52 protein-coding genes (2 of these 52 running past the window's edge) are annotated in these 57,671 nt (G+C 65.1%); 21 read left to right on the top strand and 31 right to left on the bottom strand.

The window, feature by feature from the left end; genetic code table 11:
• Positions 1-188 carry the final stretch of a MinD/ParA family ATP-binding protein gene (locus PUN51_RS02675; protein WP_374114910.1) on the top strand. The gene continues 1,078 nt to the left of window position 1, outside the view, so 188 of the gene's 1,266 nt are visible here — the last part of the coding sequence; its start codon lies off the left edge, out of view; the stop codon is at positions 186-188.
• A gap of 52 nt (positions 189-240) precedes the next feature.
• Here the strand turns inward: PUN51_RS02675 and PUN51_RS02670 are convergent, their stop codons facing one another.
• Positions 241-2,064, bottom strand: coding sequence for a right-handed parallel beta-helix repeat-containing protein (locus tag PUN51_RS02670; protein WP_275179797.1), 1,824 nt, complete (start codon positions 2,062-2,064; stop codon positions 241-243).
• Between the two features lie 112 nt (positions 2,065-2,176).
• The gene (locus tag PUN51_RS02665; RefSeq protein ID WP_275179796.1) at positions 2,177-3,256 is read right to left on the bottom strand and encodes a polysaccharide pyruvyl transferase family protein; all 1,080 of its coding nucleotides are present in this window, start codon (positions 3,254-3,256) and stop codon (positions 2,177-2,179) included.
• Between the two features lie 1,064 nt (positions 3,257-4,320).
• On the opposite strand from PUN51_RS02665, the gene PUN51_RS02660 reads away from it, so the two are divergent.
• Together PUN51_RS02660 and PUN51_RS02655 are read left to right on the top strand one after the other, a co-directional pair.
• Complete coding sequence (locus PUN51_RS02660) at positions 4,321-6,489, top strand: acyltransferase family protein (protein ID WP_275179795.1); 2,169 nt, start codon at positions 4,321-4,323, stop codon at positions 6,487-6,489.
• A gap of 364 nt (positions 6,490-6,853) precedes the next feature.
• On the top strand, positions 6,854-7,063 hold the full coding sequence (locus PUN51_RS02655) for a hypothetical protein (RefSeq protein WP_275179794.1): 210 nt from the start codon (positions 6,854-6,856) through the stop codon (positions 7,061-7,063).
• A 315-nt stretch (positions 7,064-7,378) separates the two neighbouring features.
• Here the strand turns inward: PUN51_RS02655 and PUN51_RS02650 are convergent, their stop codons facing one another.
• Complete coding sequence (locus tag PUN51_RS02650; protein ID WP_275179792.1) at positions 7,379-8,119, bottom strand: hypothetical protein; 741 nt, start codon at positions 8,117-8,119, stop codon at positions 7,379-7,381.
• A gap of 157 nt (positions 8,120-8,276) precedes the next feature.
• On the opposite strand from PUN51_RS02650, the gene PUN51_RS02645 reads away from it, so the two are divergent.
• The 3 genes from PUN51_RS02645 to PUN51_RS02635 all read left to right on the top strand — a co-directional run bounded on the left by PUN51_RS02645 (position 8,277) and on the right by PUN51_RS02635 (position 11,295).
• Complete coding sequence (locus tag PUN51_RS02645) at positions 8,277-8,627, top strand: hypothetical protein (RefSeq protein WP_275179790.1); 351 nt, start codon at positions 8,277-8,279, stop codon at positions 8,625-8,627.
• 381 nt (positions 8,628-9,008) lie between these two features.
• Positions 9,009-10,409 carry a glutamate decarboxylase gene (locus tag PUN51_RS02640; RefSeq protein WP_275179788.1) on the top strand — a complete coding sequence of 467 codons (1,401 nt, stop codon included), beginning with the start codon at positions 9,009-9,011 and terminating at the stop codon, positions 10,407-10,409.
• Between the two features lie 16 nt (positions 10,410-10,425).
• Positions 10,426-11,295 (top strand): class II glutamine amidotransferase, encoded by an 870-nt coding sequence (locus tag PUN51_RS02635; protein ID WP_275179787.1) that lies wholly within the window; start codon positions 10,426-10,428, stop codon positions 11,293-11,295.
• A gap of 19 nt (positions 11,296-11,314) precedes the next feature.
• Here PUN51_RS02635 and PUN51_RS02630 read toward each other — a convergent pair whose 3' ends face one another.
• Entirely contained in the window at positions 11,315-12,379 is a 1,065-nt protein-coding gene (locus tag PUN51_RS02630; protein WP_275179786.1) for a sodium:calcium antiporter, read from the bottom strand.
• Between the two features lie 183 nt (positions 12,380-12,562).
• On the opposite strand from PUN51_RS02630, the gene PUN51_RS02625 reads away from it, so the two are divergent.
• Complete coding sequence (locus tag PUN51_RS02625; protein ID WP_275179785.1) at positions 12,563-13,075, top strand: hemerythrin domain-containing protein; 513 nt, start codon at positions 12,563-12,565, stop codon at positions 13,073-13,075.
• A 14-nt stretch (positions 13,076-13,089) separates the two neighbouring features.
• On the opposite strand, the gene PUN51_RS02620 is transcribed toward PUN51_RS02625, so the two are convergent.
• The 6 genes from PUN51_RS02620 to PUN51_RS02595 form a co-directional block, all read right to left on the bottom strand.
• Positions 13,090-14,004, bottom strand: coding sequence for a DMT family transporter (locus PUN51_RS02620; protein WP_275179784.1), 915 nt, complete (start codon positions 14,002-14,004; stop codon positions 13,090-13,092).
• A 41-nt stretch (positions 14,005-14,045) separates the two neighbouring features.
• The gene (locus PUN51_RS02615) at positions 14,046-14,813 is read right to left on the bottom strand and encodes a VOC family protein (protein ID WP_275179782.1); all 768 of its coding nucleotides are present in this window, start codon (positions 14,811-14,813) and stop codon (positions 14,046-14,048) included.
• Between the two features lie 124 nt (positions 14,814-14,937).
• Entirely contained in the window at positions 14,938-15,501 is a 564-nt protein-coding gene (locus PUN51_RS02610; protein WP_275179781.1) for a copper resistance CopC family protein, read from the bottom strand.
• A gap of 13 nt (positions 15,502-15,514) precedes the next feature.
• A complete protein-coding gene (locus PUN51_RS02605) occupies positions 15,515-16,249 on the bottom strand; it encodes a YcnI family copper-binding membrane protein (RefSeq protein WP_275179779.1) in 735 nt (244 codons plus the stop codon).
• 127 nt (positions 16,250-16,376) lie between these two features.
• Positions 16,377-16,967, bottom strand: coding sequence for a hypothetical protein (locus tag PUN51_RS02600; protein ID WP_275179778.1), 591 nt, complete (start codon positions 16,965-16,967; stop codon positions 16,377-16,379).
• Between the two features lie 174 nt (positions 16,968-17,141).
• On the bottom strand, positions 17,142-17,348 hold the full coding sequence (locus PUN51_RS02595; protein WP_159631017.1) for a hypothetical protein: 207 nt from the start codon (positions 17,346-17,348) through the stop codon (positions 17,142-17,144).
• A gap of 604 nt (positions 17,349-17,952) precedes the next feature.
• Between PUN51_RS02595 and PUN51_RS02590 the strand changes: the two genes are divergently transcribed.
• The 7 genes from PUN51_RS02590 to PUN51_RS02560 all read left to right on the top strand — a co-directional run bounded on the left by PUN51_RS02590 (position 17,953) and on the right by PUN51_RS02560 (position 24,395).
• Positions 17,953-18,756, top strand: coding sequence for a response regulator transcription factor (locus tag PUN51_RS02590; RefSeq protein ID WP_275179777.1), 804 nt, complete (start codon positions 17,953-17,955; stop codon positions 18,754-18,756).
• Positions 18,757-19,002: 246 nt separating this feature from the next.
• On the top strand, positions 19,003-19,908 hold the full coding sequence (locus tag PUN51_RS02585; protein WP_275179775.1) for a response regulator: 906 nt from the start codon (positions 19,003-19,005) through the stop codon (positions 19,906-19,908).
• 74 nt (positions 19,909-19,982) lie between these two features.
• Complete coding sequence (locus tag PUN51_RS02580; RefSeq protein WP_275179774.1) at positions 19,983-20,879, top strand: diacylglycerol/lipid kinase family protein; 897 nt, start codon at positions 19,983-19,985, stop codon at positions 20,877-20,879.
• Positions 20,880-21,299: 420 nt separating this feature from the next.
• Positions 21,300-21,740, top strand: a complete 441-nt coding sequence (locus PUN51_RS02575; protein WP_236560731.1) for a hypothetical protein — start codon at positions 21,300-21,302, stop codon at positions 21,738-21,740.
• 96 nt (positions 21,741-21,836) lie between these two features.
• Positions 21,837-22,103 carry a hypothetical protein gene (locus PUN51_RS02570; protein ID WP_275179773.1) on the top strand — a complete coding sequence of 89 codons (267 nt, stop codon included), beginning with the start codon at positions 21,837-21,839 and terminating at the stop codon, positions 22,101-22,103.
• Between the two features lie 105 nt (positions 22,104-22,208).
• A complete protein-coding gene (locus tag PUN51_RS02565) occupies positions 22,209-22,700 on the top strand; it encodes a hypothetical protein (protein ID WP_159631023.1) in 492 nt (163 codons plus the stop codon).
• Positions 22,701-22,913: 213 nt separating this feature from the next.
• The gene (locus tag PUN51_RS02560; RefSeq protein ID WP_275179771.1) at positions 22,914-24,395 is read left to right on the top strand and encodes a DUF4832 domain-containing protein; all 1,482 of its coding nucleotides are present in this window, start codon (positions 22,914-22,916) and stop codon (positions 24,393-24,395) included.
• Positions 24,396-24,429: 34 nt separating this feature from the next.
• Here the strand turns inward: PUN51_RS02560 and galE are convergent, their stop codons facing one another.
• From galE to PUN51_RS02515, 9 genes are all read right to left on the bottom strand, one after another.
• A complete protein-coding gene (galE, locus tag PUN51_RS02555) occupies positions 24,430-25,458 on the bottom strand; it encodes a UDP-glucose 4-epimerase GalE (RefSeq protein WP_275179970.1) in 1,029 nt (342 codons plus the stop codon).
• Entirely contained in the window at positions 25,454-26,536 is a 1,083-nt protein-coding gene (locus tag PUN51_RS02550) for a putative glycoside hydrolase (protein WP_275179769.1), read from the bottom strand. The genes galE and PUN51_RS02550 overlap by 5 nt, the downstream gene beginning before the upstream one ends.
• Positions 26,533-28,275: a GT4 family glycosyltransferase PelF gene (gene pelF, locus PUN51_RS02545; protein WP_275179768.1), complete on the bottom strand. Its 1,743-nt coding sequence runs from the start codon at positions 28,273-28,275 to the stop codon at positions 26,533-26,535. Before pelF ends, PUN51_RS02550 begins: the two co-directional genes overlap by 4 nt.
• Positions 28,276-28,352: 77 nt before the next feature.
• Positions 28,353-29,813 carry a hypothetical protein gene (locus PUN51_RS02540; RefSeq protein ID WP_275179767.1) on the bottom strand — a complete coding sequence of 487 codons (1,461 nt, stop codon included), beginning with the start codon at positions 29,811-29,813 and terminating at the stop codon, positions 28,353-28,355.
• A gap of 1,530 nt (positions 29,814-31,343) precedes the next feature.
• A complete protein-coding gene (locus PUN51_RS02535) occupies positions 31,344-33,464 on the bottom strand; it encodes a beta strand repeat-containing protein (protein ID WP_275179766.1) in 2,121 nt (706 codons plus the stop codon).
• Positions 33,461-33,952, bottom strand: a complete 492-nt coding sequence (locus PUN51_RS02530) for a hypothetical protein (protein WP_275179765.1) — start codon at positions 33,950-33,952, stop codon at positions 33,461-33,463. The genes PUN51_RS02535 and PUN51_RS02530 overlap by 4 nt, the downstream gene beginning before the upstream one ends.
• 1 nt (position 33,953) lies before the next feature.
• Positions 33,954-35,090, bottom strand: a complete 1,137-nt coding sequence (locus tag PUN51_RS02525; protein ID WP_275179764.1) for a COG1470 family protein — start codon at positions 35,088-35,090, stop codon at positions 33,954-33,956.
• 76 nt (positions 35,091-35,166) lie between these two features.
• Complete coding sequence (locus PUN51_RS02520; protein ID WP_224026811.1) at positions 35,167-35,619, bottom strand: hypothetical protein; 453 nt, start codon at positions 35,617-35,619, stop codon at positions 35,167-35,169.
• A 369-nt stretch (positions 35,620-35,988) separates the two neighbouring features.
• The gene (locus PUN51_RS02515; protein WP_275179969.1) at positions 35,989-36,450 is read right to left on the bottom strand and encodes an Lrp/AsnC family transcriptional regulator; all 462 of its coding nucleotides are present in this window, start codon (positions 36,448-36,450) and stop codon (positions 35,989-35,991) included.
• Between the two features lie 160 nt (positions 36,451-36,610).
• On the opposite strand from PUN51_RS02515, the gene pdhA reads away from it, so the two are divergent.
• The 3 genes from pdhA to PUN51_RS02500 are packed head-to-tail and all read left to right on the top strand — an operon-like array spanning position 36,611 to position 40,475.
• Positions 36,611-37,837 carry a pyruvate dehydrogenase (acetyl-transferring) E1 component subunit alpha gene (pdhA, locus tag PUN51_RS02510; protein WP_275179763.1) on the top strand — a complete coding sequence of 409 codons (1,227 nt, stop codon included), beginning with the start codon at positions 36,611-36,613 and terminating at the stop codon, positions 37,835-37,837.
• A complete protein-coding gene (locus tag PUN51_RS02505) occupies positions 37,834-38,946 on the top strand; it encodes an alpha-ketoacid dehydrogenase subunit beta (RefSeq protein WP_275179761.1) in 1,113 nt (370 codons plus the stop codon). Before pdhA ends, PUN51_RS02505 begins: the two co-directional genes overlap by 4 nt.
• Before the next feature lie 2 nt (positions 38,947-38,948).
• Positions 38,949-40,475 (top strand): dihydrolipoamide acetyltransferase family protein, encoded by a 1,527-nt coding sequence (locus PUN51_RS02500; protein ID WP_275179760.1) that lies wholly within the window; start codon positions 38,949-38,951, stop codon positions 40,473-40,475.
• 77 nt (positions 40,476-40,552) lie between these two features.
• Here the strand turns inward: PUN51_RS02500 and PUN51_RS02495 are convergent, their stop codons facing one another.
• On the bottom strand, positions 40,553-40,843 hold the full coding sequence (locus PUN51_RS02495; protein WP_275179759.1) for a hypothetical protein: 291 nt from the start codon (positions 40,841-40,843) through the stop codon (positions 40,553-40,555).
• A gap of 197 nt (positions 40,844-41,040) precedes the next feature.
• Here PUN51_RS02495 and PUN51_RS02490 point away from each other — a divergent pair, with 197 nt between their 5' ends.
• On the top strand, positions 41,041-41,979 hold the full coding sequence (locus PUN51_RS02490; protein WP_275179757.1) for a lipid kinase: 939 nt from the start codon (positions 41,041-41,043) through the stop codon (positions 41,977-41,979).
• A gap of 18 nt (positions 41,980-41,997) precedes the next feature.
• Here PUN51_RS02490 and PUN51_RS02485 read toward each other — a convergent pair whose 3' ends face one another.
• From PUN51_RS02485 to PUN51_RS02455, 7 genes are all read right to left on the bottom strand, one after another.
• Positions 41,998-43,080 (bottom strand): DUF1648 domain-containing protein, encoded by a 1,083-nt coding sequence (locus PUN51_RS02485; RefSeq protein WP_275179756.1) that lies wholly within the window; start codon positions 43,078-43,080, stop codon positions 41,998-42,000.
• Complete coding sequence (locus PUN51_RS02480) at positions 43,077-43,469, bottom strand: GntR family transcriptional regulator (RefSeq protein WP_224026805.1); 393 nt, start codon at positions 43,467-43,469, stop codon at positions 43,077-43,079. Before PUN51_RS02480 ends, PUN51_RS02485 begins: the two co-directional genes overlap by 4 nt.
• Positions 43,470-43,771: 302 nt before the next feature.
• Positions 43,772-45,331, bottom strand: a complete 1,560-nt coding sequence (locus tag PUN51_RS02475; protein WP_275179755.1) for an ArnT family glycosyltransferase — start codon at positions 45,329-45,331, stop codon at positions 43,772-43,774.
• Positions 45,328-46,974, bottom strand: coding sequence for a glycosyltransferase family 2 protein (locus PUN51_RS02470; protein ID WP_275179754.1), 1,647 nt, complete (start codon positions 46,972-46,974; stop codon positions 45,328-45,330). Before PUN51_RS02470 ends, PUN51_RS02475 begins: the two co-directional genes overlap by 4 nt.
• A gap of 222 nt (positions 46,975-47,196) precedes the next feature.
• Positions 47,197-48,474 carry an RNA polymerase sigma factor gene (locus PUN51_RS02465; RefSeq protein WP_275179753.1) on the bottom strand — a complete coding sequence of 426 codons (1,278 nt, stop codon included), beginning with the start codon at positions 48,472-48,474 and terminating at the stop codon, positions 47,197-47,199.
• On the bottom strand, positions 48,450-48,785 hold the full coding sequence (locus tag PUN51_RS02460) for a YciI family protein (protein ID WP_159631069.1): 336 nt from the start codon (positions 48,783-48,785) through the stop codon (positions 48,450-48,452). The genes PUN51_RS02465 and PUN51_RS02460 overlap by 25 nt, the downstream gene beginning before the upstream one ends.
• A gap of 143 nt (positions 48,786-48,928) precedes the next feature.
• Positions 48,929-49,477: a hypothetical protein gene (locus PUN51_RS02455; protein ID WP_275179751.1), complete on the bottom strand. Its 549-nt coding sequence runs from the start codon at positions 49,475-49,477 to the stop codon at positions 48,929-48,931.
• A gap of 155 nt (positions 49,478-49,632) precedes the next feature.
• Between PUN51_RS02455 and PUN51_RS02450 the strand changes: the two genes are divergently transcribed.
• Positions 49,633-51,084, top strand: coding sequence for an FAD-dependent monooxygenase (locus PUN51_RS02450; protein ID WP_275179750.1), 1,452 nt, complete (start codon positions 49,633-49,635; stop codon positions 51,082-51,084).
• 327 nt (positions 51,085-51,411) lie between these two features.
• Here PUN51_RS02450 and PUN51_RS02445 read toward each other — a convergent pair whose 3' ends face one another.
• The gene (locus PUN51_RS02445; protein ID WP_275179748.1) at positions 51,412-52,149 is read right to left on the bottom strand and encodes a GAF and ANTAR domain-containing protein; all 738 of its coding nucleotides are present in this window, start codon (positions 52,147-52,149) and stop codon (positions 51,412-51,414) included.
• Between the two features lie 143 nt (positions 52,150-52,292).
• Here PUN51_RS02445 and PUN51_RS02440 point away from each other — a divergent pair, with 143 nt between their 5' ends.
• Positions 52,293-53,471 carry an acyltransferase family protein gene (locus PUN51_RS02440; protein WP_275179746.1) on the top strand — a complete coding sequence of 393 codons (1,179 nt, stop codon included), beginning with the start codon at positions 52,293-52,295 and terminating at the stop codon, positions 53,469-53,471.
• On the opposite strand, the gene PUN51_RS02435 is transcribed toward PUN51_RS02440, so the two are convergent.
• The 3 genes from PUN51_RS02435 to PUN51_RS02425 are packed head-to-tail and all read right to left on the bottom strand — an operon-like array spanning position 53,468 to position 56,172.
• A complete protein-coding gene (locus PUN51_RS02435) occupies positions 53,468-54,250 on the bottom strand; it encodes a cation diffusion facilitator family transporter (protein ID WP_275179745.1) in 783 nt (260 codons plus the stop codon). The genes PUN51_RS02440 and PUN51_RS02435 overlap by 4 nt on opposite strands.
• Positions 54,247-54,573 (bottom strand): ArsR/SmtB family transcription factor, encoded by a 327-nt coding sequence (locus PUN51_RS02430; RefSeq protein ID WP_275179743.1) that lies wholly within the window; start codon positions 54,571-54,573, stop codon positions 54,247-54,249. The genes PUN51_RS02435 and PUN51_RS02430 overlap by 4 nt, the downstream gene beginning before the upstream one ends.
• Positions 54,574-54,633: 60 nt before the next feature.
• Complete coding sequence (locus tag PUN51_RS02425; RefSeq protein ID WP_224026797.1) at positions 54,634-56,172, bottom strand: LCP family protein; 1,539 nt, start codon at positions 56,170-56,172, stop codon at positions 54,634-54,636.
• A gap of 202 nt (positions 56,173-56,374) precedes the next feature.
• Here PUN51_RS02425 and ftsW point away from each other — a divergent pair, with 202 nt between their 5' ends.
• A protein-coding gene (gene ftsW, locus PUN51_RS02420; RefSeq protein WP_224026796.1) for a putative lipid II flippase FtsW crosses the window boundary here: on the top strand, positions 56,375-57,671 show its 5' portion. Its footprint extends 29 nt past the window's final position; 1,297 of the gene's 1,326 nt are visible here — the first part of the coding sequence; the start codon lies at positions 56,375-56,377; the stop codon falls past the right edge of the window.

Here is a 57,671-nt window from a genome sequence, read left to right as displayed (position 1 = left end):
AGGTCTCCTCACGCGTTGACAAGGACGCGATTGAAGAACACCTGTCCGGCATCTGCCGCGAACTGATCGCGGTGCCGCACGATCGTGGTGTTGCCGACGGTGACTTGGTGACTCTGGATGTGCTGAGGCCCGAAACGAGGCGGGCTTATAAGGAGATCGCCGCAGCGATCGTGGACGGGTACCGGTAGTTCCACCCCTAGGCTCGAAAGTTGCGACTCTTGCGGGCGTCTTGACAGCCATTTAGATGATGCGGCGCTTAATGACAGGGTTTGCGCCGTACGTGACTTTCATGACATCGCCGGGTTCCAGGTGGACTTGTCCCGCGCCAGTCAGCCAGGTTTGGCCGTTTATCGAAACGTTGCTTACGGCGCCTCCGAGGATGCTGATCTCCTCAGGGCGAGGACCTGCGATGTAGGTCTGGGGGCTGGTCGTGACGATAATTCCGTCGACGGCGGCGGCAGCGTAGCCGGGGTTGTCCCGAACTACAGTTTTCCCCGCTAGGGCCCCGGAAAACACGAGATTTCCGTCTCTATTAGCGACTCCCACGTTGCCGCTGATTACAGTGTCGGTAACCGTCTGTCCGACAGTAAATTCCAAGGTGTTAGTTTGGGTCTTAGTGGTGGCGGCGTCATCCCAACCAATGTTGTCCCGTACCTCGCCGCGCACAATGTTGGTTAGCAGCATGGCGCCCGGGCTTCCGCCTGCTTTGCCATTAGACCGGAAGCGGTTGCGGCTGATGACTGGATCAATCAGTGAAGCCCCGGCAACATGGAGGCCCATGGCGCTGTTCTCAAAGACGTCGTTGTCTGTGACGACGAGGTTGGGAAGGTCGTTATTGAGGCTGCCCTTTATGCCAATGTTATTCTTCGCGATGCGGGCCCCTCGGATGCGGTAACGGCCATGGAAGGGGACAGCGCCGTTCCACTCGGACGTTGCAAAGTCGATGTTGACGCCGAACCTCCCATTTCCGGTCGCGTCCAGATCCATGAGATCTGATCCCAAACCGCGTGCCGAGCCGTTCGATGTGGACAGATTTATGCCATCCCGAACGTTCTCATTGTAAGAGCCGCCAATCACTTTCATGTTTTGCACGCCCTGATCACCCAGGCCATAAAGGTTGCCAGTCGACACACACCCGATGACCTCTACATATTTAGCGTAATAGGGCACAAATGATTGTTTTTCAACGAAGATGCCGTTGCGTTTGTTGTTCCTGGTGATGCAGTTAGTGATGAGGTAGGTTTCGTTTTCCCACGCTCCGGTACCGATGCCGATACCGGAAGATCCTGGGGAGTCGACAGTCTGAGTCCGGCCGCAGCGTTCCACGATGACGCGATCGAAAACGGCCTCGAGCATAAAGTCGCAGCCAAGCCCGGTTGAGGCGGTGTCGTAGATGTGGAGATTGCGGAATACTGGGCGCTTCAGGTAGGTCATGAAAATCGCCTTGCCTGTCGGCCCCGGCATGCGAGAACCGTCAACGCTGAAGTCCGCGAATAGACAATCGGTTATGGGGTTGTCTACCGATCCACCCCATTGAATTGCTGTTCCGCCGGTGGGAATCAGTTTTGACGCTGGCCGGCTGGAGCCGACGAGGGACAGCCCCGATTTCCAGTTAATGCAAGTGCTGAGGACAGAATCACCTTTCCAAGTGAGGACCACGTCTTTTCCGTTAACGGCGTCACGAATGGCATTCCAAGCCCCTGCGTCGTCACTCACCCCGTCGGCTTTGATGTTGGCGATAGTGTTGTCATTGGCTGATACATACTGCCGGCCGACTCTTATTCGCTCAGCGATTGGCGCTGAGAGATCTGGCAGCTGGGTCGTTAGAAGCTTGGCGCTACTGTCGAGGGTTGCTACACCTGACGGTGCTCCCTTGTCAGTCAGGGGTATGTATGTGGTTGCGGCGACGTCAGCAGCACTTGCCGCGCTTGGGCGAACTGCTGATAGTGCTGAGGCGCCTGCAGCAGCAGTTAGAAGGGTTCCCATACTCAGTAAACGCCGGCGCTTTAAAGCCTGCTTCTCGTCGGTCTTAGATGTGTTCCCAGTAACGGTATCTTTGTCCATGCGAGGAAGATATTGACTATTGCGTAATTACGGACACAGTGGCCGTTACGCGAATTTTCTCGGGGGAGGACCCACTCAACCACCTGACGTACTCGAAAAGGCAAAAAATTGGCTACTCGGATGTTCGCCATGGAACCAATGGCGGCTTAAGCGCCGGCCTTACCACTTCTTCTCGTGAGCGAAGCATCTGCGATATGCGATTCGCTCCCGTTGTTATGAACTCGCCATCCAGCTGTATCGCGTCGAAACCAACCGTCGTGCCCTGTTGAGCCACTTTCGGATCGTAAGCAAGGCCAAGAACTTTGCTGCCTGCTTTCGCCCCAAGCAAGCAGGCGTGCAGCCGCATTGCCAATACGGAAGATGCTTGGCTAATTGCCGTCTGCACCTCGGCAGGTGTCGAGTCGAAAAATGTCTCTGTTTCGGCATTGAGCATGGGGGCAAGCGTGGCCAACACCGCTGCATCGTTGTCCCCAGGCTGACCAGACATCGACACCAAGGCAATTTTGCGCGACACGTCGAAGACTTCGTTTACAGCCTTGGCCACTGAATGGGTGATTTCAGTATCACTGGGTCCGTCGTAGCCGACCTTTGGATTCTCATTCGTGTGCCAGTTCCTCAAGTTTATGGCGAGATCGAACCGGCGGCTGCTTTCGGCGGGAGAGGTTGTACCCCACAGTACGGGGTCAGGTGTGACCTCGATGTTACGTTTGACTCCGCTGGCGCGAAGGCGCTCTCTTGACATCTCGTCCCGGACCAAAACGCGCGCCGCGCCTTCTGCCGCGGCCCGGTATGCTGCCTTGGTTTCTTCGTTCTGGATGGGGCCGACCCCGATGCCAGCGAAGGCGTATGGAGTTTTCAGTAACCGACAGAGGAATGCGGCACGAGTAAAGGGACGGTAGAAGTTTGGCATGCGGTCGTCCAGGAGGCCTCCCCCTCCGATCAGGACGTAGTCAGCCTGGAGGATTTCCCATGCCAGCCGTGCGCGTGACCTCGCATCCCCGGCGAGCTTCAAGCCATATTCGGCGTTGTCGTGGGGAAAAGGGCCGCCAACAATTTTGACTGTGGCGCCGTCCACGCCTGCCCATTCCTTGAGCGCGCAGGCAATCAGGTCGTCACCGACGTTTTTCCATCCAGCACCACCGAGAATCAGCACTCGACTTGGACTCGTGTTTAGTTTGTTTCCCCACAGCATGGTTTGAATGATAGCCGCAGCACACTGCGTCTGACGTCGAAGTCGCCCTTATGGGCGGACGATACACAACGCTAATTGGCTGCCGCTCATCCATCGGCTGTAACTTCGGAGCCGTGGGAGTGGGCAGAGTTCGGGGCCGCAGGTGTGGGAAGACTAACGGGTGCTTGCTGCGTTGTCACGGCTTTGGGGAGTCCTAACCGAACCTTGAGCTTCACTTGAGGATAACTTGATCTGGAATCGCTATCTGTTAGTGATGATCTATTCGAGGAAGGCGCATACACGCGCCACATGTGCCCACTTGTGCGAGACTCAGTTGCCTACTGTCGAACTAGCTCGATGGCCGGAACGGCTACGTCTCCTCCCTGGAGTCTTATGGTGGATTATCACCGGACGGTAGTGACAAATCCCTCACGCCTTTCACAGGCAGGTTACATCTTTCACGGGCACGTTACATTCAGTCGCGAATCGCTGTCTAACCGAGTGGCTGCTGAAAAGGACTGAACTCGGAAACTATGCACGTTTAGCGATTCCGCACTATCAAGAAAAGGTACGTCCTCCCCCCATCAGCAGATTCGCCGATTCAGGCTGCCGTGCGTGCTCACCAAGGAATCGAGCGAGGGGACATCAGGATCGTAGGGAGAGATTGAGCAGACAGTTTTTATTGTCGCCTTTTCCGTGGATCCATAGCGCCGGCGGCAGAGGCAACTTAGCCTCGACATACTCGAGGGTTCTCTGGCAGGGCCGGACGTCAACTCATTGTTGGAGCCGCCGCTGATGCCTCCTGCCCGTTGCCGGGGAGAAGTACGACCCCATCCGTGAATTCACTGTCAGGTACCACTGAGTAGTTGACTACTGGTGGAACGGGTGTGACTGAGTATGCGACCAAAGATGGCCTGCGGCGAACAACGTGGCGTTTACGGGCCATGAAGGTGTTGGGAGGAGCTAGCTTCCATCGCCGAGCCCTACAGGAATGGCGGGATGACTATGCCGTCCGACGGTACGATGCCGGAATAATCTAACCCTACAATTAGGGCAGTCTCATTTCACTTCCTTGGGGGAAAACCTTGTCGTTGCTGCTCGACCGAATCCCTGTGCTCGCTTTGCCCTTTAATCGCAAGACCGGCAAGGGTTCTCGCAAGACGGGGCTTCGCCCGGACATCCAAGGTCTTCGTGCTTTCGCTGTAGTGGCTGTGATCCTCGATCATGCTCTCGGCTGGCCTAGTGGCGGTTTCGTCGGCGTTGACATCTTTTTCGTCATATCCGGGTTCGTGATCACCGCGTCCCTCCTGCGGGAACATGAGCGCACCAATCGAATTTCGTGGACAGACTTTTACAAGCGCCGTGTCAAGCGAATCATGCCGGCCGCCGTGCTCGTCCTGCTGGCCACGTCTATAGCCGGGTTCTTCGTGTTCAACCAGGTCCGGGCATGGAACACGGTCTGGGATGCGGTGTGGGCGTTCTTCTTCGGGGCGAACTGGCGACAGGCCGTTATCGGCACTGACTACTTCCAAGCTACGGGCCCGGTGTCACCCTTGCAGCATTACTGGTCGCTGTCGGTAGAGGAACAGTTCTATTTCGCGTGGCCGTTGCTGATGATCGTTCTGTTCGCGCTGACGGCTCGCCTGATGCGCGGACAGGAGCGCGTGGTTGCGGGCACGGCGATGACTCTCATCGTGGCAGGCTCATTCGCTTGGTCGGTGTACGAAACGTCTACGAATCCCACTGTCGCCTACTTCTCTACGTTCTCCCGCGCTTGGGAGTTAGGCATCGGCGGTGTCCTCGCTTGCATGGCGACGGTCCTGCCGCGCATACCGCAGGCAGTCCGCCCGGTCCTGGCATGGGTGGGCATGGCCGGCATGGTTGCGGCGCTGTTCTTGACCGACGCACACGCAGGCTTCCCCGGGCCGGGCGCCGCGCTGGCTGTGTTGTCCGCGGCACTGTTCATCGCCGCCGGCACCGGATCATCCTCGCACCGGTATATGACCCCGTTGACCAACCGGGCGGCTGTTTACCTTGGGGACATCTCCTACTCGCTTTACCTGTGGCACTTCCCATTCGTCGTGATTGGGGCATCTGTTGTCACCGAACCAACACCGCAGTACTTCGTGGTCCTTGTCGCCGGAATCTTCATCTGCTCGGGGTACTCCTACTACCTCTTCGAAGATCCGCTCCGTAAGTCCTCCTGGCTCACGGGAAGCAAGCGCAAGCACCGGGATTCCAAGATGGGCCTGCCGCAGAACTACGGGGTGGTGGCTCTAAGCTTGCTGGCCATTGTCACCATCGTTCTCGTGAGCAGCGCCCTGGCGCCGCAGAAGCTCAGCCCAGGCCAGGTGACAGCTGTTCAGGAATGGAACTCCAAAGCCAACAGCCCGGCAGCCACGTCCGCGGACAAGAACGCTGCGCCAGTAACGACATATGGGCCTCTCGTCAGCCAGTTGCAGACCGAACTGAAGCAGGCCTCAACGCGCTCTGAATGGTCCAACCTGACACCCTCGGTCGATGACGTGCTGAGGCATAACCCGGAGCCCGATGGCGTGAACCAGTGCGGTTCCCAACCCGCCGATAAGGCGGCTTGCGTGTGGGGCAGCGCGACCGCGCCCAAGCGCGCCGTCGTGGTTGGTGATTCCATCGCTATTGCCTGGATGCCGGCGCTCATCGAACTCTACGGCAAGGGTGAGTGGAGCTTGACGATGGAGGCGAAGTACGGCTGCCCATTCACCAGCCGTGCAGCGCAGTACGACTCAGCGGACTGCGTGGCCCATAAGGAAGCTACAGTGCGTTCATTGCAGACCAGTCCGCCGGACCTGCTGATCGTTGCCAACAACTACCCGGACTCAGCGGATGCCGGGGTATGGTCCTCGGAGCTGGTAGGCCTCATCGGCAAGACCTCTTCGGGGCCGAAGATGGTTGCCCTTGCACCGCCGCCGCACAACACGGACATGCGGAAGTGCTACCGGCCCGGCAGTTCGCCGCTGGATTGCAGCACCACTCTGGGTAGCTGGTATGGGCAGTTGACCGTTGCCGAGCGGCAGCAGGTTGAAAGCGCTGGTGGCGTGTACGTGGACACCCTGCCGCTGTTCTGCGTTGATGGTAAAACGTGCCCGGCGTTCGCGGGCTCCACTGTCATGAAGATTGACGACACGCATCCTTCTGCCTATTACGTAGAGAAGGTTACGCCGGCCCTCCGGGAACTCATTGCCCAGGGGCAGGCGAGCAAACCTCAAAAGAGCTAGCGCACCAGGCGAGCAGGGGCAGCAACGACGAGTTGTTGCCTCTGCTTTTTGCTGTCCGTCGGCAAGGAGGGTGAATTTCGTCGAACGGGACAAAACCCGTGACTCCGGTTCCCCACCGCCACGTTGCCTTCGGCGATGAGCTTGAGCTGGAGGCGGCACTCATCATTTTTGACAAGGCCGCACGGCGATATTTGACGTCAGGACATGCGATTTGCTTAAGCCGGAGGAGTTTCGGAGTTACTCGCAGTTGCCTTACGACAGTCGATGGCTGTCGACAGACTACTACTTACCAAGTAGTAGTCTGTCCAAAAACAGGTAGGCTATACGGGGGCAATTTTCGCTGCCTGATCCTAACCTCGTCATCATGATGGAACTTTTTGACGGTGGGCGCCGGGGTCGCCGCCTGCCAAAGCGGGAAACGCTTGAAGTTGTCGCCTTCACGGCGCTGTCCCTGACTGCCGCTGCAGCGTTGCTTCCAGCGATCGCAGTCAAAGCTGCGGTAAATGCCCTTTCATTCTCTAAGAACACCGAAAATGCTAACGGGGAGCGGCCAAGCTCCTATCTCATTAACTAGGGCTTTTCCGGGGGTATATCGGAGCCCATCGTGCTTCCTTCTCCGCTCGAATGCGTATGCACACTCTGGGTCGGGGCAGCGAAGGCTTGTGCCGTGGCCCATCCATTCGCTGTTCACCATGCTGAACGGTCCGGGTAAAACGAAGTCATGAACTGTTGTATCCCTCGCTGACGCCGCGAAGCCCCAGCTGCGAAGATGTCCAGTTTGCCCTGCTTACGACTGGACGATTCCTGCTGCACCGCAGTAATACGACGACTTAGACAGGCCCCCGCCTCAGCCGGGGACCCGCCGTCGAACTTTCCCTGCGCGGCCTCCCTACGTGCTGGGCTTGGCAGCCTTCTTCTGCAGCGCTTCCGCCATCTTCTGCACCTTGGCACCGTAGCCGCCGTTCAGCGCGGTGTCCTTGATCTTGTTCGCCTGCGCGTCCAGGTCTGCCGGGGCGGCGTTCTTGAGGGCCGTCAAGTCAGCCTGAAGATTCGCGGGGAGCTTGGTGAACACCTTCGGGTGGCTGATGAGCTGGTCGGCCACCTGCTGCAGCCCGGCGCCGGGGTTGCCTGAGCTGAACGCGGTCCGCAGCTCCTGGCGCAGGCCGGCCAGGCCGGTGGCAGTCTTCTCGAGCGCCTCGGCACGCTTCTGGATCTCAGCGCCGTACCCGCCGGAGAGTGCGGTGGTCTTGATCTTGTAGGCGTCCTTCACCCGGTCCGCCGGGGCGGCATCCTTCAGCGTGGTCACGTCCGCCTGCAGGGCCGCGGGCAGCTTGGCGAACAGCTGCGGGTGGTTGACCAGGGCTGCGGCTGCCTTGGCCGCACGGTCCCCGGCAGCCTGCGGGCTGTCCGCGTTCAGGCTCAGGAACGCCTGCAACCCGCCGGCGCTCTTGTCCGCCTTTGCCCCGCCCGTGGCGGCATGGGAGGGGGAGGCGGCCGAGACCGGCGCTATTGTGCTGGGTGATGCGGACGCGGCACCCACGCCCGCCGCGGCCATGGCGCCGGCGGCCAGGAAAGCTGCCGCTCCGACTCCAATGCGGGTCTTCATTGACGGGATTGATGGCTTCACCACGGTGTGTCCTTCCACAATTTGCGCGTGCGCCCAGGCCCGACTGCATGGACCGGCACGGGTTCACTGTAAGAGCGCAGGCTGGGGAAAAGCTGAATGCAGGCTCTGACTTTCACCCGGTCCTTACCCGCCCGTCTGGAGGGCCGATTATGCTCGAACTATGGCAATGCACGATTCTCCCGCGAAGCCCGCCACCGTCGGGAACCAAGGGCTGTGGCGGCGGCGGATGTGGATGTGGATTGTTGCTGCCGGATTGGACGTGTACATCCTCGGTTTCGTCATCGGACTCCAGCCATCGGGCCCGCTCTGCGGCAGCCCGCTGCTGCGGGAGAGCCACGCGGCGGAACTGATCGGCCTGCAGAAGGCCGGCATCGGGGCGGCAGCCGTCTGCTACAAGAACATCGATGCCGATTCCGTCCCCGTCTGGACCCTCATGGCCCTGGGAGTCTTCATGGTTATCGCGGGAGTTGCCGTCCGGATCATCATCATCCGGCGTTCCGCACGCGTTTAGTCAGCCCAGGGGGCAAAAGTGGCAACGCGCCCGGTGATCACCAGGCGCGCCGGGGCTGGGAAAACCGCGGCGTAAAAAATTCGTCAAGGTTTCGGCGGAGACGGCCGGATCCCGGCTGCCCAGGCCTGCCCCGGGAGTACCTTGGATGCAGTGCCGCTGCCTCATAACCCCCCAAGTTGAGGCGGCGGCACCTTTGTATTTCCGCGGGAGACTGAACGCGCCTGCCCCGGGTGCCTGCCCGCCGTCGTACGTCCAGACGCGCCGTCACCGCCGCGCCTGCTGCCGTTCTCCCCGCGTGCATGAATAATACGGAGTGCTGGGAACAGCGGATCTGCAACGGCAGGCGCAAGCCCGCCACGACGGCGGGCGAAGGAAGCAGACATGGCCAGGTCACACCGGAGCGCAGGGCATGAGCCCGGGGCTAGCGTTGAGCTAAACCCCCTTTTCAGCCGGCCGGGGGAGTCCACCATCTTCCCCCGCTTCACCATTCCGGACGGGGAGTCCCTGCCGGGCACCGCGTACCAGGTGGTCCACGACGAGGTGATGCTGGACGGCAACTCCCGCCTGAACCTGGCCACGTTCGTGGGCACCTGGATGGAGCGGGAAGCCTCCCAGCTCTATGCGGAAACGTTCGACAAGAACATGATCGACAAGGACGAATACCCGCAGACCGCACTGATCGAGACCCGCTGCTGGCGCATGCTCGCGGACCTGTGGAACGCCCCGGACCCGGCCGCCGCCGTCGGCACCTCAACGGTGGGGTCCTCCGAGGCGTGCATGCTCGGTGGCCTGGCGCTCAAGCGCCGGTGGCAACACCGCCGTCGTGCCGCCAAACAGCCCACGGACTCACCCAACATCGTCCTCAGCTCCGCCGTGCAGGTGTGCTGGGAAAAGTTCTGCAACTACTTTGAGGTGGAAGCCCGCTACGTGCCCGTGTCCGCCGACCACCCCACGCTGGACGGCCAGGACCTGGAACGCTACGTGGATGAAAACACCATCGGCGTGGTGGCCATCATGGGCGTCACCTACACCGGCGCCTACGAACCCGTGGAACGGATCTCCGCCGCGCTGGACGCCATTCAGGCCAGCACCGGCCTGGACATCCCCATCCATGTGGACGGCGCGTCCGGGGCCATGGTGGCGCCGTTCCTGCAGCCGGAACTGGTATGGGACTTCCGGCTCCCCAGGGTTGCCTCCATCAACACCTCCGGCCACAAGTACGGGCTGGTGTACCCCGGCCTGGGCTGGATCGTGTGGCGGGACGAACAGGCCCTCCCCGCAGACCTGGTGTTCCACGTCAGCTACCTGGGCGGCGACATGCCCACCTTCGCCCTGAACTTTTCCCGGCCCGGCGCGCAGGTGCTGCTGCAGTACTACCTGTTCCTCCGGCTGGGCTTTGCCGGCTACCGGTCCGTGCAGGCCAGCTGCCGCGACGTGGCCCGGTACCTGTCCCACGAGATCGGTGCCATGGACGCCTTCACCCTCTGGAGTGACGGGTCCGACATCCCCGTCTTCGCCTGGCAGCTCACCGATGGCCACACTAAGAACTGGAACCTGCACCACCTCTCCGAGCGCCTGCGCATGAACGGCTGGCTGGTCCCGGCCTACCCGCTGCCGGACGGGCTCAGCAGCATCACGGTGCAGCGGATCGTGGTCCGCAACGGCTTCACCCGCGACCTCGCCGGCAGCTTCCTGGCCGACCTCCAGAAGGAAGTGGCCTACCTGGATGCGCTGACGGCGCCCATGCCCACGGAGCAGCAGAAGGAAGCATTCCACCACTAGCTTGTGAGGAGCGGCCATGTGCCGTTTGTTCGGGCTCCACGCCGGGTCCCGGCCCGTCCGCGCCACCTTCTGGCTGCTGGACGCCCCGGACAGCCTGTCCGAGCAGAGCAGGAGGGAGCCCGACGGCGCGGGGATTGGCACGTTTGAGGCCGACGGCGGCGCGCGGGTCAGCAAACGGCCGCTCGCAGCATGGGAAGACCACGCCTTTGCCCGGGAAGCCCGGCAGCTGGTGGGCACCACCTTCCTGGCCCACGTCCGGTACGCCAGCACGGGCGCGCACACCCTGGTGAACACGCACCCGTTCGAGCAGGACGGGCGGCTGTTCGCCCACAACGGCGCCTTCCACGGGCTGGACCGGCTCGACGCGCGGCTGGCCAGCCTCGGGGTGGCCGGGCTGGTGCAGGGCCAGACCGACAGCGAACGGCTCTTCGCCCTGATCACTGCGGAGAGCCGCCGGGCCGACGGGGACGTGAGGGAAGGCATCGCACGCGCCGTGGGCTGGATCGCCGCGGAGCTTCCCGTGCTGGCCCTGAACCTGATCGTCACCACCGCGACCGATCTCTGGGCGCTTCGCTACCCGGCAACCCACCCGCTGTTCATCCTGGAACGCGACCCGTCGGCGGAGCCGGCCCCGGCGGCCCCGCTGGATGCGCGGAGCCACCGGATCCACTCGCGAAGCACCGAACTCTCCGGGGCCCGTTCCGTGCTCTTCGCCACCGAACCCATGGACCACAACCCCGGCTGGCGTCCCCTGGCGCCGGGCGAGCTGGTCCACGTGGGCCCGGACCTGGCGGTGACCTGCACCTTCCCGTTCCCGGACCAACCTGCCCACCCGCTCACGCTCGCCGACCTCGATCCGTCCGCGGCGGCGTCGCAAACGTCCTGACGGGGTGCGCCTGGGGCGGTCAGGACATGGTGGCGACGGCGAACAGTCCGGCGACTCCCACGAGGTACAGGACCAGGACCACCAGTGAGTCCATGCCCATGCCCAGGTGCTTCTTTTTCGGGCGGAACAGCAGGCCCAGCAGGTAGGCCAGGGTCAGCAGGATCGCCAGGGCGGTGAGGTAGATGTCCGTCGCCTGGGCCTGGGGCAGGACCGGTTTGCCGGCGATGAGGACCGCCACCAGGAACAGGACCGGGAGGAACGCGTTGCCGCCGAAGATGTCGCTGAAGGCCAGCTTGTAGTCGCCCTGCTTCACGGATGCCAGGCCGGTGGAGATCTCGGGCAGGGAGGTGGCCAGGGCCAGGAAGGTGGCGCCGAACAGGACGCCGGACAGACCGATGTGCCCGGCAATGGCATCGCCGCTGCGCTCAAGGACGACGCCGGCACCCAGGGTCACCAGCGCCGCCACAGCAAAGATCAGGGCTGACTTGGCCGTGCTGATGTGCCGGCTCTTGTCAGCGGACTTCTTCTTGGAGTGGCCTTTGGGCTGGTCCTGCCCGCCCGGCGCATCGCCCTGCTGGTGCCAGGGCAGCCCCTTCTGGGAGCGCTGGACCAGGACCAGCCCCAGGACCCAGATCACGGCGATCAGCACCGCGGCAGGGGTCAGGTGCAACGCCACCAGCGAGCCCGGCATTTGGCTGCCGGCGATCACCACGCCCAGGACCGCGATGACCGTGACGGCTTCGATCACCAGGGTCAGGGACGCCGCCTTGTAGCTGAGCGGATCGGTGCCCCTGGTGCCAAACACGTCCAGGATCACCAGCACCACAGTCTGGATGGCGATGCCGCCCAAGATGTTTCCCACCGCCACGCCGATGTTGTTGGACAGGGCAGCGCTGACGGTGATGGCGATCTCCGGCAGGTTGGTGGCGATGGCCAGCAGGATCAGCCCGCCCAGCGCCGAACCAAGGTGGAGCCGGTCATCAAGGACATCCGTCTGTTTCGACAGCTGGATGCCGGCCACCCAGATCACCGCCGCGGCACCGGCGAAAATCAGGAGCAGTACCGCCGGGGGCAGTGCTTCCATGTCTCGTCCTCCCTGCGTGGTTCTTATCAGCGTCTCGGCGAAGACGTACCCACCGGGCGGCCCGCATCCGTGGTTGTTTGCTGGGAATGCGCTGGGAATCCTGTTCCGACGGGTGGCAGGTAGTGGCAGATGGGCTCGTTGGGGGTAAGGGTTGTTGCGTACCTGCCCTGCGAAAGGACCCCCATGGACATTGTTGAAGTGATTTTGAATGACCACCACGAGCAACGCCGCCTGTTCGCCCTGCTCGATGAAATGCATGCCAGCGAAACATCCAGCCTGGAAGCGGTGTGGAAGCGGATGCGCATCCTGCTGGAAGTCCATGCCAAGGCAGAGGAGGAGCTCTTCTACCCGGAACTGCTGAAGCTGGGGAAGGGCGCAGGCGGAAAAGACTCCGCCGAGGACGAAACCACCGATGCCATCCACGACCACAACGAAATCCGGGACGCCATCGCTGACGTTTCCAAGCACCCAACGGGTACTCCGGAGTGGTGGGCGGCGGTGGCGAAGGCCAATGAAGCCAACGGCGACCACATGGCAGAGGAGGAACGTGAAGGCCTGACCGATTTCCGGCAGCACGCGTCCCTGGAGCTGCGGCACCGCCTGGGCCTCGCCTTCAGCATTTTCGAGTCACAGCATGCGGGCGGGATCCAGGCCCAGGACGTCAGCCCCGAGGAATACGTCCGCGAGCACGAATAAAACCCTGGGTGGTGTTACCGCATGATTCCTGGCTCGACGGGCTTCTTGACGGTAGCCAGCAGCAGGACACCGGCGACGGCGGTGGCCCCCGACAGGAGGAACAGGACGATCGCCAGCGGCGGGGCTGCGTCGGCCTCGCCCAGGATGGTGATGCCGATGGCGACGGCGACGAGTGGATCGATGACGGTCAGACCGGCCACCACCAGCTCTGGCGTGCCCCGGGTGTGGGCGTTCTGGACCAGGAAGCTGCCGGCCAGCCCGGCGATGACCAGCCCCGCCAGGCAGGTCAGGGAGAGCCATTCGAAGTCGCCCTGGAACAGCCGGGCGATCACGGTCTTGGCCAGTGCCGCGACGAACCCGAACAGGATCCCGGCGCCGGCGGTGAAAACCACGGCGTGCGAGCTGTGCCGCCACAACAGATAGGCCACGGCGACGCACACCAGGACCACGGCGAGGACGATCAGGATGGTCACCAGGTGCCGGTCGCTGATCTCCACGTCCTCCGCGGACAGCGCTGCCACGGCAACGAAGATCCCCACCCCGCCAACGCAGAGGGCGACGGCGGTGAGCGCGCGGCGCCCGGGCCACCGGCGGTTCATCCGGGCTGTGGCGAGCGTGGTGACCACCAGGGCCACGGCACCGATGGGCTGCACCACGATCAGGGGCGAGAACCGGAGGCTGGTGAGCTGGAGCAGGATCGCGGCGCCCAGCATCGCCGTCCCGGCCAGCCATACCGGTTTCCGGACCAGCGCCTGGAGGCGTCCGCCGCCCATGCTGCCGGCCTTCCGCCCGGTGGCGGCCGGCTGGTTTTCCACGGCGCGGTGCTGGAACAGCGTCCCCAGGGCAAGCAGGACGGCGCCGGCGGCGGCGATGGGAATCCCGAGCCAGTGGTAGGACGTCAGCGCGGACACGGCCGCAGCCTGGATCATGGACAGACCTTACCCCCTCCAGGGCCGGAGGAAACCCGGACCTAGCGCTGGGCGATCCTGAACAGTGCCCCTGTGGGGTCGGTCAGGGCTGCAATGCGCCCAAACGGGGTGTCCTCGGCGGGGTGGACCACCTGGCCTCCAAGTGACGTGGCGATCTCAACGCCCGCGTCGGTGTTCTCAATCGCGAAGTAGGTCTGCCAGTTGGACGGCACTCCCTCCGGCAGGTAGCTGGAGGCGTCCATGATGCCGGCCCGGGAGTCCCGTCCGGACCCCAGCGTGGTGTAGCGGAAGTCCTCGGTGTCGCTCATGACGTCGGTATCCCAGCCAAAGACGTCCTGGTAGAACTTCACGGACGGGGCGTAGTTGCGGGTGTGGAGTTCATGCCAGTACGGGGTCCCGGGTTCGCCCGTGGACTGAAATCCGGTGTGGCCGCCGAACTGCCAGGCGCCAACTGCTGCTCCGCCCACGTCCGCGATCATCGCCATGTGTCCTTGTCCGGGAACCTCCATGGGCGGCATGAGCACCTGGCCGCCCGCGGCCAGGGCCGCCTCCGCGGTCGCGTGAATGTCCTCCACGCGCAGGTACGTTGTCCAGACGTCGGGATATCCGGAGTCGTCGTCGTTCTTCATCATCCCGGCCACCGGCGACCCATTGGCGAAAGCGGTGACGTAGCCGCCGTATGTCTCCTGGTCGCCCTCTTCATAGGTCCACCCGAACAACCGGGAGTAAAACTCGCGGGACCTTTCCGGGCGGGACGTCATGAGGTCGATCCAGCAGGGATCACCGGGGGCGATAGTGGGCTTGGGCATGGGGACTCCTGATGTGTGCAGGTGTGGACCGGGCAAGGCCCACCCTAACGCTGCACGCCCCAAAAGCCGAGGAGCGCCGGCACGGCTACATTTCTGGCGGTTGCCGTGCCGGCGCTGGCCATTATCAGGCCTCGTTTTCCGGGTTCCGCAGCCGGCGCCTGATCATGACCCCGGCAACCAGCAGTCCGATGACCAGCACGCCCGCGACGATCCCCACCACAACCAGCTGCCCCGGCAGCCCGGAGCTCGCCGCAGCAGCAGGCGTGGCAACTGCGGCGGCGGGTGCGGTGTTCGGTCCGCCGGCTGTGAAGGTGAAGGTTCCTTCGATGGGGTGCCCGTCGGAGGACACCACCCGCCACACCACGGTGTACTTTCCTTCGGGAGCACCCGGTTTGACCGGCTGGCTGACCTGGTTGTCCACGATCTGAACCGGCCCGTCCGCCTGGTCGGTGCCGGTGGCGTCCTCCACCCGCACGATCGAGTTGATGGCGATCGGGGTGTGGTCGAAGGTCAGCTCGATCTTCGCGGGCATCGCGCTGACCGTGGAACCATCGGCCGGGTTGCTGGATTCCAGGGAGTCATGCGCCTGCGCCGGTGCCGATGAGGCGAGCACGAACGCCGTTGTGGTGAGCGCCAGCAGCACCCATACCAGCCACGCCGCCGGGCTCTTGCGGGACGTTGTCTTCATTCGTTTCCCCGCTCTACTTGCCGGTAGTGCGGGTCCGGCGCCCGGCAAGGACCAGCCCCAGGGCCGCTGCGCCGAGCACGAAGCCTGCCGCGCCCAGGACCAGGCCCCACACGGACGTGGCGTCGGTGGAGGCCTGCTTCGTCTCCGACACTGCCTCGGCGCCCGGTGCCGCTGACGCACCGGTGGCGGCAGCGCCGTCGTCGGCCGTTGTCACGAAGGACGGGGCCGGATGCTTGGGCTCCGGCTGCCCCTCAGCGCTCTCTTCGTCCCACTTCACCACGCTGCCGTCGGTGTAGCTCTGGGCCGCCTTCAGGGTGACCTTGGTGCCCTCGGCGGGCAGCCGCCCCACGGACAGCGAGAAGGACTGGTACTGGTTCTGGCCCAGCTGGTGGGCTTCGTCCGCGGTCCAGACCACCGAGACCGGTGCCTTGGTGACCGTGGCACCGGCCACCGTGACCGGCTTGGGCAGGTCTCCCGTGACCACCTGTGCGGTCCAGCCCTCCACAGGCTTGACGGAGACGGAGGTGAACGGCGTATCGGTGGGCAGCGTGACCTCGAGCTTGGTGGTCTTCGCGGTGGGGGACTCGTTGGGGACGTTGAACGTCAGGTGGGAGTAGCCGTTCGCGGCGGTGTCATCCGGGTCCACGCTCACGTGGGCGGACGCGGCGGTGGCGCCTGCGGCGATGATTCCCGCGGCGGCAGCGGCGGCGGTGAGGGACTTGAGGGTACGGCGGAATGAGGTGTTCAAAGCAAGCCTTCCAAAGGGTGCGCCAAAAAGGACCGCGTACGGCGGCGGCGCAGAAAAAAGGGACAACGCGGCCCGCCCATGCCTGCCATGGGGCAGGTGCGGACGGCGCGGAAAGTCGGGAGCCGCTTTAGATCGCGGCGTGGAAGGCCGGCGGCCCGCGCAGCGCAGGCAGGCGCAGGTTCCGCCACCGGGACGGAATCACGACGGCGGCCGGAGCGGGAAGGTGCGGCCACTCAGGAATGGCGGCGGCGGACAGGATCCGGACCAGTGGCCGCAGCCAGGCGGCCAAGGCCCAGACGGCTGCTTCGCCCTTGGCCAGGACCAACGCCGTGGCCAGGGTTGCCGCGGCGTGCAGGGCCAGCATCAGGGCACCCGGTACGGCGGCATGTTCCGGCATCAGGGCCGCGGCCGCAGGGGACACTGCTGAGGCGTCATGGACGTGGCTGCCGGCTGTGGGAGTGAACGAGGCGGACACCGACAACGCGTCGAAGGCCCAGTGCAGGACCAGTTGGCTGGAGCCCAGGAGGCCGATCATCGTGGGCATGCTGATCTTGGTCTTTGACAGGATCGTGACCGGCGCCAGGACCAGCGCCACGATGCCAGCGACGATGGCCGGCTGCGGCAGCAGGCCCCCTGCGAGAACGTGGGCTCCCGCGGCAAGGGTCAGCATGGCTGCGGTGAACGCTATGGCACGGGGGACGCGGAACGGAGCACTCATGCCACTCGCCACCCTTCCCTTTACAGTTGCCACCCTCCACTGTAAGGAACCACCCCCATGGGCAGGTAATCAACTTCAGGATGTGGAGGAGGCCCGGAACGCCGGCTGCGGGGCTAAACCAGCAAAGCCCCTGGTGGAGGCCAGGGGCTTTGCTTCGAACTGCGAGGGGGCGCGCTACTCCGCGAGCTTGGCGACCGAGTGCGCCCAGATGAAGAACTTGTTGGTGCCCAGATCCTTGACGGTCTTGATATTCAGGGCCTCTTTGAGCTTCTGGGCGTCGCTCTCGGACAGTCCCTTCAGGGCCTCGACCGGCGCCTTGGCCAGATCATCGATGCCCTTGTCGAGATATTCCTTGTCGAACTTCGCGTTGATTCCAGCCATACTGTCTGTCCTCCTGGTGCTCGTTGGGGCCTCATTGTGCCGTGGGGCACAGTGGCCATTGAACCACGGCGATTCTTAAATGCACCAGTATTCAATATGGTTATTCCATATCCCTTCCTGCGGCGGCTCCCAGCAATTACCCAGCAACCGGAACGTGGACGCGGAGACCCCGCCAGGATGGGCCAGGGCAGGGAGGGTCGCCATCTTGCCCGGCCGCCACGTCATCAACTTCGCTTGCGTAGTAACCCTGCTTACCATTGGGTAAACTGCCGGTTGACCTGCGGCTTCATGGTGTGAGTGCGCGTGAGGGCAAGTAGTCCCCTCCCGGAAGACAGGTAGCCACTACGGGGGCCCGTCCCCGGCAAATGCCCTTATTCTGCAATTCGATGGAGCTCCGGCATGCGCCGGCGCAGGGGCGCGGGACAGGCGGAAATGGGGAATTGCGTGAGTTGCATAACTTTGGACCGATCCGCCACATGCACGGCTTCGAATGCCTACTACCGTAGAAAAGGGCCAAAAAGAGCTTGGCTGCGGGCACATTAAGTTTTGGAATTTGTTGTCTGCGGAAATCAGCCGGGTTTGGCCAAGGATTTGATCGGGGGAATTGTTGGAGCGCGGGACGGTAGTGGTTGTGGAGGACGATCCGGACATCAGTGTTGTGGTGTCCGGAATTCTGCGTGAGGCAGGATTCGGCATCCATGCATTCGACCATGGGCAGGCCGGAGTTGACGCCGTCAATAAACACAGCCCCGAAGTGGTGGTGGTTGATCTCGGACTGCCGGACATCGACGGATTTGAAGTGACCCGGCGCATCCGTACATTTAGCAATGCCTACGTGCTGATCCTGACAGCCAGCAGCCAGGAACTGGACACCATCCTCGCGCTGGAGGCCGGCGCCGACGATTACCTCACCAAACCCTTCCGCGCCCGCGAGCTGAGGTACCGGGTGGAGGCACTGCTGCGGCGCCCCCGGCTCCGCACCGACACTCCACACCTGACGGCCTCGTCCCTGCAGCCGGCGCCGGCAACCGGCCCGGACGCGCCGCCTGATGTCCAGGACGGCCCTGCAGCCCTGGCCCACAACGGCCTGCACCTGCATGTCTCCACCAGAACCGTCAGCGTGGACGGGGCGGAAATTCGCGGACTTACCGCCTCCGAGTTCGAGCTGCTGAACACCATCCTCATCAACGGGCGGGTGGTTCTGAGCAAGGAAGACCTTGCCCAGTCGATGCGCGGGGGACAAAGCGTGGACGACGCCATGGACCGTGCCCCGGATGAACAGGTAATCCAGGTGCACATCGCCAATTTGCGCAGGAAACTGGGCGACAGTGCAGCAAAGCCCCGCTGGATCGAGACAGTTCACGGATTTGGCTACCGGCTGGCAGCACCCATGGACCAGGAGAACTAAATAACGTTCCGGACGGGGTGCTGGGACTCTGCGTATGGGGCTAGCCTGTAAGTGAGTCGGCAAGTTCGTTCGCTTTTCCAGCAGATACCTGTGGGGCAGGTGGCTGTTCTCCTTTTCGTGGTGGGCCAGAGTGGCAGCAGGAGACTAACAACCGCCTTTGGGGTTTCGAAGGGCGAATGAACGGAAGCGAATATGGCGACTGGCCATAAGCCCGGTTCAGCGGCTTCTTCTGGGAGCGTGTATGTCGTGACTGGCGAAGAGCTCGTCCGGCGGGGTTTGCGGAGGCTGCTGGAGGTTAACGGGTTCAGCCTTGCCGGTGAGTCGGCGTCTGCTCACCAGGCGGCGCGGCGGATCCCTGCGGTACGCCCGGATCTGGCCATCATCGACGATGATCTTCCCGATGGTTCCGGTGCCGGGCTTTGCCGATCTCTCGTGGCGGCTGATGGAACCATCCGGTGCGTCCTGATGACGGGTGAAACTGACGAAGCGGTGCTTATTGGGGCTATCCTGGCCGGCGCATGGGGGTGCCTGTCACAACAGGATGACAATGAGGAACAGCTCGGGCTGATCCGGCGGGCCATCCAGGGGTACACAGCCTACAGCCGTCGTTTCCAGACCGGCATTCTGGCTCCGATCCAGGCTGACGGAACAAACGGGCCCGACGCCCGGTTGGGAATGCTTTCAAAACAGGAAATGAAGGTGGCGGGCGGGGTTGCCCGGGGGTTGACCAACGGCCAGATCGGCCAGGAAATGTTCTTGGCCGAAAAGACCGTGAAAAACATGGTCTCATCGGTGCTGATGAAATTCGACATGTCGCGCAGAACCGAGGTCGCGGTGTTCGTCTCCGGGGAACTTGAGCACACAGGGGACCTCGCACAGGAGTACCGGCGCAGCCGTGACACAGACCTGATCGCGGAAGTCACCGCGGCGCTGGTTATCTGCACCAGCGAGGCGGGCAGTGTTCCGCCGTCCAACAGAATGCTCTTATTGGACGCCATGCGACTTGCTGATTCCCTGGCGGCTACCCGCGCCCGGCCTCACGCCGTTAGACTCTTGCAGGAACGACGGACGAACGTGCATGGCCCTGAGGACACCACCTCAATGCCAATCCCGCGGGGCACTGACAACGCTCCCGAGCGGGGCCAGAACTAAGGGGCCGGACAGTTTCCCACTGGCACTCCTCTGCCGGAGCAGAATCTGGGTGACAGCGGTTTGGAAGGGCGGCTATGTCGAGCGAGCGGGCGCCCGTGGACCGTTTTGATCGGGTAGTCCTGGTCTTCAATCCGGGTAAGCCCGGCATGGTTGCCAGGATCGACGAATTACAACAGGGTCTGACTGCCGCATTGCCGGAGCTGCCGATTGAGTTGCTGCCAACGGAGTTTGCCGGGCACGCCCGTGATCTTGCACGCTCCGTGGCGGCGAAGGGAACCCCTCTCATTGTTTCCGTCAGTGGTGATGGCGGATACCACGAGGTCGTCAACGGGGTAATGGACGTTCCCGGCAGCAGGGCGGTGTGCACTGTTGTTGCGGCAGGCAACGCCAATGACCATCACCGCAGCATGCCCGCGCCGCCGTTGCCGGAGGCCGTCCGCGAAGGCCGAGTCCGCCACATCGACCTGTTGCGCATGACGTTCGGCGGGGAACACCGCGAGCGGATTCAGTACGCCCACTCGTACATAGGTTTCGGGCTCACACCGTTGATGGCGATCGGCATCGAGCGGGGCGGCAAGGGGAAAATCCTCGAACTCCTGTCCGTCGCCCGCACACTCTCTGCGTTGAGGCCCTTCGAACTCGTCCGTGCAGACGGGGCCACCGCGCGCTTCGACAGCCTGATCCTCGCCAACATTTCGCGTATGGCCAAGTACGGGACCGTCAGCGAGATGGGCAGCCCCGACGATGGCCTGTTCGAGGTCGTGACGCTGCCGCATGCCGGGCGCTGGAAGATGGCGCTGATGACCCTGCGGGCTGTGACGCTGGGACTGGGCCACCAGCCCAGCGTCAGCAGCTATTCCTTTACAACGCGGGATGCTGTTCCTTGCCAGATCGACGGGGAAGTCATCCATCTTCCAGCGGCCACGCAGGTGCTGGTGGAGAGCGCGAAGGGCGCCCTGGCTGTTATCTGACCCTCGGCACCCTTGCTGTGTCTGTGGATTGTGGGAACGGGACGTAGCCAGGGGCAGGTCCGGGTTTGGAAGCGGACAGAACTGATTGGTGGGTTTTCACCGGTCGCGGCCCACGAGGGCGTACAGTCAGAGTATCGGGACGTTGTGACTGGACATCCGGTTTCCCGGGCAATGAAACCAACTCCGCGTGCGCCGCCGGCGCATCGGCGACTGTGACATCCCGTCACTGCGCTGAACACGTGGTGATGAGTTGGGACAACGAGGGCGGCCCTGGCCGTCCTGCTACGCAGGCCGGCCCTTCAGCCCGTGCCCTCCCAATATAAGGGGCCCGGTTTCGAGTCCCTAGAACCCCAGTCACAGTCAATCCGCCCGTATCTGCGGTTCTGACAGTGCATCTCCAAGAAACGTTGGCGCAATGCCATGACCACCACCCAAGAACAGCCTGTCCACGTCGAGGGGCGCCTCGCGCTCAGCGGCGTCCTCGCTTCCGCCCTGCCTCACGACCTCGGTACGGCAACGGCCGCCTCCCGGTACACCGTCCCCGTCGTTTTTTCCCGCAGGCCCCAGCCGCGGGAACTCGATTTGTTGCATGACAAGAGCGTCACCAAGCGCCTGGCGGAAGAAGGATACAGCGACGTCGAACTGCGGGTTTCCGACCGCCGCCTTTTGATCACCAACACCAATCTGCAGGACCTCAAGTCAGGGCTCGCCCACCTCGTGGGCACGATACTGAGGGACATCTCCGTGCAGGCCGAAGCCGAGCGCGCCCACAGGTCTGAAGAACTGGATGCCCTGGGGCTGCTTGAGGAACAACGACTTGAAGCGATCCGTCAATCCGCGGCAGAAATCCACTTCGACTAACACCCGTAACCAGCACCGCGGAGTCGACAGTACGGACACGCCCATAGGCGCGCCTCCTCAAAGTCTCCACACGAACCCAAACCCGCAAAGGAAACAATGACTTCCATGCACCTTGAGAAGTACTGGCACCGGCTGTCCCCGGCCAGCAAGCAGTGGCTCCTCGACAATCCTGGTTGTGTAATTCTGCCCCGGACCATCTCGGCAGAAATAAATGCCGAATCCGGAGAGGACGCTGATTCTGATAGTCACGGCGAAACTGTCCTGTCACCGGAAAACATCGAGTTCATCCGGTCCAGAACACGCCAGGAAGAACCGTCCCCGGCACAGCCGACCTACCGGTTCTTCGACTCTGTACAGCCCTGAACCCACGGGACCCCGGCCACCCAAACCGGGCCGGGGTCCCAGCCATAAACGTACTGGGCGAGGCCCCTGTGACCGAAAGGGGGCCGGGCGGGGCATAGTTGGAGTATGGCAACCTACGATTCCCGGAGTTTTTACACGCGCGGTGATTCCTTCAGTGTTGGAGCTTCGCGGGAACACGTGGAACGCTCGCTTCTTGACTTCGGGGCAACCGATGTTCTCTTCAGCCAACGTGGCCACCTCAACGCCATCTCGTTCAGAGCCAGCGGAAGGCAATTTCGGATTGTCCTCTCATTGCCGCAGACCGAGCGAAGCCCTGCTGTTCCGGGTGGAGTGTCCGACGTCCCCGGCAAGGAGGTTAGCGCAAAAGTGCTCGAACTCGATGCCCGGAGGTTCTGGCACGCCTTCGCCTTGTCCACCGACGCCAAACTCGCAGCGGCGGCAGCCGGTGTTGCAACACTCGAATCCGAATTTCTGGCCCATGTGGTGCTCCCCGGGAACCATACGGTGATGGACGAACTCGAACCCGTCATAGCCTCTGCCTACAGGTCCGGGCAGCGTCCCTCCATCAGTGCTGCTGCTGGACCACGAACCGATTGAAAAAATGGGCCATGGCCCAGCCAGGAAGGACCACCGGCAGGCCGGAAGGCTCATCGTATTGGGGACCGGGGCGCATTGAGAAATGACGGAAACCCCTTGGCCACTTGTGGAGCCCTGCGTTTTCAGTTTGAATTAGCGCCGTCGCACTGGGCGACTTTCGTGCAGTTCTTGGTCTCGCAGGTGCCCTGGCACCGCCCGTAGGAAGAAGCTTCAGTGAAAGCGTTGCACAGGCTGGGTGCTGTTCCGTTTTCGAATATTGTCCGCCCGCGCGGAAAGACAAAAGGGATAGCCAACGCTGCCGCGGCGTTGTCCTTGTTGGCGGGGCTGATATCCCTCACCATCCCTTCCGCCGGTACTGTACCCAGCGCGACAGCCGCAGACGTCAAACCGGGGGAGTGGGTTTCCCTGGCGGCCGGTCCGGCGCCGGCCAGCAACCCGCTGCAGGGTTTTGTCCCCTACGCCGGGAAGTACGGTTCCCTGCCCTATTCCATGGAATGGTTCTACATTCCGGTGAACGCAGTGGTCACGGGACCCGGCACCTACGACTGGTCCGCACTGGAATCCCAGCTGAACGCCATTGCCGCCCGCGGGCACCAGGCCGTCTTCAGGTTCTACCTCGACTACCCCGGCAAGCCAACCGGCGTTCCCAAATACCTCCTGGACGCAGGATTGGCCACCCACTCCTACACCGACTACGGCAACCAGGGCATCAGCGTTTCCCCCGACTACGACGACCCGCGCATGGCACAGGCGCTGGACAGCTTCATCGCGGCCTTTGGGTCAAAGTACGACGGCGACCGGCGCATCGGCTTCATCCAGGCGGGCCTGCTGGGGTTCTGGGGCGAATGGCACACCTACCCCCACGACGGGTGGGCCTCGCCGGAAAACTGGTCGGCCTCGGCCACCGAGCAACAACTTGTCCTGCAGGCCTACACGGCCGCCTTCACCAGGACCAAGCTGCAGGTGCGGTACCCCACCACCGCGAACAGCAGCCTCAGCGTGGGCTACCACGACGACTCGTTTGCCGCCGAAACTATGCCCGGAACCGGCTGGAGCTTCGTGGACAAACTGCAGCAGGCCGGCGCAACCGGCAAATGGCTCACCCAGCCGGTGGGCGGCGAACTCCGCCCCGAGCTGCAGCCCTGCTTTTTCGACGCCGTCCCGTGCCCCTGGGTGGCCGACCCGGCCCAGAAGGACTTTCCGGGGAGCGTGGCGGCAACGCACGCCTCGTGGCTGCTCAACCAGTACGCCTTCAGTCCAACGTATTCAGGGGCTGCCCAAAGCAATGCTGCCGCAGCGTCCCAGTCGCTGGGCTACCGGTTCCAAGCCACCGGCTTCTCCCTGGCCCCAGGAGCCGTGAAGGGCCAGAGTGACCTCAGTGTCACCATCCGCAACACCGGGGTTGCGCCGTTCTACTATGACTGGCCGGTGCAGGTGGCTGCCGTGGGCGGCGACGGGAAGATCGCCAGGACCTGGACCACTTCCTGGCAGCTCACCTCGATCAAACCCGGCATGGCACCCACCCTGGCAGCGCCCCTCAGCACCGGCGGCCTCCCCGCCGGCTACTACACGCTGGTGCTGCGGCCGGTGAACCCTCTGGCCAATGGCGTCCCGCTGCGCTTTGCCAACGCTGCCCAGGACCAGACGCTGCCCGGATGGCTGACCTTGGGACGCAACTACTTCCCCGCATCCTGACCACCGACCACCGCCAAGCCGCGGCCGCCGACTGCTAACTGGCTGCCGCCTCCATGCGGTACCCGTTCGGGTTGTTCTGCTGCCAACGCCAGGCATCGGCGCACATGTTCTCCAGCGTCTCCGCAGCCTTCCACCCCAGGTCGCGGAAGGCCGCCGTCGGATCCGCCAGGCTGATCGGGGCGTCTCCCGGGCGCCGCTCCGCCAGGCTGTAGGGGATGGCAGTCTGCGCAGCCTTTTCAAAGGCGCGGATGATTTCCAGGACGGAGTGGCCGCTGCCGCTGCCCAGGTTCCAGGTGTGGACCCCCTCGCGGGCAGCGAGGTAATCCAGTGCCGCCAGGTGTCCGGCGGCCAGGTCCATTACGTGGATGTAGTCGCGGATCCCGGTGCCGTCGGATGTTGGGTAGTCGCCGCCGAAGACGTTCAGCATGTCCCTGCGGCCCACCGCCACCTGGGTGACGTACGGGAAGAGGTTGTTCGGGGGACCCTGCGGGTCCTCGCCGATCTGGCCGGACGGGTGGGCGCCCACCGGGTTGAAGTAGCGGAGGAGGGCCAGCCGCCACCGGCCGTCAGAGGCCTGCACGTCCGTGAGGATCTCTTCAATCTGCTGCTTGGTCCGGCCGTAGGGGTTGGTGGCCCCCAGCCTGCTGTCCTCCTTGAGGGGCATCTGCGGGTTGCTTCCGTACACCGTGGCGGAGGAGCTGAAGACGAGGGTCCGCACGTCATGGGCGTCCATGGCCTCCAGCAGGTTCAGCGTCCCGGTGACGTTGTTCCGGTAGTAGCGCAGGGGCTGGGACACCGATTCGCCTACCGCCTTCAAACCCGCGAAGTGGATGACCGCCTCAGCCCCGGCGGCGGCGAACACCCGGTCCAGCGCCGCGGGGTCCGTGATGTCGGCCTCGTGGAAGGCCAGGCTGCGTCCGGCGAGTTTCTGGACGCGCAGCAGCGACTCCATCTGGGAATTGCTGAGGTTGTCCACCGCCGTGACGTCGTGCCCGGCCTCCAGCAGCTGGAGGATGGTGTGGGACCCGATGTACCCGGCGCCGCCGGTGACTAGAACCTTAATGTCTCTGCCCTCGCTGATAGACGACCCCGCTCTGCGGGGCCAGGACCACATGGTGGGGTGCCGGCTGCCCGGCGGCATCAACCAGCCCGGAAGGGACCTTGATGCGGCGCCGGCGGCGGCCGTCGTTGTTGAAGTTCACTGCCGCCCAGCCGCCGCTGAAGGTTCGCGACCATACGTGGCGGCGGCCCTGGGGCTGCCCCTCGGGGTGCCCAAGGGGCCAGTCCAGTTCCTCGATGTGCTGGGTGCGGCTGTAGTCGTCGTGGCCGGTCGCCGTGTAGGAACCCGCGCCGCCGCCGAAGATCCAGAACGCCGCCAGCCCATACCGGAAGTTGGGGTGGGCGTCGTCGCCGTCGGTGGGGACGCGCAGGATGGAAATTCCGGGCCCGTCTGCCTGCGCAAGCTGTGCCTCGGCCGTGCGGGGATCGAACAGGTTCGCCGGCCCGTAGCCCAGCCACACCTCCTCGAAGCCGCCGCCGTACGCCGCGTGGGAATGCCAGCGGCCCGGCAGGCGCCGGGATTCGGCGATGTTGGGCACCAGGACCTTGCCCACGCCGTTCAATGCAGCCCCCGCAGCGTGGACCAGTTTGTCCAGGCCGTCCCGGAAGTCGGCCATGGATGCCGCGTCCTGCACCGGCGGCCGGATGCCGTAGTAGTCGTCAAACACGTCGTTGTCCGCCATCACGCCGTCAAAGGGGGAGCCGGCCAGTTCGCTGGTGACGTTCTCCACCCAGCGGGCACGGTACTCCGGGTCCCACACCTTCATCTGCCAATGGCCGCCGTAGCCGTTCCACTCGATGCGCGCACCGTCCAGCCGCGTGGCGAACCATGTGCCGCCGTCGTCCTCTGCCTCCCGGTACGTCACCCCGGAACTGAAGATGGGCCCCGGTTCATACGCGCGGGTGGAGGACAGGCACTTGTAGCAGAGCATCGTCATGTCCGGGCGGCGGCGCTTGAGCTCGGCTGCCGCGTCCAGCTCCCACGGCTGGAGGATGGCCGCACGGTAGTGCTCAGCGGCGAAATCGATCTGCGCCGGAGAAATGGGATCGCCGTAGCGGATCCACGCACCCACTCCGGTCACAGCGGCACCACGGTGAGTGCTTCGGTGGGGAGCTCTTCCGCAGCCGCCATGTCCAGCGCTGTTACGTCCGCGGCAGCCGGCTCCACCACCGGGAGGTCGCCCAGGGCGCGGTAGATCTGGTTGTAGGACGACATGACCTCGTGCATCTGGAAGAACTCCTGCACGCGGGTGCGGGCGTTGGCCGCATATTCGCCGTAGGCGTCCAGGTTGCCGATGACGGCCTGGACGGCGTCCGCCATCTGCACCACGTTGCCCGGGGTGACCGTTTCGCCGCAGGCGCCGATGGTCTTCGCGTCCGTGGTCAGCAGGTCATCGGCGATGAGCTGGGCCACGCCGCCAACATCGGAGCCCACAGTGGGAATGCCGGCGGCCATGGCCTCCAGGATGACGATGGGCTGGCCCTCGTTATAGCTGGGGAGCACCAGGAGATCGAACTGGTCCAGCATCTCGCGGACGTTGACGGTGCCGTGGATGGTGACCTTGTCCTGCAGTCCCAGGGCCTGGATCTTGGCCAGGCACGCTTCGTAGTATTCGGGCACGTGCTCGGTGGGGCCCAGGACGTCCAGGTGCAGGTTCGGATAGCCGCGCTGCGTGAGGACCTCCATGCTCGAAAGCAGGTCCAGCAGCCCCTTGATGGGCACCACGCGGGCGATGTAGACCAGGCGCCAGACGTGCTCCGCGGAGTCCTGCCGGAGGTTTTCCAGGACCTGCCTGCGCGCCCGGTACTTCCCGTCGAACTCCTCGATGACCATGCCGTTGGGCACCACCACGGACTTGTCGATGTCCGTTCCCAGGCGGGCTGCCTCGGTGATGGCGCTGGGGTAGAGGTAGGTGATCAGGCGGGCGCTGGGGTAGCAGAAGCGTCCCATTTCCGTCCACCAGGCCATCCAGGCGCGCTGTTCCGCCGTGACGTCGAAGAGCCGGTAGTCATCGGCCGTGATGGACAGGGCCATGTTCCGGTCCAGCAGGGTGTTCACGGTGTCCCGGACATACAGGTTGTGTTCGGTCAGCAGGAAGGCGGTGTCGTGGTCCCGCGCGGCCGCTGCCCCCAGCAGGGAGGCGTAGCCGGTGGTGTGGGCGTGGTAGACCTTGGCGCGGGGCATGGTCTCGCCGGTGATGGCATAGGCCAGGGAGAAGAAGTTGCGCAGCACCCAGAAGGATTCGGCCAGCGGCAGGTTCAGTTGCGGCATGCGGTCCTGCAGGGCCTGCATGAATTCCCGGGATCCGAGCAGGGCCCACAGGGGGTACTGCCGGGTCCGCTTGTTGAGGCCCTCGTCAATCAGGTCCCACAGCGGCTCCACTTCGCCGTGTTCTGACAGGGCGTAGATGGCGTCAAAAAGCCGGTGGGAGAGTTCTTCGCGCTGTTTGGAGTCCATGCCCAGGTCCTTGACGGTCACCGACATGTAGTCGTGCCGGTGTTCCTCCATGCTGAGGAAGACCGTCCGGACCCAGCGGACGTTCCCGGGCATGCCGTAGAGGTCCGTCAGCGGCGCGCTGGAGTCCCAGGTGATGTGGATGATGCCGTAGCTGAGGTCCGGGTTGTGCGTGACGATGTCGTGCACCACTGCCGAGACGCCGCCCTTGAGGTAGGGGTAGGTGGACTCCATCACGATGGCCACGTCTACGTCCTGGTACTCGACATCGCGGGGCGCCGGGGCGGCTGCCGGTCCCGCCGAAAGCACTGACGGGGCCGGGTTGCTGTTCCAGCGGGTCTTTAGGTTCTTAAGGGTCGAGTACATGGTTGTTTCCTCACCTGGTGTTCTGAAGGCTCAAGAGTTTCGGACTGACTGAGGGACGTGCGGTGGCGGGAGCCGCGTCACCACGTGGTGGCGTGCCGCCAAAAGAGGGTGTATTCGGGCTGGCTCCAGTGCCGCTTGTAGAGCGTCCAGCCGACGGCGATGAGGACGAAGTCAGCGGCCCCCAGGATCAGGTAGCTGGCGGAGTGCACCGAGGTGCCGATCAGGTGGGCTCCGCCGGCGAAGGCTGCGATGCACACGGTAAGGTGCACGGCGCCGAGGATCTGGGGCGTGATTTTCTCCCCGATGAAGTCCAGCTCGTAGTTCAGGAGCGTGAGCATCATGAAGGACCACGAGGCCAGGGCGGCGGCAACCGTCAGTAACGTGTTGGCCGGGTCCAGGCCGGACACTGCCAGCGACACCGAGAGGGTCAGCAGCCCGGCGATGGCTCCGGTGAGGACCACCGAGCGGTCCAGGACGCGGACCAGCCGGCTGGAGCTGCCCTTCAGGACGCTGACCGGGGCGGTGGCGATGTCCTTGTGCAGCCTGCCGAGGGCCCGGTCCACGCCGGGTGCCAGGTGGACGAAGTAGAAGTTGTAGGCGATGACTGCCGGGAGCATGGCCGCGAAGACAGCCACAACCTGGAATGCCCCGCCTGTCACCAGGAACAGCGCATACTTGTCAGCCCAGAGGACCGCACCCATGAGCAGGCCGCGGACCAGGTCAGCACCGAACACCCGTGCGCCCAGGTGCTTGGTGATGCTCATGTGGCGCAGGCCCGAGCGCATGGCGACGAGCTGCGTGGCGGTTCCGACCACAGGCGGCAGCCACCAGGCGGCAGGAGCGAGGAACAGTGCGGCCGCGTAGCCGGACCAGGCGGCAGCCCACAAGCCGCGTCGGTTGGCCACGTTGGCCAGCACCAGAGACTGCACGAACAGCAGGTGCAGGCCGCACAGGACCACGTAGTGCATCATGGCGTCCCAGGACCAGCCGGTGGCCAGCCACAGGGGAACCGCGAACACCGCAACGAGGGGCAGGGACTGGACGAACATCAGCGGCCAGTGCTGGCAGAACCGGCGGGTGATCTCCCCGAGGTTGCGCTCGGCCATGAGGTCTCCGAGCACGCGGTAGATGGGCAGGCACGCAGCCTGGGCCAGCCACGGCACGGTGACTGACGATGCCAGGACCACGTAGGTCAGCGGCACCCCTGCAACATTGATGCCGGCCATGGCGGGACTCACCAGCGGGTAGACGGCGTTCAGCAGGAGCACCGGGGACAGGTACAGGAGCAGGGCCGCGCCCAGGCGTTCCTGGGAACCGCCTGCGGCCTGCTGGTCTGCCTTGGAGATCCGGGGCGTGACGATGAGCGCTACCGCCAGCAGCAGGGGAAGCACTGCCGCCGCCAGGACAAGGACGGGTGAGCCGCCGGTAAGGAACCTGCTGCCGAACGGCACCATGGCGGACAAGGCCAGGCCGACAACAACGAACACGAACATTTGACGGGCATAGGTGTCTTGCAGCAGATGTTTCAGTGACGTCATGTCTTCCTTCGGGCGGCAGGCGGGAGCTGCGAAACCTGTTGCCCCGGGAACACGCGCGGCCGGTCAGCCGCGCCCAGGGCAGCGGGTGACGCCAGCGTCGTGAAGCGTAAGGGGTGTGGATGGTGGCCAGGAGCTGGGGGGCCGACGGCGACTGGGGGGATGCGCCCCGGTCTCAGGAGGGCACACACCGCCGCCGGCCCCGGTCAAACCCGGGTGGACCCCTGCGGGGAAACCCGGAAGCTTTTGGGTGCGCGGAACGCGTTCCGCTCCAGGGAGGAGCGGCCCGGACACGACAATAAAGGCCCTACATCAAGAACGGACCATTGAATCGATTAATAAACATCCAATGATTTGAGTAAAGGTCCTTAAGCCTTGCTGAAGACCAAGAGCGCCGCGTTAAGGAGTTGCCGCAGGCGCGTAACGTCCTATCCTGAATTCCGTCAGCGACGTGAAACCGTGAAGGAGTTGTGGAGTGCTCGACGGTCAAAGCGCAGGTGTAAGCATAGGGGCACTGGTGGCCGTCGCCGTCGCACTGTATGTCGTGATCGTGCTGCGCCGCAGGAAGTGAGGAGCCGTCGTCGCCCACCCTGGTGCGTGCCGCCGTCGTCCGATGGGTAGGTGCGGGGGCTTACCGGCCGTGCCCCCGCCGGCAACCTGCCCGTGGAATTGGGTAGCCGGCTGAGCCGATCGGGTGTCCTCAACCCTTCTGCGAGGTTCCGCCAGCGGGGTACGTTGGTTGCTGCCGGGTGATGGCGCCCCGGCAGCAGCTCATATTTTGGGACATCGGCCGGAAAAGCCCGGGGCGCGCCCGTGTTCCTGAATGGCTCACCCTGCAGTCATCGGGTGGACTGCAGGGTGACCGGTTCCGCTGAAACTCGGTGCACCTGTCGCAAGGGACGTCGCCTGGTCAGGCTGCCGTTCCGGCGCCCGGAGGCACTCCAGGCGATGGTTTGGCATCGCGCCCCGTGTGTTGTGTGGGGGCCGGCGGCTTTTTTCGGATCGACGCTGATCCTTGGCCTCCGCCGCCGGCCCCTGGCCTGTGGGTCACATGGAGTTGGTGCCTGGCGGCCCCACTGGTGGTGCCGCCAGGCGTCCGAGACCATCGGCGTTAGCCGACTATGGGCGGTGACTGGGCCCCAGTACCCAGTTGCAGCATGGCTGCATTCCGTCCCTTCGGCATCACTTTGCCCGGACTGCCTCAAGGGTGGGCTTGGATCCGCTCAAGAATCCATCAAGGTAGCCCCAAGTTCCTCAAGGCCGCCGACGCGGAAGGAGCCGTGCAGGTATGGCGGCAGTCTGGATTGAAGTATCAATTACTGGTCACGTCTGCGGAGCGGGCGCCTACCGTTCTTTCATGCTGAAAATCGTGAAGCAGATCCTGCGATCCAAGCCAAAGTGCAGGTATTGCGGGATGGCCCTGCCCCCATCTCCATCCGCGGCATTTTGCTCCCGCCACTGCTATGACAGCTTCCAGTACTGGGGCGGCGGTTCTGCCCACGGATAGGTGGCATCCTCTTGCGGCCCGGACTGTCAGAAACCTGAAGTTCCCCAAGTGCCCGGTCCAGGTACGGCCGTGTTGCCCGCTATGTCAGTGAGGTTCGACGACGGCGCATAGGAGGGCTGCCCCGCGGTCACATTCTGCAGGGTGCTGCCGTTGGCAGAGTTCCCGAGTTTGATGGTGAACGTCTTCGCAGTGGGGTTCCACGTAAGAGTGGACGCCCCACCGGATCCGTTAGCGTTGGGCCCAAATGTGGCTGTTGCCGAAACGTAGTTGCCGCCCAGTGAGATGTTGCCGATGTTGAGCCCCGTGCAGTCGGTCGTTGAGAAGCTGAGGGTGTCGTTCAGGTTGTTGTCAGACAGCGTTGCGATGCCGTTGAAGGTGGTGGCACCGCTGGTGCTGGTGCAGAATTTGGCCGGATCCAGGGCCTCGGAGTATGTGATGGTTAGGGTGTCGCCCTTGTCCGCGGAATTCTGCTTCGGCCCGCCGTTGGTGAGGACAACGCCTGTGACGGACGGCGCGGCCGTGTCCTTGGTGACAGTGGCGCTGACAGAAGCGGTGTTGCCCGCGGCGTCACTCGTAGTTGCTGTGACCGTCACCGTGACGATTGGATTGCTTGTTGAGGTGTCCCGGAGGCTGGAGAGGTCCAATGCGGGCGTGGTCCAGGCGGAGCCCGATGCGGTTGCCGGGACGCCCGTGGCCGAGTCGGTGACCGTGAGGTTCACGGTGGAACCGGAATCGGTGGTGCCGCTGACCGGGTAGTTTTTCACGTTGCCCGAAAAGATCGTCGACAGGGAATTGAACTTCAGGGACAGCACGGTGTCCTTTGTGTCCGATGCAGTGACAGCGCTGCTGGTGTTGCCCGCAGGGTCGGCGACGTTGATGGTGTAGGTGATTGCTCCTTGGCCCAGCGTTCCGAGGTTCAGGTTCAGCGACCAGGCACTCGTTCCGGAAGCAGTGGCGGTGCCCGTGACAGGGGTGGTGCCGGCGGTGTCGGCGGCGCTTACGGTCACCGTAGACCCGGCTTCGGCGCTGCCGGTGACGGGGACGGATAAGACGTTGCCGGTGTAGACGTAGGTGGGCACGCCCACGCCGGCCGCCGGGGAAGGGGCAAGGGTGTCCTTCGCGCTCGTGGCCGTGTTGGCGGTCCCTGTGTTCCCTGCGGCATCCGTGGCGGTTGCCGAGTAGGCAACGGTGCCCTGGTCCAGGCTGGTCAGGTCAACTTTGACGGACCAGGAGCCCAGCGTAGCGGTGGCCGTCGCCGGCACTGAGTGCCCGGCGCCATCTCTGGCTACGAGGTTGACCGTGGCCCCTGCTTCGGCGGTGCCGCTGACCGTCACCCCGGAAACCGTCGCCTGGCTTACGTAGGCGGGAACGGTGGTGAAGGCCGGAGCAGCCGGCGCCTGGGTATCGATCTTGACCGTCTGGCTCTGCGTGGACCCGGCGTTGCCCACCTTGTCCGTCGCGAAGTAGGACACCGTGTGCGTTCCGTCGCCGGTGACCGGGATGGTGGTGACGGCGCCGGTCACCGTCTGCTGCGCGCCGCCGTCGACCGCGTAGGTAATGGAGGCGACGCCGGAACCGGACGTCCCGTCGTCGGCCGTGATGGTTACGGTGACGGGGCTGGTGTTGTTCCAGCCGGCTGCGTTAGGGGTGGGCGAAACCGTGGCTGAGGCAGCCGGCGCAATGGCATCGCTGCTGACGCCGTTGCTGCGCGGGCTCTCGGACCCGGTCCAGAGCGCGATGGCCGGGGTGACGGTGTAGTACCAGGTGCCGCCCGGGACGTTCTGCTCGGTGCAGGTGAGCGTGGTGACGGTTCCCGCGCAGCCGCCCGTGGCCGGGATGGCGGTCCCGCCGGTGGCTGCTGAGTAGCGGGCGACGGTGTAGCCGGTGGCGGGACGGCCGTTGACGGTGGTCCCGTTGGCCCAGGCGACGGTCAGGGACGTGTTGCTGGCGGTGACCGAGGGCTTGGAACCAGGTGAGAGCGTGTCGGCTGCGGCGGCTGCGTTGTTGCTGCTGGTGGTGGAGGCCCAGAACGCGTAGGCCGCGGTGCCCGTGCCGAGCAGGAGCAGGACCGCGGTGATGATCCAGGCCAGCCTGCGGGACGGGCGGCGGCCGATGATGAGGGACGCGTTGCGGATGGCGAGGCTCATTTCCGGACCTCCGCCGTGACGGGGAAGCTGAATGTTGCGCCCTGGCAGGCTGCGAGCGAGGTGGTATCCATGGCGGCCGCTCCGGGGAGGGTGATGAGTGCTGACGAATTAGCGGGAACGTATGTGGCGGGAGACAGCGGCGCGGCGGTCCCGGTAAAGCTGACGCCGGTGGTGGTGCAACCGGGGTGCGACGCGTCGGCCGCCGCGGGGCCGTTGCCGGTCACGCTGTACACCTGCACCGAGTACGGGTTGGGGTTGGTCAGGCGGAGGACGACGTCGGCGCTGCCGCCAGGATAGAGAGCCGTCTTGGGGTTGTCGCTGGCGACGAGGGCGTCCACTGAGACGGCCTGCATGGTGGCGGCGGCCGCGGACCCTGACCCGGATCCCGCGGCAGTCCAGTAGGCGTAGGCGGTTCCGGCGCCGACGGTAGCCAGGAGCCCGGCGAGGGCAGCTGCTTTGAGGCCCCGGCCTCTGCTGGTGTTGGTCATCTCAGTTCCCCTGTCCTGATCCTGAGTAGCTGAGCTGGAGTGTGGCGCCTTTGCAGCCGTCCTGGTTGGTGGAGGTATCCAGCATTCCCACCCGGGGCCAGGCGGTCTGGGCAACGTTGAGCCCCTGGAGCGAACCGCCAGTGGTCGGCACGGCCAGCGGGTACGGGCCGCTGTACTGGGTGACGGTGAAGTCGGCCGGCGTGCAGGGCAGGTTGCCCGCCACGGCGGCCGCGCTCCGGGTGACGCCCGCGACGGCGACAGAGAGATTGGTCAGCGACAGCGGCTTGTTGATGGGGTTGCTGATCTGCAGGTTCAGTCCGGCCGACGTGCCGGGGGACAGGGTTCCGGGGACGTTCCCGGAGATGCCGAACTGTTTGATGGTGGAGTCCAGGACCAACTGGACATTCGCGTAGGCGTACTGCGCCTTCCCGGAGGAGTCCTTGCCGGTGCCCACCAGGTACAGGCTGGAGGATCCTGTGGGGGAGGCGCTGGTGGTGGCCACCTGGAGAGTGGTGGAGTTCCCGGTGGCCGGGTTGGGCGAGAACGACGCCGTTGCTCCCGCCGGAAGTCCGCCCAGGACGCTGAAGGTGACGGGGCCGGTGAAGTTGTTGCCGCTGAGCTGCAGCGTGTAGACGGCGGTGGCTCCCGGCGGCATGCTGACGGAGTCAGGGGTGGCAGTCATCGAGAACGAGCTGGAGATCTTGTAGTTCACCGTGAGGCTGGCCGTCACGCTGCCGGAGACCTTGCCGCTTGCCGCGGTGATGGTGATGGAGCTGGTTCCCGCCGGTGTGGTCGCGGCGGTGGTGGCGTTCAGGGTGGCCGTTGCGCTGCTGCCGGAGTTGAGGGTGATGGACGACGGCGTGAAGGCGCCAGTTGCCCCGGCCGGAAGTCCCGCGGCGGCCAGGCTGACGGCGCCGCTGAAGCCTCCCGTGGAGGTGGCCGTGACCGTGTAGGAGCCTGACTGGCCCTGCTGGACGGACTGGCTTGCGGGGGAGACCTGCACCGTAATGCCGGGCTTTGGATTGTTTGCCGCCGCAATCAGCGATCCGGCACCCGCCAGCAGCAGCACCAGCGCCACCAGCGCTGCCTTGATACCGATCCGCCTGCGACGCCGCGCATGCCCGTCCTGCTCGTGCACCCTGTGCCCCTCTTTCTTCGGTGCAAATGACGGCAAGCCGGGGGCGGATTCGCACCGCCCCCGGCCCGCTGTTTGCCTAGTGGCTGGTGACCGCTACGGTGATCTTGGCGCCCTTGCAGAGATCCTGGTTTCCGGCAGTGTCAGCGAAGACCAGCTTGCCCGCACCGAGCGTCTCAGTGGCTCCGGCGGCGATAGTCGTGGTGTTGGTCGGCACCGAGGCAGTGATCCAGCTGGCGTCACACCCGTTGTCAGCGCTGACCACGGCCTTGTCCAAGGTCACCGTGGTGCTTGAGGAATTCGGGTTGGTTGCGGTGTAGGTGATGTCCTCGGTGGCACCAGGCGTCAAACCGTCCGCAAAGGCTGCAGTGATCTTGATAGTGGACGTCGTGGTGCCGGACGAAGCGACAGCTGAACCGCCACCCGAACCGGTGGTGCTCCAGTAGGCGTATGCGGCGCCGCCGCCGGCTGCCAGCAGCGTCGCGGACAGGGCAACAGCGGCGATCTTGTTTTTCTTGGTCATTTTGCGCATGGAGAGACTCCTTGAATGTGTGGTTGAGAACCCGTTCCCCCATTGGTGGCTCCATCCAGGTGCCTTCCGGTGGATCGATGACCCAATATTTGCCGGAGCGAAATAGGCGCAACAACAGGTGCCGGTACCCGAGTTTCTGAAACCTCAAGAAGCCGGGTACTCGGTAAGCGCTGCCACTACCTGCGTTCTCCGCGCTGCAATTCCGTGGAAGTTTCTTCCCACACCGTGCAGACTCAAGGCGGAAAGGGGCAATCCAAGTAGTAGTCCCCGCTGACTTCGGGTACTGCTATGGAGCGCTCACATTGATGAAATCTTGCGTACCTGGAACATCAAATGCGGGAATAAGTACTGCCCTGGGCGCTGAATTTCCTACCGCGTATCCACGTCCTCGAACACCAGGAACGTCTGCGTGTCCAGGACTCCAGGCATGGTCTGAAGTTGGTCGAAGATGACCCGGCGGAGGTCGATGTTGTCCACGGCCCGGACCAGCAGGATCACGTCGAAGTCGCCGCCCACCAGCGCGATGTGGTGCACCTCCGGGATGGCGCCCAGCTGGTCGCGGAGCTCACGCCAGGAATCCTGCTTCAGCTTCAGCGTCACGTAGGCCGAGGACTTCAGCCCCGCCTTGATGGGATCCACCAGCGCCGTAAACCGGGTCAGCACCCCGTCGCCGGTCAGCCGGGCGATCCGCGAGTACGCATGCGCCCGCGAGATGTGAACGTTTTCCGCCACTTGAGTGACGGACATCCGGCCGTCCCGGGTGAGCTCGGCAATGATGCGGCGGTCAATCTCGTCCAGCGGAACCTCGGCAGCAGCATCTTTGCCCGGCATTTTGTCCACGACTCCCGTCGGTAATCCACGTCACAGTTACAAATCGTCTCCCATAATAGGCATTTCTGAGCAGCTTCTCCACGATTTGCGCAGGTGCTGGATACGAAACCTGCGTCAGGACAATACTGGGAGGGAATAGTGGCTACCGAAGGACGGACCAATGACGATCTCCGCAGACCACACCGCGCCGGACACCACCAGCAGCGCAGCGCCAGACAATGCGCTGACGGAGGCCGTGAAGAAGTTCGGCATCACGGTGGAGGACTACATGCTCCCCGCCCGGCACCAGATCCAGATGGTGGACCCGGACGGCCGGCTCAAAGCCGGCAGTGAGCAGGGCACCCAGCCCGGCCACGAATACCCCGTGCCCGGCGACAAGGAACTGCTCGCCGCGTACAAACAACTCGTCGTCGGCCGCCGCGTCAATGACCAGAACTCCGCCCTGGTCCGGCAGGGCCGCATGGCCGTCTACCCCTCCAGCCACGGACAGGAAGCCTGCCAGGTGGCCGCCGCCCTGTGCCTGTCCGACGGCGACTGGATGTTCCCCACCTACCGTGACGCCGTGGCCGTGATGACCCGTGGCGTGGACCCCGTCCAGGTGATGACCATCTTCCGCGGTGACTGGCACGGCGGGTACGACCCCCTCAAGTACAAGGTGGGCATCCAGTGCACCCCGCTGACCACCCAGCTGCTGCACGCCGTCGGCGTTGCCCACGCCGCCAAGCTGCGCGGTGAGGACACCGTGGTGCTGGCCATGTGCGGCGATGGCGCCACCAGCGAAGGCGACTTCCACGAAGCCCTGAACTTCGCCGCCGTATTCCACCTGCCGGTCATCTTCTTCGTCCAGAACAACAAGTACGCCATTTCGGTGCCGCTGGCACACCAGTCCGTGGCGCCGTCGCTCGCGCACAAAGCCGTGGGCTACGGCATGGCGGGCGAACGCGTGGACGGCAACGACGTCGTGGCACTCCTCGCCGTCCTGGACCGCGCCGTAAAACTCGCCCGGGAAGGCTCCGGCCCCCTGCTGGTGGAGGCCAACACGTACCGCATGCAGGCCCACACCAACGCGGACGATGACACCCGCTACCGGGAAAGCGCCGAGGTTGCGGAGTGGCGGGCCAAGGATCCGGTCAACCGGATGCGCACTTACCTGACGGACCGCGGGCTGCTGGACGACGACGGCGAGGCAAGGATCGCCGCGCACGCTGAGGCGGTTGCCACGCAGCTGCGTGAGGGCCTCGGCGAGGATGTCCCGGTGGACCCGCAGGAGCTCTTCCGTCACGTGTTCGCGGTGCAGACCCCGCAGCTGAAGGAACAGTCCGCCATGCTCGCCGACGAGCTGGCCCGCGACGCAGCAGCCACTGACTCGAAGGAGGCCGGCAAGTGAGCCCCACCATCACCACCTCATCCGAAGCCAACGGCAACGTTTCCGCCGCCACCGCCCGGGCGGCAGCCTCCGCCGCGGCGTCGGCCGAGGCCGCCGGCCCGCAGCCGGTCACCATGGCCAAGGCCCTCAACACCGCGCTCGCCGACGCCATGTCCGCGGACTCCTCAGTCCTGGTGTTCGGCGAGGACGTGGGCATGCTGGGCGGCGTCTTCCGCATCACCGACGGCCTCACTGCCACGTTCGGCGAGCAGCGCTGCTTCGACACCCCGCTGGCCGAGTCCGGCATTGTGGGCATGGCCGTGGGCATGGCCATCAACGGCATGCGGCCCGTCATCGAAATGCAGTTCGATGCGTTCGCCTACCCGGCGTTCGAACAGATCGTCAGCCACGTGGCCAAGATGCACAACCGTACCCGCGGCATGGTCAAGCTGCCCATGGTGATCCGGATTCCGTACGGCGGCGGCATCGGGGGAGTGGAGCACCACTGCGACTCCTCCGAGTCCTACTACGCCCATACCGCCGGGCTGAAGGTCTACACGCCGGCCACCGTCGCGGACGGCTACCGCATGCTCCGCGAAGCCATCGACTCCGACGACCCGGTGGTCTTCATGGAGCCCAAGAAGATGTACTGGACCAAGGACTCCGTAGACCTGGGCGAGCTGCGGCGCCTTCATGCGGAAAGTACGACGGCGGGACGCACCTCGGAGGGGAGGGCCGCCGTCGCGCGTCCCGGCACTGACGCGACGCTGATTGCGTACGGTCCGTCCGTGCCTACTGCTTTGGCTGCCGCCGAGGCGGCGGCGTTGGAGGGGCGCTCGATGGAAGTGATCGATGTGCGGACCATCGTCCCGTTCGACGATGAGACCGTATGCGAATCGGTGCGCAAGACCGGCCGCGCCGTGGTGATCGCGGAGGCGCATGGCTTCGCGTCCGTCTCCTCCGAGATCGTGGCCCGGGTGCAGGAGCGCTGCTTCCACTACCTGGCCGCCCCCATCCGTCGCGTGACCGGGTTCGACGTCCCGTACCCGGCGCCCAAACTCGAGAAGTACTACCTGCCCGGCGTGGACCGCATCCTCGACGCCGTTGACGACCTTCAGTGGGAGAACTGACCATGAGCGAACCACGCGTATTTTTGCTGCCGGACCTGGGTGAGGGCCTCACCGAGGCTGAACTGGTGGCCTGGCATGTCTCTGTAGGTGACGAGATCGCCGTCGACCAGCCGATCGCCGAGGTGGAAACCGCCAAGTCCGCAGTGGAGGTGCCGTCTCCGTATGCCGGGATTGTGGCCGAGCTGCACGGGAAGCCGGGGGAGACCTTGGATGTGGGGAAGCCGCTGATTTCGGTGACGCCCCTCTCTACTGGCGTCGCCGCGGATGATGCCGCCCCCGCCCCTTCGCCGGACGGCCATGCTGCAAGCAGCGTGCCGTCCGGCTCCGACAGGCCCGATGCCACTCCCGGGGCGGCATCATCCGCGGCGGCTGAGGCGGAAGCGTACCGGGAGGAAGAAAAAGCTGGATCTGGAAATGTTTTGATCGGGTATGGAACTCCCGGCGGCCATGGCCAGGCGCGACGCACCCGTGCCCGGAAGTCTTCCGTGGCCGTGGCTGAGCCTGCCGACTCCACTGCTCCCGAGTTGTCCAAGGAAGACGAGCTCGCGCTCCTGCGTACCCGGGTGCCCGGAAAGCTTGGCGCCGTGATCTCTCCGCTGGTCCGTCGGATGGCGCGGGAGCACGGCGTGGACCTCGGGGACATCTCCGGTTCCGGTGACAGCGGGCTGATCATGCGCCGTGACGTGGAGGCCGCCCTGCGAACCACCGCGCCGGCGGCTGCGCCCGCGGCAGCACCGGAAGCCGAGCCGGTTGAAGCGCCTGTGGAAGCACCGGTGCGTCCTGCTGAGTCCGCCGAAGCCCAGGGCCGCGACGCGCGGACCGGCCTTGCCGTCGCGGCCCGCACGCCTGTCCGCGGCGTGCGCAAGGCCGTTGCCGCGAACATGGCCCGCAGCCGGTCCGAGATTCCGGAAGCAACGGTCTGGGTTGATGTGGACGCCACGGCCCTGATGGAGCTGCGCGAGGGGCTGAAAGCCAGCGGTGTGGAGGTCCCGGGTTTGTTGGCTTTCATCGCCCGGTTCGTCACGGCGGGGTTGAAGAAGTATCCGGAACTGAACACCCGCATTGAGACTGCCGACGACGGGTCGCAGGAGATCGTGGCCTTCGACGGGATCAACCTGGGTTTCGCGGCGCAGACCGACCGCGGCCTGGTGGTGCCTTCCGTGCGCGGGGCGGAGAAGCTCAGCGCCAGGGAGCTGGATGCGGAGATCCGCCGGCTCACCCAGGTGGCGCGCGACGGCAAGGCGACCCCGGCTGAGCTGGGCAGCGGAACGTTCACGCTGAACAACTACGGCGTGTTCGGCGTCGACGGCTCAGCGGCGATCATCAACCACCCGGAGGTGGGCATTCTCGGCGTGGGCCGGATCATCGACAAGCCGTGGGTGGTCAACGGGGAGCTGGCCGTCCGCAAGGTCACCGAGCTGACTTTGACCTTCGACCACCGGGTCTGCGACGGCGGCACGGCCGGGGGCTTCCTCCGCTTCGTGGCCGACGCCATCGAAAACCCCACGTCCCTCCTGGCGGATATCTAGCCGAATGGAAACCTGGGGTTGGGCATATCGGAAACCTCGTGCTCCTGTAGCCCAACCCCGGCTCGGTACCTGTCTTTCTACCCCTTAACGGGGAAATCATTGTCCTGGTAGAAGAAGGTGGGGTCATAGAAGTCCACGGAGGGCGGCAGGAGTTTGAAGCAGAGGAGCCCGTCGTTGTTCCGGTCCTCGGCTTTTATCGCTTTTTCGAATCCTGCTGTTGCATAGTCCTTGATGATTTGTTTAACTGTTAGCTTTTGAAAGCCCTCAGGGCAACCGGTTCCTGTGGTGTCTGCACTCGCCGGAGCAGCAAGACCAATGGTGGAAGCGGCCAGTACAGCACAAACGGCCGTAGCCTTTCTTGTCCTCATTTTGGTGCCTTTCACTACCGGAGACCGATTGGATAACCCCAGCCCGACCATCTGGTTTGGCCGGACTATCAAGGTAGGGGAACAACAGCGTCGGGCCTACCGTACGCGCAAGTATTAGGGGCAAAGTTGGGGCGCGACTGCTGGTGACTTTAGGGCTACCCAAGGCAAAAGAGGCGGAAATTGATCCTCAGCCTAGGATGGTCCCCACGAAGGCTGCCCGAGACGCCAACTCCGTTGCCGTGGTGATCAATGCCGGCGCGCGCCGGGCGGCGCTACCCGACCTGGCGGTGGAGAAGCTGCAAAAGGCCGGGTTGCCCATTTCCTCTGTGCATCACGTCCGGCAGGGCAGCGAACTGCCGGGGACACTCAAGCGGGTTGTGGCGGGCGGCCACGACATGGTGGTCGTGGGCGGTGGGGACGGCACGGTGTCCTTCGCCGCCGGCCAGCTGGCGGGGACGGGAACAGTGCTCGGGATTCTTCCGCTGGGAACAGCAAACGACCTTGCCCGCACCCTGGAAATTCCGGGCGGCCTGGACGCCGCGTGCACTGCGCTCGCAGACGGGAAGGTAGTGGATATTGACCTGGGGCGGGCGAACGGCTGGCCTTTCCTCAACGTTGCGTCGGTGGGACTTTCGGTTGGAGTTACGGAAAGGCTCAGTCCCCGCCTGAAGCGGTACCTGGGACCAATGGCGTACGGGGTTGCCGCCGTACGCGCCTATTCCCGGCACAAGCCCTTCCGCGCCCGGCTCGAATTCCCGGATGGCGACCATGGAACGCTCGAGCTGCCGGATGTGCTGCAGGTGGCCGTCGGCAACGGCAGGCATTACGGGGGCGGCAACGCGGTTTCGCCGACGGCAGGCATAGACGACCACATCCTGGACGTGTACGCCATTCCCGGGGCGCCGCTCCGGGAACATGTGCGGATCGCTCGACTGCTCAAAGATGGCAGCTTTGTGGAGCGCGACGGCGTGTACCACCTGACGACCCGGCACGTCCGCTTGGTGACGCAGCCATCCCTGCCGGTTAACCTCGACGGCGAAATCGCCACGGCTACTCCCACTGACTTCACCATCGAGCGCAATGCCGTGCATGTGGTGGTGCCGCGGGCAAGCAACGCTGCGGTCCTCGACGGATAGCGCCTGAACAGTAACAGCTTAGATGGCGAAGCGGAGGGCAAGCACCAAGCCGATCAGCGCAACCACTCCAGCCAGCAGCATCGCGGCCCTGGGGTTCCCGAAGTTCAATGTCCATCCAATGCCGAACCGGCGCGGCACCAGCAGCACCGGATCCTCCCGGTTGACGTAGATCAGGCCGCCGCGCCAGTACCTGTCATCGTCGCGGTGCGTCAGGCCCGTGTCCTCCCCATTTTCGCTGCGGTCCCTGTTGTTCCTGGCCAGGACCGCTACGGTTGCCGCCACGGAAGCCAGGACCGGGATCACGATCACCAACGGCGCCCACCGGGTCACCGTTCCGGTCCACATCAGCAGCGAGGATCCCATCAGTCCCAGGTCAATCATGGCTACCAGCCCCAGCACGGCCTTGGCGCCAAGCGACATGTAGTGCCGGGCCCAGCGCGAGGATCCCATCGGGCGGGCCGGGTCAAGGTCGGGCCTGCTGCGGACGACGGCCGCCGCAATGCCCGCCAGGAATGCTGTGAGGCCCAGCTGCAGGAAGACCAGGGAAAAGGCCGCCCCCACCGACTTCGCTTCCACCCTGTTGGGGACACCGTTGGCGCCAAAGTGCACGGCGAGGGTCTGGGGCATGGACGGGTACATCAGGATGCCAATTACGGCGGTGGAGGCCGTGATGACCGCGGCCGGTGCCAACCAGAGCCAGGGGAACCGCGGGGGATTGGTCCTTAGTTCCGTGTCCACGGCGATGCCCTGGTGCAGACCTTCGAACCAGCCGCCGGCAAGCTTCGCTGCCCGGATCTCCTGGTGGGCCAGAAAGAAGCAGCCGTACCAGGTGGCCACCAGCACCAGTACCGACAACGGCAGCAGCAGGGGTTGCCCGGTCACCGCCACGCTGACCACGCCGGCTGCCGCAATGATGCCCCCGCAGATCAGGACGCGCCGCCGGTACAAGTGCGCCTGCCCGGTGATGACCGGATCGGCGGCATACCGGGACGGGATCCGGACTCCGAAGGGGATGGTGTTGCTGGTGACGGACGGCAGCAGCAATGCCAGCAGGAGAACCAGCCCCAGCAGTACAAAGCCCAGAACGGCGGAAACAATCATCGCGTGTCCTCCTGATCCGCGGCACCAAATGAATCGAGCAGGGTCCGGCAGGCCTGGAGCACGTCGTCGGCGGGCATTCCGCGGGCCACGGCCTCCGCCAGGAGCGTCCTGGCCCTCGCGGTCCAGTCGGACGGAAGGAGCTGGCCGGTGGCCGCCGCGGTCACTACCGCCCCGGTACCGCGGCTGAGACGGATCAGCCCCTCTTGGCGAAGGAGATCGTAGGCCTTGTTGACTGTGTGGAAGTTGATGCCGAAATCGGCGGCGAGCGTCCGGGTGGGCGGCAGCGGGCTGCCTTCGGTCAGTGCGCCGTGTGCGATTGCTTCCACGATCTGGTCCCGGATCTGCTGGTAGATCGGCACATCAGCAGCCAGATCGACGTTGAGGATCAACGACCCTTCACCTTCCTACCTTTGTTCTATTAGTTATAGAACAAAGGAGCCGCAATCGCCAGACCTCCTTCCCGCGCCCGGCCCAGGCCGCCGCCGTCGTGCTTTATTTTCTTGATTAGGGTCTTTACGCACTGGCAGCAGCTCATTAAAGTGGACAGCGTCATAGTCCGGATGGGCGCCGGGGGCGTCCGGGAAGGGGGATTGCGCATCACCGCTGACCGATACCAGAAGACAAATGACCACTACGTTGAAGGCCCCTCCTAGGAGGGGCCTTCCCTTTGTTGTGCAACGGCCACACCAAGTCACTGGGGGATGTGGTCAAACCTCTGGTAGATCCGCCAGGTGTGGCCGGACGCGGCGTCGGTGACCGTGTCAGTCTGTGCGAAGCCGAACTCCTCCGGCTGCAGCTGTTGGCCGATCGGGGTGCTCCGGTCAAGGACGACGAGCTGGAAGTAGTTGTCCTCCAGCGCGTGCTGGTAGGCCTCGAGCCCCTGGAAGACCCTGTCGCCTTCATCGGGGTCGTCGTAAAAGAACGAACCGTCGTACGTCGCCGTCCACTGCCAGGGTCCGGTCTTGTCCTTCAGCGAATACATCAACGGCTCAGGGACTTCAGCGAGCGTGCGGATCCAGGGCATGGAGTCCACGGCGAACTCGACCGTGTTGTGCAGGGGAGTGGTGGCAGGCCACACGTGGAACAGCTTCTCGGACTGCATCAGTCCCGTCACCAGCACGGCGTAGCACGCCGCCGCAACGAGCAGAACGGTGACCTTCCGCCCGGTGCGTACCAGGGCCGATAGCACTGCCCCGGCCAGCGGCGCACCGAAAATGATGCCAAGGGTGAGGTGCTTGTGCAGGGACACGGCCTCGCCCATCCAGATCTGGTAGCCGGTGGCCGCGATGGTACCGGCAAGCATCAGCACCGCGAGGACCGGTTGGCGGCGCATCAGGTAGATGCCGCCGGCGATCATGAGGGCGAAGGTGAGACCGGCCCACAACCCCACCTGGCCGACCAGCGTGAGGAGAGGGGTCTGGTGCACCATGGCGGCCCGGTCCGTGGTGGTCTTCTGGAGGCCCGCCAGCAGCGCCGACCCCCAGGTCAGCGCCGAGCCCACCAGCAGGACCAGCGCGGTGAGCCCGGCAACCGCGCCGCGGGCCACCGCCCTCGCCCGGGTGGAGCGGACCGCCCACCCCACGACCAGGGTCAGCAGCATGACGAACGGGACGTCGATGGCCGAGGAGTATTTCAGCAGCACGGCCAGGGAGCAGAGGACCCCGATGGGCACGCCCCACACAATGGAGCGGTTGCGCTTGCTGGACCAGATGCTCAGCGCGGCCGCCCAGGCGATGAGGGCGAAGCTGGGGGCGTCGAAGGTGGCGAAGTTGGACAGGAAGATGACCGGCGCAGAGAGGGCGAAGACGAAAGCGGCGAAGATGCCCGCGGTGCGTGGCCGGGCGTGGTGGTCGAACAGCACGTTTGTGCCCCAGTAGACCGCCGCCGTGGCGCTGAGCATGCAGACCGTGGAGAACAAACGGGCCAAGGCCAGGCCGCCGAGCCGGTCCAGCAGTGCACCCAGCACCGGGTAGAGCATGGGTGCACCGGAGAAGAATGACTCCGGATGCGTGTACACCACCACGTGCGGGTCCGCCCAGGATTTCAGGATCCAGTCGCCGGTGTACAAATACAGCGCTTCGTCCTGGAAAGCGGTGTTGCTGAGCCGGAGCGCCGAGACCGCCTGCACCAAAAGGATCAGGGCGATGGGAATGCGCCGGATGTACTTGTCCGCGCTGGGCCGTTTGGCAGCCGGAAGGAATGACTCCAGCGCCGCCCGCCACGTGGGACGGGCGGCGACGCCCGTGCTCACGCGCTCTCCACGATTGCCACAGCGGCTGGTTTGGCCGCAGAGAAGATTCCCCGGCCCATCGCCAGGATCCCCACCGGAACGAACACGTAGGACGAGAGCGCGAAGAGGACAATGGCGGCCCAGAACTGCTCGATCCCGTATTGGTTGACCCCCAAGCACAAACCCACCAGGGTCAGAGCCTGGGTGGCCAGGATGTATGGACCCATGAAGGACCGTACCCGCCGGGCGACGGGGATCTGCGCCGATGCGCTGCCGGTGGGCACCCATTCCGACACCAGGCCCCGGAACATATCAGCGATGCAGAAGAGGTGGGCGAAACCATAGATGGCCTGGACGCGCAGCACGTCCAGCCGCCAGCGGCCCAGGGAAACCACCGGCAGCGCGATCAGCCACAGCACAATCGCGCCCAGCAGTGGCAGGGAGTTGAGCGGCGTGATGTTCGCCGGGAAAAAGAACGCCATGACGATCAGCGGAATGGGTGCGAGAAGCGCCAGCATCGCCGTGCTCATGTAATACAGGAAACCTGACCAAAAGCTCATCCGCTGGGGCAGCGTCAGCGACGGGGTGTCGTGGAATGAATCCGCCGCCACGAGCGACATCGATCCCTCACACCAGCGGTACTGCTGGGAAATAAACGAATCGATGTCTGTAGGGCACTGGCCCCGGGAGAGCAGCACTGGCACATACTTGAGCTGGTACCCCTGCTCCTTCATGTGGAGGCCCGTGTAGACGTCCTCGCTGTGGCCGATCTGCGGGAAACCTCCGATGGCCATCAGCGCCTGGCGGCGATAAACGGCTGATGTGCCCACGCAGATTGCGGCGCCCACCGCATCCCGCGAGGGCTGGATGAAGCGGTAGAACATCTCCTGGGTGGCTCCGGCACACCGCTCCAGCCAGGACATCGACTTGTGGGTGTAGAAGTGTTGCGGGCTCTGCACGATCCCCACCGTCGGATCGTCCAGGTACGGCACGAGCTCCAGCAGGAAGTCCGGCCGGGGCACGAAGTCCGCATCGAAGATCACCACGTGATCGCCGGACGTGCGCTCGAAGGCGTGCTGAAGGTTCCCGGCCTTCTTGAAGGCGTTGCCCGGCCGGGCCACGTAGCCAAAACCGCTCCCAACGGCGAGTTCACGCACTTCCTCGCGCCCGGCGTCGTCCAGTACATGGACCCGGAGCACACCCGGCCACTGCAGGTTCCGGACGTGGTGCGCGGTGTTGGCCAGCACCTCCAGATCTTCCCCGCAGGTGGGAATGAAGACGTCGACACTCGGCACCTGGGTGGGTTCCCACAGTTCGACGGTGGCCGCGTGGTCAGCCATTGAAATGCGCCGGCGGTTGGTGGAGGTCCGGAGGCTGAGGCACTGTTCGGTGACCAGCAGGACGAGTGGCAGAAGGAACACCAGGGTCCAGTAGGACTGGGTGGCCAGGCCGACGAAGCTGACCGCAAAACCGGCCATGGCCAGCGCAGACAGCCAGAACACCCAGCGGTGCTGCGGCGTGCGCAGATAGGAGTATTTCTCCCCGTCCCGGGGCGGCATGAGCCATGCCAAGCCGGTCCGGCTGGGGACGATGGTGGGGCTGTCTGCCGCATTTCCGAGGGCTGGTGGGCCGCCGGGCCGCAGCCGTTGCACGTCAAAAAACATGGTTGCTCCCGATGAGTCGCAGTCTTCGCTTCCAGGCAGGTGTGCTGCGATGGCGACTTGTAGTTCCAGTGTTGCTACCTTGGCGGTGAAGTCAGCCTAGGTTGCGGTCTGCAGGCCTCGATACAAGAGGTGGTACCTGTCTTTTCGGCCGCGAGGCGCCAAAGAACTACTTGGACTACTGGCAAAAGCGGACGCGGGAGCGGACCTTCAGATGCGCGGCCGTCACTCGCCCAACGCGCTCAACCGGCCATGGAGGAACCGGCGCTCAGCGTCGTTGTCCGTGAGGGTCAGCGCCTCCTCGAACGCCACCCGTGCCTCTTCCGGGCGGCCAAGCCGGACCAGGAAATCCCCGCGTGCGGCAGCCAGATACGGGTAGCGGGCCAATTGCGGGTCGCCTCCCAGGACGTCAAGTTCCGCCAGGCCTTCCGCGTAACCCACCGCGAACCCCAGGGCGATGGCGCGGTTGAGCCGGACCACCGGGGACGGCCACCTGTCCATGAGCAGGTCGTAGAGAGCCAGGATTTCCTGCCAGTCGGTGTCCAGCCAGGACGGGCTCTCGTCATGCACGGCTGCGATCGCCGCCATGAGGGCGAAACGCCCCGGAGGCCGTCCGGCAAGTGATTCCCCCAGGAGCGCCACGCCTTCCGCGATGGCCTGCCGGTCCCACTTGGACCGGTCCTGGTTCTCCAGGAGAACCACCTCATCCTGGTCATCGACCCGGGCGTCCCTGCGGGCCCCGGTGAGCAGGACCAGGGCCAGGAGTCCGGCCACGTCGCGGTCTCCGGGAAGCAGGACGCGCAGCATCCTGGCCAGTTCCAGCCCGCGGTCGGCGAGGTCCCGGCGCATCAGGTCAACGCCCGACGGGGCGGTGTGCCCGGTGGTGTACACCAGGTACACCACCGACAGCACGCCATCCAGCCGCCCGGGCAGCTCGCCTGCCGGCGGCACCCGGTACGGGATATTGGCCGCCGCGATCTTCTTCTTGGCACGGGTGATGCGGGCCGCCATCGTGGCCTCGGGGACGAGGAACGCCCGTGCCACCTCGGCCGTGGACAGCCCGCACAGCAGCCGCAGCGTCAGGGCCACCCGGGCGTCGAGTGCCAAGGCAGGATGGCAGCAGGTGAAGATGAGCCGGAGCCGGTCGTCGGGGACCTCTTCGGGCGCCATGTCCGGCAGGCCGCCGTCGTCATCCTCCCGCCCAAGCAGCTTGGGCAGCGCCCGTTGAGCCGTTGCCGCACGCCGGTGCATGTCCAGGGCCCGCCGTCGTGCCGCCACCGTGAGCCACGCCCCCGGGTTCCGCGGAATGCCGCTCGTTCCCCAGGTGGCCAAGGCGCTGGCGTACGCCTCCTGGACGGCTTCCTCGGCGGCATCGATGCTGCCGGCAACACGGACCGTGGCCGCCAGGACGAAGGCCCATTCACGGCGGTGCGCGTCAGCGACCGCCGCGGCAACCTCCGGGCTGGCGGCCTCCGGCATCAGTTCGCCACCCGTACGGGCCACACCTCAACTCCGACGCCGGCCGGAACTTCCTTGGCGATCTCAAGCGCCTCATCGAGGTCAGCTGCCTCGATGAGGTAATAGCCGCCCAGGGTTTCCTTCGACTCGGCGAACGGGCCGTCCGTGACCAGGAACCCGCCGGCCCCGTCGCGGCGGACTGACGTCGCCGTGGAGGAGGGATGCAGGGCTGCGCCGCCGAGCAGGGACGCGCCGTGCCGTTGCTGGAACTCCTGATAGCTGGCGCTGATGGATTCCCCTTCGGCCTGCCGGGCCACGGCCTCGTCCTGGTAGATCAGGATCAAATACTTGGACATGTCATGCTCCTTTGCCGTTTGTGCAGAGCCCCTTCACCGGGCTCCTACCCATACGACGTGCACGGGACGCACAAATCGACAACAGCACGAAGCGATTTTCAAGGGCGGCTTCCGGGCAGAAGCCGCGTGCCGCCGTCGTGACGTCACCCTTCTGCAATGTCCGCACCCAGGCGCTCCTGTAGCTTGTCCAGCGTCTCGGGGTGCCCTGCGATCTCTACCTTGCCGCCGTCCGTCATCAGCGTCAGGGCCTGGACCTCAAATTCCTGGATGTAGTTGCGGTCCTTCCCGGTCACGTTGCGCCGCTCCGGGAGCAACTGATGCACTGTCAGCGTGCGAGGCCGCCCTGACGGCTCGAGCGAGTCGTAAACCGCAGGTTGGAAGTGGATAGTGCCGGCGCCGGGTGTCAGAATCCCTTGGCTCCAGATGCGTCCAAGCGAACCGGTGAGCGCTTCCGGGTAGCGGATGTAAGCCCGGATTTGGCCGTGTTCCTCGAGACGCGCCTTTGCCTTGAGCCGCTGCCGCAAGCCAACGTAAGCGAACGCCGCATAGCCCAGGGTCCATATGACGGCAGTGACCAGGGCGTCTTCCAGGGTGTGTCCGACGGCCATCCAGACCCCCGTAGTGAGCACGAAATATGCCACGTAACCCAGGGCAAAGGCTTTGTAGGGATGTGCCCGGACCCAGTCCTTCATGGGGAAATACTAAACAGGGCCGGGGGGCGTGGCCATCGGCAGCCGCTGCCGGCCGCCGCAGTGCTCCCCGCATTTCCAAGGTACCTCGCAGTGGGGGCCTTGCCGCAAGGCCCCCGTCCGGCCGCATACTGGCCGTCGAACAGAACGGGGACGGTATGCATGACGCGGTGATTGTGGGCTGCGGACCTACGGGGTTGATGCTGGCGGGCGAGCTCCGGCTGGCGGGAGTGGACGCGGTTGTCCTGGAGCGGCGCCCCTCCCCGGAGCTGGCCGGCTCGCGCGGCGGCGGAATCCATTCGCGCACTATTGAGCTGCTGGACCAGCGCGGCATCGCGGAGCGCTTCCTCGCCGCGGGCAAGACCGTCCAGACGGCCTCCTTCGGCAATACGCAGCTGGACCTGGGCGGGCTGCCCACACGTCACCCGTACACGCTGGCGTTGTTCCAGAACCACATCGAGCGGCTGCTGCTGGAGTGGGTGGAGGAGCTGGGCGTGGAGATCCGGCGCGGCGTGGAGGTCACCGGAGTTTCGGCGGACGACGACGGCGTGGAGGTCCAGCTTGCCGCCGGCGGACCTGTGCGGGCCCGCTACGTCGTGGGTGCCGACGGTGGGCGCAGCATGGTGCGGCGGGCAGCGGGCATTCCGATGGTGGGTCCGGATGCGACGCGGAGCAGCCTGATCGCGGAGGTGGAGGTGGCGGGGGAGCCCGTTCAGCAGGGGAAGGTGGACGGGCGCGGTATTCATGGGCTGTACCCGATGGGCGGCGGTGTGGTCCGGGTGGTGGTGACCGAAGGCTCCCTCGGCCCGGCCACCGAGCCGACCCTGGCGGAGCTGCGCCAGGCACTGACGGACGTGTTCGGCACCGACTTCGGGGTCCACAGCCCCACGTGGCTGTCGCGCTTCACGGACGCCACCCGGCAATCGGAGTCCTACCGGAAGGGCCGGGTGCTGCTGGCCGGTGATGCCGCCCATGTCCATTCACCCACGGGCGGGCTGGGCATCGGCCTGGGGCTGCAGGACGCCGTCAACCTGGGCTGGAAGCTGGGGGAGGTGCTGCAGGGCATCTCCGGCGCCGGGCTGCTGGACACCTACCACGCGGAGCGCCACCCGGCGGGGGAGCGGGCGCTCAAGTACACCATGGCCCAGTCCCTCTTTCAGAAGTCCGATCCGCGGCAGGAAGCCCTGCGCGACCTGCTCGGCGAGGTGCTCCGCGTTGACGGTGCGGGAGCTCCGATCGCGGCACTCATCACCGGGCTCGACGTCGCCTACGACGTGGGTCCGGGCCACCCGCTGCTGGGCCGCCGGATGCCGGACCTGGACATCATCACTGGCGCCGGGCCGGCCAGGGTGTACGGACTGCTTCACCGGGCACGGCCGGTGCTGCTGGAATTCGGTGGCCCGGGGCTGGAACCTGGCGCGTGGGCCGGGTACGTGCAGCACGTCCGGGCAACGTACGACGGCGCGTGGCAGCTTCCCGTGCTGGGCGCGGTTGCCGCGCCAACGGCAGTCCTGGTCCGGCCCGACGGCTACGTGGCCTGGGTGGGCGAGGGATCAGCGGACGGACTCACCGAGGCCCTCGGCACGTGGTTCGGCAAATTGGGGCGGTGAAGCGTTCATGAGCCATCCGGGCGCCACGGATGCATTAATCGCAGGAAGTTGAGCAAAAACTGCGGGAACGCCCCTATTGCCAAGCGGCACGCGTTTGTTAGGCTGATCCCCGGGTCAGGCAGGCGGCCCATCTGTTGCTGCCTAAGGAACCCTTCTCCACCGCCACCCCGACTCGCTCCGGGCCGCTGGCCAACCATTCCCAGGCATGCGACCGTCCGTGAAGCCGACGCGGATGTGGCCCAGGGTATCCAATTTTCGGGGGTGGGCCACATCCCGTCTTACACTCCGGGGACCAGCAGCGTCGCTGGCCCCCGGGCCACGGACTCTTCAGTCGTCGAAGTGGGCCTTCGCATCCTTGCGGCCTGAGAAGCGGTTCACCAGTCCCTCGGCGAGCTCGTTGAGCTTTTGGTTCCTGCTGTTGGAGGCGCTGCGGAGGACGTCGAACGCTTCGTCCTTGGTGCACTTGTTTTGCGCCATGATGATCCCGCAGGCCAGGTCGATGACGGTCCTGGTGTCCATCGCGGCTTTCAGGTTGTCGGCGCGCTGCTCCGCTGATGCGATCCGCACGGCCAGCCGGAGCGCCTTGCCCGCCATGTCGCCGAACCTCGCCGCGTCGGCGACCGCCCGCTCACTGAAGAGTCCGCTGACGGGAGCAAAGAAATCGAGGACCGCGCCGGCGTCGTTATCCAGTTTCATGGGTACGCCCAGCGAGCTGGCGACGCCCGCGGCGGAAAGCGCCGTGCGGTACTCAGGCCACCGCGGGTCCGAGGACACGTCATCCAGCAGGACAGGAACCCCGGTTTCGAGGGCCTCGATGCAGGGCCCGTCTCCCAGCGATTGTTCAATCCGGTCCAGCACCACGGCCCTGCTGCTGCTGCCGCCGATGGTGGCGGTGCGTTTGCGGCGGTGCAGGGTAACGGCGCACTCGATGGGCTCTCCCGTGGTGCTGGTCATGGTGGCCGCCGCATATCCGGTGAGGTCGTCGAGGACGGATTTGATGTCCTCCATTCCGGCGATGAGGTCCACAAGCTCTTCGAGGTCTTCTGCCATGTCCTGGTCCACCATGCCTTCAATGTAGAAGCGGCGGCCAGCCTCCACAAGGGCGCTCTGGACCCTCTCTTGCCAGCCGCCGCCCAGCTGCCGTACAGCGCAGTTATGGAAACGTTATATATGCTTGCTTAGTGGTTTTGAGGTCAAGCAGCGCAAATTTGTCAGCACCAGCAGGTCCGGCGGCGCCCGGAACAGGGCTCCTCGCCGGGCGCAAGCATGCCCTGGACGGGCTCCGGATCATCGCCGTTGCCGGCGTGTTTTTCTTCCACACGGCAACCGAGTCCATGCCGGGGGGCTCCATCGGCGTGGACGTGTTCTTCACGCTCAGCGGCTTTGTGATCACGCTGCTGCTCATGAAGGAACGGATCGCCACCGGCAGGCTGCACCTGGGCATCTTCTACGCCAAGCGCCTGGCCCGCCTCTGGCCGGCGCTGTTGGCCCTTTGCGCTGTGATCGTGGCGGCAGGCGTCGTGTTTCCCGACTCAGGCTGGGGCGGGCAGGCGGGGTTTGTCCTACCCGCTGCCGGCTACGTGATGAACCTGGCGCACTTTGGCATGTTCGGCGACTCCATTGCCGGCGAAACCCTGGGCCCCACGTGGACGCTGGCCGTGGAGGAGCAGTTCTACCTGGTGTGGCCGCTGCTGTTGCTGGTGATGCTCCGGTTCTGGAAGGTCCGCACCACAGCCATCGCCACCGTGGCCCTGGCCGCAGGTTTCGTGCTGAACCGGTTCCTGCTGGTCAACGCGGGCAAGCCGCTGGACCGCATCTACAACGGCCCGGACACCCGGGCCGACGAACTGCTGATCGGCTGCGCGCTGGCGTTGCTGTTCACCGCGGTGCGGCAGGGTTCCCGGCTGCACAACGCCATGGCATCGGTGGCCCGCTGGGGTGCCCCGCTTGCCGGCCTGGCCCTGGTGGCCGCGCTGTTCCTGCTGAAGGAGCCCGATACCCCCGGAGCCTGGTTCAACACGTTCTGGACGGTGGGCCCCACGGCGCTCGCGCTGATCTCGGCCGTCTTGATCGGCTCGCTGGTCCTGCAGCCTGCCGGTTTCCTGTCGCGCATCCTCAGCCATCCCTGGCTGGCCCGCCCGGGCCGCGATCTTTCCTACGCCATGTACCTCTGGCACCTGCCGGTCTACCTGCTGCTGATGCCCCTCATCCCGGCCCTTCCGCTCCGCATCGCCCTGACCGCAGCCTTCACCGTGCTGCTGGCGTACGCGTCCTTCCGCTTCGTTGAGCGGCCGCTCCGGCTCTGGGCGAACCGGAAGCTGGAGCCCGCCGTCGTGCCTTCCTCCGCCGGCCCTTCCCGGGCATCCGTAGGGGCGTCAGCAGGCTAAGTGCCGCTGGTCCTCTGTCCGCTGCCTGAAAACCCGTCTTTCCTGACGGTTGGCAGGCCCAGGGGCTGTCCGCCGGCAGAAGCGGACGCGGGACTGGACGCGGAGCAGCCCGGGCAGCAGCCCGTACTTTCTTCCAACGCGTCCACGCGGGGCGGAACAGCGCAGCAGGAGTCCCCGCGCCAGGCGTTGATGCCTTCACGGACGGCAATGGCGGCGATGACCAGTGCTGCTCCGGCGTCGGCCCACCACCAGCCCAGGCTGCTGTTCAGGACCAGGCCCACCAGCAGCACTGCGGAGAGGTACGTGCACAACAGCGTCTGCTTGGAGTCCGCTACAGCCGTCCTGGAGCCAAGTTCCCGCCCGGCACGGCGCTGCGCCCAGGACAGGATGGGCATGATGGCCAGGCTCAATGCCGCAATGATGATGCCCGGCACCGAATGCTGCGCTTCCCCGGCCCCGACCAAGGACCGGATGGCATCCACCGCCACGAAGGCGGCCAGGGCGAAGAAGGAAACGGCGATGATCCGCAGCGTCAGATGCTCGCGCCGCTCGGGGTCCTTGGCAGAGAACTGCCAGGACAGCGCCACGGCGGAGGCCACTTCGATCACGGAATCCAGGCCGAAGCCGATCAGCGCGGAGGAATCAGCCGCGCCGCCGGCCCACAGTGCCACGATGGCCTCAATGATGTTGTAGGTGATGGTGGCTGCTGCCAAGAGCCTGATCCGCCGGGTCAGAATCCGCCGGCGATCCGTGCTGGGTTCAGTAGGTGCCCCGGTCACGCCAGGCACTCCCCGTCAGGCGCGCAGCACGCAGGGTCAACAGCCAGGACAACGTTCAGCAGGTCCTTGATGGCATGACCGATCCGCGCGTCCGCCAGCTCGTACCGGCTCCGCCGCCCATCCGGCACGGCAACCACCAGGCCGCAGCCACGCAGGCAGGTGAGGTGGTTGGACATGCTTTGGCGGGACACCTTCAGGCTGTCCGCCAGGTCCGAGGGATAGGACGGCGACTCTGCAAGAGCCAACAGCACCCGCGCACGGGTGGGGTCCGAGACCGCATAGCCGAAGCGGGCCAGCACGGGCGCATGGGTGAGTGTCTGCATCCTCCCAAAGTACAGCCGTTGCTGTATTCAGGCAAAAATGGATCCCTTGCGTGGGCTGGTTTAGTAGCCGGTGGGGTTGGCTGACTGGCAGGTCTGGTCGCTGCCGGTCTGCGCCACCACGCTGCCGGAGGAGTCAGCGGACGACGGCGGTGCAGCGGGCTTGTCGCCGGTGGCAAAGTCCGTGCCGGCGTACAGCTGCACGCCCTGGATGTTCGCCACCTGCTGGACGCTGGTGGCCGGCAGGCCGAACAGTGCTGCCACATCGGCAGCGACGTCCTCGAACCCGGCGGAGTAATAGACCATGGTCTGGCTCTGCGCCTGGGCCTGCAACTTGGTCAGTTTGGTGAAACCGGCATCCGAGAGCAGGCCGGCAATCGCGTTGCTCCGGCCCGTGACCCCGGTGCCGTTGGCGATGGAGACCGGCTGCAGCGACTTGTCGTAGGCCGGGGCGGCGGGTGTTGCGGGCGTCTCCGTGGGCGCCTCGGGGGCAGGCTGGCTCAGGTCCGGGCTGTTGCGCAGGGCGGCGAAGAAGTTGGACGCCGCCGGTTCATCGAGGGTCAGCCGGTTGGGGTCCTGCGGCGACGGCACCGTGGGGGTGGTAATGAAGTTGATGTTGGCTGGATCGATGTTCTTCAGCCGATTGGCGATGGTGAGCAGCGACGGGATGGAGGACAATCCCGAATCAACCGTCAGGTTCTTGGTGATGGTATCGGCGATGGTCAGCGTCTTCTGCGGGTTGCCCAGGGTTCCCTCGGACTTGAGCTTGCGGCTCAGTGAGGCCAGGAAGCCCTGCTGGGCCTGGATGCGGCCCAGGTCTCCGCCGTTGGCGAAGGCGTGCCGGGTGCGCAGGAACGCCAGCGCCTGGTCGCCCTGCACCTGGGACTTGCCAGCGGGCAGCGTCAGGTGCGAATCGGGATCGTTGACGGCGGCGGTGACGCAGACCTCCACGCCGCCCACTGCGTTGGAGAGCTCCTTCACGGCGTTGAAGTCAGCCATCATGAAGTGGTCCACTTCCAGGCCCGTGAGCTTGTTCACCGTGTCCACGGCGCAGCCGATGCCGGCCTGGGCCATGGCGCTGTTGATCATGGCGCTCTTCTGCTCGGGATACTTCTGGTTGGTCTTGGAATCCGTGCACGCGGGCACGTCCACCAGCAGGTCACGGGGGAAACTGATGACGTTGACGTGCTTGTTGTCCGCCGAGATATCCAGCAGCATCATCACGTCCGACTGCCCGTAGCCGGAGGACTGGTCCGCCGTGCCGAACTGGCTGTTGTTGCCTTCCCGCGTGTCCGAGCCCAGCACCAAAATCTGCAGACGGTCGGTGCTGTCATTCACGGCGCCCTCGGTGCGCTGGCCGCCGGCGGTCAGCTCCGAGGTGCTGATGTTGGACTGCAGGCGCCAAGCCCAGTAGCCGCCGAACGCCAGGACGCCCAGGAGCAGCACCGACACCAGTGCGGTGACGGCCTTGACCCAGCGCGGGGCACGGCGGAAGGGGCGACGGCGGCGGGAACTGGCCGCGTACAGCTCGCCCTGGCCTGGGTAGGCGGCGGGGCTGGCGGCTTCCTGTTCCGGGCCGGGGGATTTTTTGGAACCGAACACGACAAAATGACCTTCGGGAGGGGACAGGTTTCCGCTACGCTACACGCCCAAGCTGGCAATTCGCCCAGAACACTTGGCCTGTCGGGTGTCCCGGTGCCGTGCGCCGGGCGCAGGGGCGTACTCTTTCTTCTCGGCGGTACCCGCCCCGGAGATGGGCCCGGCCATGGGGGAAGCCCTGGTGTGCAGGCTGAGGAACGGACAGATGAATACAGGACAAAAGCAGCGCGGGACGGGCCGTCCTGCCCGGCGCGGGTTGGGCAAACTGGCGGTGTGGCTGGAGGACGACTCCCCGGGACGCCTCCGGCCGCTGATCCTGGCGGTGGTCCTCACGCTCTCGGCGATCGGACTCGTGGAGGTGGCATCGGCGTCGTCCGTGGAATCCGTGGCGGCAGGAAACAATCCGTACGATCTTCCCCTGAAGCAGGCCATGTGGACCGTGGCCGGCGTGGTGATCATGCTGGTGCTGGCGCGCATGTCCGTGCGGCGGATCCGCTGGCTGGGCTGGCCGCTGCTGATCGGTTCCCTGTTTGCCCTGCTGCTGGTGTTCACGCCGCTGGGCATGTCCGTGAACGGCAACCGGAACTGGCTGAGCGTGGGAGGCTTCACCGCGCAGCCGTCCGAGTTCGCCAAACTGTCGCTGATTGTCTGGGGCGCCGGGATCCTGGACCGGAAGCAGGCCCTGCTGGGGCAGTGGAAGCACGCGGTCATCCCGCTGGGACCAGCCGGAGCACTGATCATGGGCATCGTGGCGCTGGGGCACGACCTTGGCACCACCATGATCATCATGATGATCCTCGCCGCCACCATGTTCTACGGCGGCGTGCGGATGAAGGTGTTCTCCGTGGCCGGCCTGATCTGCGCGGCGGGCGCCCTGGTACTCGCAGCCACCAGCGGCAACAGGATGGGCCGGATCTCCTCCTGGCTGGGCATGGGCTCCGACGAGGACGCGCAGGGCATGGGCTACCAGGCGCAGCACGGCGCCTACGCCCTGGCCTCCGGCAGCTGGTTCGGCGTGGGCCTGGGGCAGAGCCGGCAGAAATGGAACTGGATCCCGGAAGCCCACAACGACTTCATCTTCTCCATCCTCGGCGAGGAACTGGGCCTGGCCGGTTCGCTCCTGGTGCTGGGCCTGTTCGCCATCCTGGCCATTGCCGTGTTCAAGACCATTGCCCGCACCACGGACACGTTCTCGAGGACCGTGGCCTGCAGCGTGATCACGTGGATCCTGGGCCAGGCCGTGATCAACATCGCCATGGTCAGCGGGCTGCTGCCCGTGATCGGCGTGCCGCTTCCGTTCATCTCCTACGGCGGTTCAGCCATGGTCTCCTCCCTGGCCGGGATTGGGGTGATCCTTGCCGTGACCCGTCCGGAAGGAACTGCTCCCCCCGTCCGCCGCGGCGCCCGCCTGGGCCGGGCCCGCTTGCGCGGTGCCGGACAGAACGGTGCCGGACAGAACGGTGGCGGGCAGAATGGTGCCGTGGCTGATCGTGCGGTGAAGC

It is taken from the genome of Arthrobacter sp. NQ4 (assembly GCF_029077345.1).
GTDB lineage: Bacteria > Actinomycetota > Actinomycetes > Actinomycetales > Micrococcaceae > Arthrobacter.
This window is presented reverse-complemented; position numbering and strand designations above follow the sequence as displayed.

Bases quoted from the DNA above. Each gene is read 5' to 3' on its own strand.
- PUN51_RS02600 (WP_275179778.1), bottom strand. From the start codon at position 16,967: ATGAGTGCTCCGTTCCGCGTCCCCCGTGCCATAGCGTTCACCGCAGCC.
- PUN51_RS02500 (WP_275179760.1), top strand. From the start codon at position 38,949: ATGAGCGAACCACGCGTATTTTTGCTGCCGGACCTGGGTGAGGGCCTC.
- pdhA (WP_275179763.1), top strand. From the start codon at position 36,611: ATGACGATCTCCGCAGACCACACCGCGCCGGACACCACCAGCAGCGCA.
- PUN51_RS02595 (WP_159631017.1), bottom strand. From the start codon at position 17,348: ATGGCTGGAATCAACGCGAAGTTCGACAAGGAATATCTCGACAAGGGC.
- PUN51_RS02615 (WP_275179782.1), bottom strand. From the start codon at position 14,813: ATGCCCAAGCCCACTATCGCCCCCGGTGATCCCTGCTGGATCGACCTC.
- PUN51_RS02580 (WP_275179774.1), top strand. From the start codon at position 19,983: ATGTCGAGCGAGCGGGCGCCCGTGGACCGTTTTGATCGGGTAGTCCTG.
- PUN51_RS02455 (WP_275179751.1), bottom strand. From the start codon at position 49,477: ATGAAGGACTGGGTCCGGGCACATCCCTACAAAGCCTTTGCCCTGGGT.
- PUN51_RS02640 (WP_275179788.1), top strand. From the start codon at position 9,009: ATGGCCAGGTCACACCGGAGCGCAGGGCATGAGCCCGGGGCTAGCGTT.
- PUN51_RS02450 (WP_275179750.1), top strand. From the start codon at position 49,633: ATGCATGACGCGGTGATTGTGGGCTGCGGACCTACGGGGTTGATGCTG.
- PUN51_RS02515 (WP_275179969.1), bottom strand. From the start codon at position 36,450: ATGCCGGGCAAAGATGCTGCTGCCGAGGTTCCGCTGGACGAGATTGAC.
- PUN51_RS02490 (WP_275179757.1), top strand. From the start codon at position 41,041: ATGGTCCCCACGAAGGCTGCCCGAGACGCCAACTCCGTTGCCGTGGTG.
- PUN51_RS02520 (WP_224026811.1), bottom strand. From the start codon at position 35,619: ATGCGCAAAATGACCAAGAAAAACAAGATCGCCGCTGTTGCCCTGTCC.
- PUN51_RS02625 (WP_275179785.1), top strand. From the start codon at position 12,563: ATGGACATTGTTGAAGTGATTTTGAATGACCACCACGAGCAACGCCGC.
- PUN51_RS02610 (WP_275179781.1), bottom strand. From the start codon at position 15,501: ATGAAGACAACGTCCCGCAAGAGCCCGGCGGCGTGGCTGGTATGGGTG.
- PUN51_RS02495 (WP_275179759.1), bottom strand. From the start codon at position 40,843: ATGAGGACAAGAAAGGCTACGGCCGTTTGTGCTGTACTGGCCGCTTCC.
- PUN51_RS02570 (WP_275179773.1), top strand. From the start codon at position 21,837: ATGACTTCCATGCACCTTGAGAAGTACTGGCACCGGCTGTCCCCGGCC.
- PUN51_RS02670 (WP_275179797.1), bottom strand. From the start codon at position 2,064: ATGGACAAAGATACCGTTACTGGGAACACATCTAAGACCGACGAGAAG.
- PUN51_RS02655 (WP_275179794.1), top strand. From the start codon at position 6,854: ATGATGGAACTTTTTGACGGTGGGCGCCGGGGTCGCCGCCTGCCAAAG.
- pelF (WP_275179768.1), bottom strand. From the start codon at position 28,275: ATGTACTCGACCCTTAAGAACCTAAAGACCCGCTGGAACAGCAACCCG.
- PUN51_RS02565 (WP_159631023.1), top strand. From the start codon at position 22,209: ATGGCAACCTACGATTCCCGGAGTTTTTACACGCGCGGTGATTCCTTC.
- PUN51_RS02575 (WP_236560731.1), top strand. From the start codon at position 21,300: ATGACCACCACCCAAGAACAGCCTGTCCACGTCGAGGGGCGCCTCGCG.
- PUN51_RS02445 (WP_275179748.1), bottom strand. From the start codon at position 52,149: ATGGTGGACCAGGACATGGCAGAAGACCTCGAAGAGCTTGTGGACCTC.
- PUN51_RS02460 (WP_159631069.1), bottom strand. From the start codon at position 48,785: ATGTCCAAGTATTTGATCCTGATCTACCAGGACGAGGCCGTGGCCCGG.
- PUN51_RS02535 (WP_275179766.1), bottom strand. From the start codon at position 33,464: ATGAGCCTCGCCATCCGCAACGCGTCCCTCATCATCGGCCGCCGCCCG.
- PUN51_RS02645 (WP_275179790.1), top strand. From the start codon at position 8,277: ATGGCAATGCACGATTCTCCCGCGAAGCCCGCCACCGTCGGGAACCAA.
- PUN51_RS02630 (WP_275179786.1), bottom strand. From the start codon at position 12,379: ATGGAAGCACTGCCCCCGGCGGTACTGCTCCTGATTTTCGCCGGTGCC.
- PUN51_RS02485 (WP_275179756.1), bottom strand. From the start codon at position 43,080: ATGATTGTTTCCGCCGTTCTGGGCTTTGTACTGCTGGGGCTGGTTCTC.
- PUN51_RS02430 (WP_275179743.1), bottom strand. From the start codon at position 54,573: ATGCAGACACTCACCCATGCGCCCGTGCTGGCCCGCTTCGGCTATGCG.
- PUN51_RS02665 (WP_275179796.1), bottom strand. From the start codon at position 3,256: ATGCTGTGGGGAAACAAACTAAACACGAGTCCAAGTCGAGTGCTGATT.
- PUN51_RS02635 (WP_275179787.1), top strand. From the start codon at position 10,426: ATGTGCCGTTTGTTCGGGCTCCACGCCGGGTCCCGGCCCGTCCGCGCC.
- PUN51_RS02530 (WP_275179765.1), bottom strand. From the start codon at position 33,952: ATGACCAACACCAGCAGAGGCCGGGGCCTCAAAGCAGCTGCCCTCGCC.
- PUN51_RS02540 (WP_275179767.1), bottom strand. From the start codon at position 29,813: ATGACGTCACTGAAACATCTGCTGCAAGACACCTATGCCCGTCAAATG.
- PUN51_RS02470 (WP_275179754.1), bottom strand. From the start codon at position 46,974: ATGTTTTTTGACGTGCAACGGCTGCGGCCCGGCGGCCCACCAGCCCTC.
- PUN51_RS02620 (WP_275179784.1), bottom strand. From the start codon at position 14,004: ATGATCCAGGCTGCGGCCGTGTCCGCGCTGACGTCCTACCACTGGCTC.